At 71.6% G+C, this 55,738-nt stretch carries 51 protein-coding genes and 8 pseudogenes (1 of these 59 only partly in view); 31 read left to right on the plus strand and 28 right to left on the minus strand.

Annotated features, from left to right (window positions below; genetic code table 11):
* Nucleotides 1-138: 138 nt before the first annotated feature.
* Nucleotides 139-735, minus strand: coding sequence for a TetR family transcriptional regulator (locus ACWGJO_RS13005; protein WP_452183483.1), 597 nt, complete (start codon nt 733-735; stop codon nt 139-141).
* A 131-nt stretch (nt 736-866) separates the two neighbouring features.
* On the opposite strand from ACWGJO_RS13005, the gene ACWGJO_RS13010 reads away from it, so the two are divergent.
* Nucleotides 867-1,124: a hypothetical protein gene (locus ACWGJO_RS13010; RefSeq protein ID WP_452183484.1), complete on the plus strand. Its 258-nt coding sequence runs from the start codon at nt 867-869 to the stop codon at nt 1,122-1,124.
* 55 nt (nt 1,125-1,179) lie between these two features.
* Here ACWGJO_RS13010 and ACWGJO_RS13015 read toward each other — a convergent pair whose 3' ends face one another.
* Nucleotides 1,180-1,578, minus strand: a complete 399-nt coding sequence (locus ACWGJO_RS13015; protein WP_387686966.1) for a hypothetical protein — start codon at nt 1,576-1,578, stop codon at nt 1,180-1,182.
* Between the two features lie 373 nt (nt 1,579-1,951).
* On the opposite strand from ACWGJO_RS13015, the gene ACWGJO_RS13020 reads away from it, so the two are divergent.
* Entirely contained in the window at nt 1,952-2,524 is a 573-nt protein-coding gene (locus tag ACWGJO_RS13020; RefSeq protein ID WP_452183485.1) for a hypothetical protein, read from the plus strand.
* 192 nt (nt 2,525-2,716) lie between these two features.
* Here the strand turns inward: ACWGJO_RS13020 and ACWGJO_RS13025 are convergent, their stop codons facing one another.
* Both ACWGJO_RS13025 and ACWGJO_RS13030 read right to left on the minus strand, forming a co-directional pair.
* Entirely contained in the window at nt 2,717-3,355 is a 639-nt protein-coding gene (locus ACWGJO_RS13025) for a hypothetical protein (RefSeq protein ID WP_452183486.1), read from the minus strand.
* 79 nt (nt 3,356-3,434) lie between these two features.
* Nucleotides 3,435-4,052 (minus strand): helix-turn-helix domain-containing protein, encoded by a 618-nt coding sequence (locus tag ACWGJO_RS13030; protein ID WP_452183487.1) that lies wholly within the window; start codon nt 4,050-4,052, stop codon nt 3,435-3,437.
* A 112-nt stretch (nt 4,053-4,164) separates the two neighbouring features.
* Between ACWGJO_RS13030 and ACWGJO_RS13035 the strand changes: the two genes are divergently transcribed.
* Nucleotides 4,165-5,619, plus strand: a complete 1,455-nt coding sequence (locus ACWGJO_RS13035; protein WP_452183488.1) for an aminopeptidase P family protein — start codon at nt 4,165-4,167, stop codon at nt 5,617-5,619.
* A 363-nt stretch (nt 5,620-5,982) separates the two neighbouring features.
* Here the strand turns inward: ACWGJO_RS13035 and ACWGJO_RS13040 are convergent, their stop codons facing one another.
* Nucleotides 5,983-6,654: a class I SAM-dependent methyltransferase gene (locus ACWGJO_RS13040; RefSeq protein ID WP_452183489.1), complete on the minus strand. Its 672-nt coding sequence runs from the start codon at nt 6,652-6,654 to the stop codon at nt 5,983-5,985.
* Nucleotides 6,655-6,713: 59 nt separating this feature from the next.
* On the minus strand, nt 6,714-8,048 hold the full coding sequence (gene paaK / locus ACWGJO_RS13045; RefSeq protein ID WP_452183490.1) for a phenylacetate--CoA ligase PaaK: 1,335 nt from the start codon (nt 8,046-8,048) through the stop codon (nt 6,714-6,716).
* 283 nt (nt 8,049-8,331) lie between these two features.
* Between paaK and ACWGJO_RS13050 the strand changes: the two genes are divergently transcribed.
* The 3 genes from ACWGJO_RS13050 to ACWGJO_RS13060 all read left to right on the plus strand — a co-directional run bounded on the left by ACWGJO_RS13050 (nt 8,332) and on the right by ACWGJO_RS13060 (nt 11,808).
* Entirely contained in the window at nt 8,332-9,990 is a 1,659-nt protein-coding gene (locus ACWGJO_RS13050) for a hypothetical protein (RefSeq protein WP_452183491.1), read from the plus strand.
* 38 nt (nt 9,991-10,028) lie between these two features.
* On the plus strand, nt 10,029-10,397 hold the full coding sequence (locus tag ACWGJO_RS13055; protein ID WP_452183492.1) for a hypothetical protein: 369 nt from the start codon (nt 10,029-10,031) through the stop codon (nt 10,395-10,397).
* A gap of 247 nt (nt 10,398-10,644) precedes the next feature.
* A complete protein-coding gene (locus ACWGJO_RS13060) occupies nt 10,645-11,808 on the plus strand; it encodes an ROK family protein (RefSeq protein ID WP_452183493.1) in 1,164 nt (387 codons plus the stop codon).
* Between the two features lie 76 nt (nt 11,809-11,884).
* On the opposite strand, the gene ACWGJO_RS13065 is transcribed toward ACWGJO_RS13060, so the two are convergent.
* On the minus strand, nt 11,885-12,064 hold the full coding sequence (locus ACWGJO_RS13065) for a hypothetical protein (RefSeq protein WP_452183494.1): 180 nt from the start codon (nt 12,062-12,064) through the stop codon (nt 11,885-11,887).
* 118 nt (nt 12,065-12,182) lie between these two features.
* Entirely contained in the window at nt 12,183-12,956 is a 774-nt protein-coding gene (locus tag ACWGJO_RS13070; RefSeq protein WP_359899721.1) for a GntR family transcriptional regulator, read from the minus strand.
* 365 nt (nt 12,957-13,321) lie between these two features.
* Here ACWGJO_RS13070 and ACWGJO_RS13075 point away from each other — a divergent pair, with 365 nt between their 5' ends.
* Together ACWGJO_RS13075 and ACWGJO_RS13080 are read left to right on the plus strand one after the other, a co-directional pair.
* Nucleotides 13,322-14,137 (plus strand): exodeoxyribonuclease III, encoded by an 816-nt coding sequence (locus ACWGJO_RS13075; protein ID WP_452183495.1) that lies wholly within the window; start codon nt 13,322-13,324, stop codon nt 14,135-14,137.
* A 795-nt stretch (nt 14,138-14,932) separates the two neighbouring features.
* Nucleotides 14,933-15,277 carry an MMPL family transporter gene (locus ACWGJO_RS13080; RefSeq protein ID WP_452183496.1) on the plus strand — a complete coding sequence of 115 codons (345 nt, stop codon included), beginning with the start codon at nt 14,933-14,935 and terminating at the stop codon, nt 15,275-15,277.
* A 337-nt stretch (nt 15,278-15,614) separates the two neighbouring features.
* Here ACWGJO_RS13080 and ACWGJO_RS13085 read toward each other — a convergent pair whose 3' ends face one another.
* Nucleotides 15,615-18,206: a SpoIIE family protein phosphatase gene (locus ACWGJO_RS13085; protein ID WP_452183497.1), complete on the minus strand. Its 2,592-nt coding sequence runs from the start codon at nt 18,204-18,206 to the stop codon at nt 15,615-15,617.
* 312 nt (nt 18,207-18,518) lie between these two features.
* Between ACWGJO_RS13085 and ACWGJO_RS13090 the strand changes: the two genes are divergently transcribed.
* From ACWGJO_RS13090 to ACWGJO_RS13135, 10 genes and pseudogenes are all read left to right on the plus strand, one after another.
* A complete protein-coding gene (locus ACWGJO_RS13090; RefSeq protein WP_452183498.1) occupies nt 18,519-18,656 on the plus strand; it encodes a hypothetical protein in 138 nt (45 codons plus the stop codon).
* Between the two features lie 311 nt (nt 18,657-18,967).
* On the plus strand, nt 18,968-19,417 hold the full coding sequence (locus ACWGJO_RS13095; protein WP_452183529.1) for a DnaJ domain-containing protein: 450 nt from the start codon (nt 18,968-18,970) through the stop codon (nt 19,415-19,417).
* 70 nt (nt 19,418-19,487) lie between these two features.
* Nucleotides 19,488-19,697, plus strand: coding sequence for a ferredoxin (locus ACWGJO_RS13100; protein ID WP_396251442.1), 210 nt, complete (start codon nt 19,488-19,490; stop codon nt 19,695-19,697).
* Nucleotides 19,687-21,057, plus strand: coding sequence for an NAD(P)/FAD-dependent oxidoreductase (locus ACWGJO_RS13105; protein ID WP_452183499.1), 1,371 nt, complete (start codon nt 19,687-19,689; stop codon nt 21,055-21,057). Before ACWGJO_RS13100 ends, ACWGJO_RS13105 begins: the two co-directional genes overlap by 11 nt.
* Nucleotides 21,058-21,092: 35 nt before the next feature.
* Nucleotides 21,093-22,292: a cytochrome P450 gene (locus ACWGJO_RS13110; RefSeq protein WP_452183500.1), complete on the plus strand. Its 1,200-nt coding sequence runs from the start codon at nt 21,093-21,095 to the stop codon at nt 22,290-22,292.
* A 915-nt stretch (nt 22,293-23,207) separates the two neighbouring features.
* Nucleotides 23,208-23,351 (plus strand): annotated as a pseudogene (locus tag ACWGJO_RS13115) (ricin-type beta-trefoil lectin domain protein); the annotation flags it as partial.
* Nucleotides 23,352-23,412: 61 nt separating this feature from the next.
* Nucleotides 23,413-23,922 (plus strand): annotated as a pseudogene (locus ACWGJO_RS13120) (nicotinate phosphoribosyltransferase); the annotation flags it as partial.
* A gap of 344 nt (nt 23,923-24,266) precedes the next feature.
* The gene (locus tag ACWGJO_RS13125; RefSeq protein ID WP_452183530.1) at nt 24,267-24,527 is read left to right on the plus strand and encodes a cupin domain-containing protein; all 261 of its coding nucleotides are present in this window, start codon (nt 24,267-24,269) and stop codon (nt 24,525-24,527) included.
* 90 nt (nt 24,528-24,617) lie between these two features.
* Nucleotides 24,618-25,154, plus strand: a complete 537-nt coding sequence (locus ACWGJO_RS13130; protein WP_452183501.1) for a nuclear transport factor 2 family protein — start codon at nt 24,618-24,620, stop codon at nt 25,152-25,154.
* A gap of 343 nt (nt 25,155-25,497) precedes the next feature.
* A complete protein-coding gene (locus ACWGJO_RS13135; RefSeq protein WP_452183502.1) occupies nt 25,498-26,127 on the plus strand; it encodes a hypothetical protein in 630 nt (209 codons plus the stop codon).
* A 135-nt stretch (nt 26,128-26,262) separates the two neighbouring features.
* On the opposite strand, the gene ACWGJO_RS13140 is transcribed toward ACWGJO_RS13135, so the two are convergent.
* Nucleotides 26,263-26,472 (minus strand): sigma factor, encoded by a 210-nt coding sequence (locus tag ACWGJO_RS13140; RefSeq protein WP_452183503.1) that lies wholly within the window; start codon nt 26,470-26,472, stop codon nt 26,263-26,265.
* Between the two features lie 336 nt (nt 26,473-26,808).
* Here ACWGJO_RS13140 and ACWGJO_RS13145 point away from each other — a divergent pair, with 336 nt between their 5' ends.
* Both ACWGJO_RS13145 and ACWGJO_RS13150 read left to right on the plus strand, forming a co-directional pair.
* Nucleotides 26,809-27,654 (plus strand): S1 family peptidase, encoded by an 846-nt coding sequence (locus ACWGJO_RS13145; RefSeq protein WP_452183504.1) that lies wholly within the window; start codon nt 26,809-26,811, stop codon nt 27,652-27,654.
* A gap of 249 nt (nt 27,655-27,903) precedes the next feature.
* Nucleotides 27,904-28,979, plus strand: a pseudogene (locus ACWGJO_RS13150) (integrase core domain-containing protein).
* A 15-nt stretch (nt 28,980-28,994) separates the two neighbouring features.
* On the opposite strand, the gene ACWGJO_RS13155 reads toward ACWGJO_RS13150, so the two are convergent.
* On the minus strand, nt 28,995-29,243 hold the full coding sequence (locus ACWGJO_RS13155; RefSeq protein ID WP_452183505.1) for a hypothetical protein: 249 nt from the start codon (nt 29,241-29,243) through the stop codon (nt 28,995-28,997).
* Nucleotides 29,244-29,951: 708 nt separating this feature from the next.
* Here ACWGJO_RS13155 and ACWGJO_RS13160 point away from each other — a divergent pair.
* Both ACWGJO_RS13160 and ACWGJO_RS13165 read left to right on the plus strand, forming a co-directional pair.
* Entirely contained in the window at nt 29,952-30,149 is a 198-nt protein-coding gene (locus ACWGJO_RS13160) for a hypothetical protein (protein WP_452183532.1), read from the plus strand.
* Nucleotides 30,150-30,167: 18 nt separating this feature from the next.
* Nucleotides 30,168-30,473: pseudogene (locus tag ACWGJO_RS13165) on the plus strand (NF041680 family putative transposase); the annotation flags it as partial.
* 111 nt (nt 30,474-30,584) lie between these two features.
* Here the strand turns inward: ACWGJO_RS13165 and ACWGJO_RS13170 are convergent.
* The 11 genes from ACWGJO_RS13170 to ACWGJO_RS13220 all read right to left on the minus strand — a co-directional run bounded on the left by ACWGJO_RS13170 (nt 30,585) and on the right by ACWGJO_RS13220 (nt 43,006).
* Nucleotides 30,585-31,565: a 3-oxoacyl-ACP synthase III family protein gene (locus ACWGJO_RS13170; RefSeq protein WP_224279292.1), complete on the minus strand. Its 981-nt coding sequence runs from the start codon at nt 31,563-31,565 to the stop codon at nt 30,585-30,587.
* A 137-nt stretch (nt 31,566-31,702) separates the two neighbouring features.
* A complete protein-coding gene (locus tag ACWGJO_RS13175) occupies nt 31,703-32,878 on the minus strand; it encodes a hydroxymethylglutaryl-CoA synthase (RefSeq protein ID WP_452183506.1) in 1,176 nt (391 codons plus the stop codon).
* A 2-nt stretch (nt 32,879-32,880) separates the two neighbouring features.
* The gene (locus ACWGJO_RS13180; protein WP_452183507.1) at nt 32,881-33,942 is read right to left on the minus strand and encodes a hydroxymethylglutaryl-CoA reductase; all 1,062 of its coding nucleotides are present in this window, start codon (nt 33,940-33,942) and stop codon (nt 32,881-32,883) included.
* On the minus strand, nt 33,939-35,030 hold the full coding sequence (gene fni / locus ACWGJO_RS13185) for a type 2 isopentenyl-diphosphate Delta-isomerase (RefSeq protein WP_452183508.1): 1,092 nt from the start codon (nt 35,028-35,030) through the stop codon (nt 33,939-33,941). Before fni ends, ACWGJO_RS13180 begins: the two co-directional genes overlap by 4 nt.
* Nucleotides 35,027-36,154, minus strand: coding sequence for a phosphomevalonate kinase (locus ACWGJO_RS13190; RefSeq protein WP_452183509.1), 1,128 nt, complete (start codon nt 36,152-36,154; stop codon nt 35,027-35,029). Before ACWGJO_RS13190 ends, fni begins: the two co-directional genes overlap by 4 nt.
* A complete protein-coding gene (gene mvaD / locus ACWGJO_RS13195; protein WP_452183510.1) occupies nt 36,151-37,203 on the minus strand; it encodes a diphosphomevalonate decarboxylase in 1,053 nt (350 codons plus the stop codon). The genes ACWGJO_RS13190 and mvaD overlap by 4 nt, the downstream gene beginning before the upstream one ends.
* Nucleotides 37,196-38,227, minus strand: coding sequence for a mevalonate kinase (mvk, locus tag ACWGJO_RS13200; RefSeq protein ID WP_452183511.1), 1,032 nt, complete (start codon nt 38,225-38,227; stop codon nt 37,196-37,198). Before mvk ends, mvaD begins: the two co-directional genes overlap by 8 nt.
* A 317-nt stretch (nt 38,228-38,544) precedes the next feature.
* Entirely contained in the window at nt 38,545-39,621 is a 1,077-nt protein-coding gene (locus tag ACWGJO_RS13205; RefSeq protein WP_452183512.1) for a polyprenyl synthetase family protein, read from the minus strand.
* A gap of 272 nt (nt 39,622-39,893) precedes the next feature.
* A complete protein-coding gene (locus tag ACWGJO_RS13210; protein ID WP_452183513.1) occupies nt 39,894-41,285 on the minus strand; it encodes a cytochrome P450 in 1,392 nt (463 codons plus the stop codon).
* 63 nt (nt 41,286-41,348) lie between these two features.
* On the minus strand, nt 41,349-42,425 hold the full coding sequence (locus ACWGJO_RS13215) for a terpene synthase family protein (protein ID WP_380454473.1): 1,077 nt from the start codon (nt 42,423-42,425) through the stop codon (nt 41,349-41,351).
* 449 nt (nt 42,426-42,874) lie between these two features.
* Nucleotides 42,875-43,006 carry a hypothetical protein gene (locus tag ACWGJO_RS13220; RefSeq protein ID WP_452183514.1) on the minus strand — a complete coding sequence of 44 codons (132 nt, stop codon included), beginning with the start codon at nt 43,004-43,006 and terminating at the stop codon, nt 42,875-42,877.
* Nucleotides 43,007-43,412: 406 nt separating this feature from the next.
* Between ACWGJO_RS13220 and ACWGJO_RS13225 the strand changes: the two are divergent.
* Nucleotides 43,413-44,066, plus strand: a pseudogene (locus tag ACWGJO_RS13225) (DUF4331 family protein); the annotation flags it as partial.
* A gap of 284 nt (nt 44,067-44,350) precedes the next feature.
* Here ACWGJO_RS13225 and ACWGJO_RS13230 read toward each other — a convergent pair.
* Complete coding sequence (locus ACWGJO_RS13230) at nt 44,351-45,853, minus strand: MFS transporter (RefSeq protein ID WP_392871093.1); 1,503 nt, start codon at nt 45,851-45,853, stop codon at nt 44,351-44,353.
* A gap of 138 nt (nt 45,854-45,991) precedes the next feature.
* Nucleotides 45,992-46,408: a PPOX class F420-dependent oxidoreductase gene (locus tag ACWGJO_RS13235; protein ID WP_392913357.1), complete on the minus strand. Its 417-nt coding sequence runs from the start codon at nt 46,406-46,408 to the stop codon at nt 45,992-45,994.
* Between the two features lie 434 nt (nt 46,409-46,842).
* Here ACWGJO_RS13235 and ACWGJO_RS13240 point away from each other — a divergent pair, with 434 nt between their 5' ends.
* A complete protein-coding gene (locus tag ACWGJO_RS13240; RefSeq protein WP_452183515.1) occupies nt 46,843-46,998 on the plus strand; it encodes a hypothetical protein in 156 nt (51 codons plus the stop codon).
* A gap of 297 nt (nt 46,999-47,295) precedes the next feature.
* Nucleotides 47,296-47,862: a TetR family transcriptional regulator gene (locus tag ACWGJO_RS13245; protein WP_392871085.1), complete on the plus strand. Its 567-nt coding sequence runs from the start codon at nt 47,296-47,298 to the stop codon at nt 47,860-47,862.
* A gap of 142 nt (nt 47,863-48,004) precedes the next feature.
* Here ACWGJO_RS13245 and ACWGJO_RS13250 read toward each other — a convergent pair.
* The 3 genes and pseudogenes from ACWGJO_RS13250 to ACWGJO_RS13260 all read right to left on the minus strand — a co-directional run.
* Nucleotides 48,005-48,196, minus strand: a pseudogene (locus tag ACWGJO_RS13250) (peptidyl-tRNA hydrolase); the annotation flags it as partial.
* 325 nt (nt 48,197-48,521) lie between these two features.
* Nucleotides 48,522-48,956: pseudogene (locus tag ACWGJO_RS13255) on the minus strand (aromatase/cyclase); the annotation flags it as partial.
* Between the two features lie 98 nt (nt 48,957-49,054).
* The gene (locus ACWGJO_RS13260; RefSeq protein ID WP_452183516.1) at nt 49,055-50,650 is read right to left on the minus strand and encodes an FAD-binding oxidoreductase; all 1,596 of its coding nucleotides are present in this window, start codon (nt 50,648-50,650) and stop codon (nt 49,055-49,057) included.
* Between the two features lie 311 nt (nt 50,651-50,961).
* Between ACWGJO_RS13260 and ACWGJO_RS13265 the strand changes: the two genes are divergently transcribed.
* The 4 genes and pseudogenes from ACWGJO_RS13265 (at nt 50,962) to ACWGJO_RS13280 (ending at nt 53,533) form a co-directional block, all read left to right on the plus strand.
* On the plus strand, nt 50,962-51,951 hold the full coding sequence (locus tag ACWGJO_RS13265) for an ATP-binding cassette domain-containing protein (RefSeq protein WP_452183517.1): 990 nt from the start codon (nt 50,962-50,964) through the stop codon (nt 51,949-51,951).
* A 2-nt stretch (nt 51,952-51,953) separates the two neighbouring features.
* Complete coding sequence (locus ACWGJO_RS13270) at nt 51,954-52,739, plus strand: ABC transporter permease (RefSeq protein WP_452183518.1); 786 nt, start codon at nt 51,954-51,956, stop codon at nt 52,737-52,739.
* 81 nt (nt 52,740-52,820) lie between these two features.
* A pseudogene (locus ACWGJO_RS13275) lies at nt 52,821-53,006 on the plus strand (mycothiol-dependent nitroreductase Rv2466c family protein); the annotation flags it as partial.
* A 281-nt stretch (nt 53,007-53,287) separates the two neighbouring features.
* Nucleotides 53,288-53,533 carry a mycothiol-dependent nitroreductase Rv2466c family protein gene (locus ACWGJO_RS13280; protein ID WP_452183531.1) on the plus strand — a complete coding sequence of 82 codons (246 nt, stop codon included), beginning with the start codon at nt 53,288-53,290 and terminating at the stop codon, nt 53,531-53,533.
* A gap of 11 nt (nt 53,534-53,544) precedes the next feature.
* Here the strand turns inward: ACWGJO_RS13280 and ACWGJO_RS13285 are convergent, their stop codons facing one another.
* Nucleotides 53,545-54,330 (minus strand): SDR family NAD(P)-dependent oxidoreductase, encoded by a 786-nt coding sequence (locus ACWGJO_RS13285; RefSeq protein WP_452183519.1) that lies wholly within the window; start codon nt 54,328-54,330, stop codon nt 53,545-53,547.
* 155 nt (nt 54,331-54,485) lie between these two features.
* Between ACWGJO_RS13285 and ACWGJO_RS13290 the strand changes: the two genes are divergently transcribed.
* Together ACWGJO_RS13290 and ACWGJO_RS13295 are read left to right on the plus strand one after the other, a co-directional pair.
* A complete protein-coding gene (locus tag ACWGJO_RS13290) occupies nt 54,486-55,304 on the plus strand; it encodes an NAD(P)H-binding protein (RefSeq protein ID WP_452183520.1) in 819 nt (272 codons plus the stop codon).
* Between the two features lie 97 nt (nt 55,305-55,401).
* Nucleotides 55,402-55,738, plus strand: the 5' end (the start) of a protein-coding gene (locus tag ACWGJO_RS13295; protein WP_452183521.1) for a hypothetical protein. The gene runs 848 nt beyond the window's last position; the window shows 337 of its 1,185 coding nt (coding positions 1-337); the start codon lies at nt 55,402-55,404; its stop codon lies off the right edge, out of view.

Raw genomic sequence — 55,738 nt, forward strand, 5'->3', positions numbered from 1 at the left:
CCGCACTCTACCCCGCGTGGGCGTATGAAGATCCACCATATTAAGGTTGTTGTTGTTTGTTTTTTTTACAGTCCTGGGGGGGGGTGCGGGGCCCCGCCCCGCCGCGCGCCCCCCCCCCACTCCGCCCACTCCGCCCACTCACCCCGCCGCAGGCCTCGTCAGGCGGCGCACCAGGGTGACCAGCGCCTCCCGGTCCGCCGCCGGGTCCGTCGCGCCGGAGAGGAGCAGCCGCACCATCTGCGGCAGCGTGAACCACGCGTTCACCAGTCCGATCACCGCGAACATCAGCCGTCCCGGATCCACGTCGTCGGCCAGCTCGCCCGCCCGCTGCGCGGCCGCGAGGACGGCGACCTTCTCTCCGTAGTGCGCGGTGCGTTCGGGCTCCGCCGCCAGCGCCTCGGACTCCGTGCCGCGCTGCAGCCCTTCCCAGGCCAGCAGGCGGGAGAAGTGCGGGTTGGCCGAGTGGTAGTCGAAGACGCGTCCGGCGTAGTCGCCGAGCTCCGGCCCCGGCGCCGGGGTGAGCGGCACCGCTTCGGCCAGCTTGCCGAGTTCGGACGCCAGGACCGCGGCGAAGAGCTGGTCCTTGTTGCCGAAGTACTGGTAGATCCGCTCCTTGTTCACTCCCGCCCGGGTGGCGACGCGGGCGATCCGGGCACCGTCCGGGCCGAACTCGGCGAACTCCTCGACGGCGGCGTCGAGGAGGAGTTGCTGCGTGCGTGCGGTGTCCCAGGCCATGGCATCACCATAGCGCGAATCTCCAACCAAAGGGTTGGACATCCGCGTGCGCGCCTGCCAAACTCCAACCGACGGGTTGGAGTTTTGGACATCCAAAGCCTCCAGCCGCTCACTCACGGGAGGAAACCGCCTTGACCACCGACAGCATCGCCGCACCGGCCCCCGCAGCCCCGTCCGTGCACCGCCGGGCTCTGCTCACCTGGCTCGCCGTCTACCCGACCATCACCGCCGCCTTCGCCCTGCTCGGCCCCCACCTCGGGCGCCTGCCGCTGGTGCTGCGGACCCTGGTCATGACCGGTCTCGTCGTCCCGGTCGTCGTCTACGCGCTGCTCCCGCTGCTGCTCAAGGCGGAGAGGAAGCTCACCCACCGCCCCGGTCGACGGAAGTAGCGAGCACCCGGAACGGCGGCAGCCGCCGCACCGCTCCGGGCACCGGACGGAGGAGCTACCGCCCCTCGGCGACCAGGAAGCGGCCGGAGCGCCAGTGCAGCCGCGCCGGGCCGCCGGTGGGCCAGTCGTGGTTCAGGTGGCGGCGGCCACGACCGAGGGCGCCGAGGTCCTGGGGCCGCAGCGTTCCGCTCCTCAGGCCGCTCGCCTCGACGGCCGTCACCGGCATGATCGTCACGTACTGGGCGTCGTCCCCGCCCATCCAGTCGACGACCTCGGTGAAGATCCACACGAACTGCTGCGAACAGCCCAGGCAGCGCCGCAGGTTGACGGCGAAGCGCGAGCCGCCCACCACTTCTGCCTCGTGTTCGAAGCCCTCCCGCTGCCGGCCCCATACGGCCCGCTCGTCCTCGCCGTAGCACTTCGCGCAGCCGAACTCCGCCATCGGCCTTCCCATCGGTCGACTCCCTGGTCCGCGACGTCCCGCGTCGCGGCCCATGATGCCCGCAGGGCCCCGGCGGCCGGCGGGGCAGTTCACCCGACCGGGGAACAATTCACGGACCGTTCCCGCGTCGTTCGCGCCTCCGGGCGGATACCCGAACGGCCGGTTGACGCCCCGGGGCCCGGCCCGGGCTCCGGACCGCACACCTCGACGTCCGCGCCGACGGCTCCCGCACCCGAACGGGCCGTCGCACCGAAAGGTGACGCGTACATGTCCCAGATTTCTGGGATTCTCCTCGCCCACCCGCCTGACACAGAATCGTCGCCAGGCCCTCCGGTGAGAGTGGAGGCCCTTCAAGTCACCTACCTGAAACAGGAGTTGATCAACGATGACACGCTCCTTCAAGCGCGCCGGTGCCGTCCTCGCGGCGGCGGCGATCTCGCTGTCCCTGTCCGGCGCGGCCACCGCCGTCGCCCAGCCCGCGGCGGCCGGCGGCTCGGCCCGGAACTGCGTGGTGAGTGCGGAGGGCGGGCAGTCGAAGTGCTTCGGCAGCTACCGGGAGGCCATCAAGTTCGCCACCGGCGGGCGAGTCGTCGACGCTCCGTTGACCGCCGCCGCGGCCGCCCGGGACACCGAGTTCACCGAGGAGCTGAACGGTTCCAGCAGCCTCTCCAACCTGGTCGTCCTGGGGACGATCTACCAGGACTTCTTCTTCGAGGGCGAGTCCGTGACCTTCACCGGCCCGCACGACTGCTACAACGGCAACAGCGCCGACTACTCCTTCGACATCCCCGCCCCGCTCACCAACCACGTGTACTCGCTGCGCCCGTACGCCAACTGCTGGTTCAACCTGTTCACCGGCGTCCAGGCCACCGGCTACGCGAGCCCCAGCTACAAGGGTGAGACCGTCTCGGTGGACGAGGCCTGGCGGACCCACTCCAGGTCGCTGACCCTCGGCTGAGCAACGGCCCCGACCCCCGCACCCCACCCCGCTCGGCGCGCCCCCTCCTCGGTGGCCGCCGGGGGGAGCAGGGTCGGGGCAGGGGGCGGCCGGCCGGCCGCCCCCGCCGCCGTTCTCCGGCAAACCGTTGGCGAAAACGGCGGAACGCGGCGGAACGGCGCCGACCGGTCGCCCGGTCACCCGGCCGCCCCGTCAGTCGGTCTCCAGCAGGACCGCCGGAAGGGCGCCGTCCAGCACCGGAGCACGCGGCAGGGTGAGGCCGAAGTGGCGGCCGAGCACCTCCAGGCAGGTGCGGTGGAGGTCGTCGCCCTCGCGGTCGTGGTCGGGCAGCCCGGCGGCGGCCAGTTCGGCCGTCAGGGCGGCGACGGTGGCGGGCTCGCCCCGGACGCCGTCGGGGCCCCAGCCGGCATCCAGGTGGAGGTTGAGGAAGCAGGTCTCCCGGCCGTCCCGGTAGCCGCGGAAGAACGGCGGCACCGGCTTGCCGTTCTCCTCCTCGAACTCCAGGTGGTAGACCTCGGCGCCGCCGCGCGAGGCGGACGGCGACACACTCAGCTCGCCCTGCCAGTAGCCGTACACCACCGCGAAGGCGAGGTCGCCGCTGCGCCCGTGGCGCAGCCCGATGTCCTCGACGTCGCCGGGGAATTCGAGTTCGTACTCCTCGACCAGGTCGTCCGCCGTGAGTTCGCCGAGCGGGCGCACGGTGCACCCCGGGAGCTCCTCGGCGATCCGGGCCACGAGCTCCTCGGGATCCAGGCCGCGGGCCAGGACCACGCTGTAGCCGCCGTAGGCGATCGACTGGGGTTCGGCGAGCCAGGTGAGTGCGTCCGTCATGGTGATCATCATGACGGACGGATCAACCGTTCGGTATTCCGAACGGCTTCGAGCGGCACGGCCGGCCCGTTCCGCCCGCTCAGTGCCAGAGCCCCCACGAGGCCGGCCGGACCGGTTCCGCGAGGTGGCCGTGCTGCTCGGCCCGGTACTGCAGCACCAGCACCGAGCGGACCTGTTCGCCGTCCAGCGCGGTGTAGGCGTGCGGCAGCGCCGCGTCGAAGCCGATGTAGTCGCCGGGGCCGAGTTCGATCTCGCGCCCGTCGACCCGCACGCCCAGCCGGCCGCTCTGGACCACGGTGTGCTCGGTGCCGGTGTGGCCCCCGGAGTCCTGGGCGGCTCCGGTGCGCACCACCTGGTCGTACAGCTCGAACACCGCGTCCCCGGACTCGATCCGGCGCAGCGGGCGCAGGTCGACGCCCCGCCCGCTGAGCACCTCGGTCTCGGCCGCGCGCACCACCGTGACCTCGCCGCCAGGCCGGGCCTCGACCAGGTCGGAGATCGGCACGCCGAGCACCCGGGAGAGCCCGAGCACCGTCTCCAGCGTCGGGTTCCCGGCCCCGGACTCCAGCTGGGACAGCGTCGCCTTCCCGACCCCGGCCTGCCGGGACAGCTCGGACAGCGACAGTCCGCGCTGGGCGCGCACCCGCTTCAGGTTGGCGGCGAGGACGCCCCGGACGGATTCCTCGGCATCGTTCACTCTCGACCTCTTCTCACCCGGCACTGTTCGATATACCGTACGGGACGCACACCGACGGACGGGGAAGCGTAGCGAAGCACCGCGCTTCCCTCACCCTCACCAGGAGACCTCAGTGACCGAGCCCGCCGAGACCACCGAGCCCGCCGAGCCCATCAAGTACCGGAAGAACGGCCTGACCCGCGGGGTCACGGACGAGCTCGCGGAGAGCATGACGCAGGGCTGGGCCGACACCGAGCGCACCGCCCTGGAGCCCGTCCCCCAGGCCGCGCACACCGCCCGCCGACGCGCGGAGCTGTCCGCCGCCTTCCCCGGCGAGCTGCTGGTGGTCCCGGCCGGCAACCCCAAGGTCCGGGCCAACGACACCGACTACCCGTTCCGCCCCTCCTCCGACTACGCCTACCTGACCGGCGACCAGTCCCAGGACGGCGTCCTGGTGCTCACCCCGACCGGCGCCGTCGGCCACGAGGCCGTGCTCTACCTGCGCGACCGCTCCCGCGTCGACAACGGCGAGTTCTGGCTGGACGGCCACGGCGAGCTGTGGGACGGCCGCCGCAACAGCCTGACCGAGAGCGAGCGGCTGTTCGGCCTGCCCTGCCGGGACGTGCGCGCCGTCCGCGCGGACCTGCGCGCCGCCACCGGCCCGGCGCGGGTGCTGCGCCGCCACGACGCGGGCGTGGAGGAGGCCCTCACGGACCGGGCGGTCGCCGAGCGGGACGAGGAGTTCGAGGTCTTCCTGTCCGGGCTGCGCCTGGTCAAGGACGCGTTCGAGATCGAGGAGCTGCGCTTCGCCTGCGCCGCCACCGCCCGCGGCTTCGAGGACGTGGTGCGCGTCCTCGGCACCGACACCGAGACCGCCGAGCGGCTGATCGAGGGCACCTTCTTCGTCCGGGCCCGGGTCGAGGGCAACGACGTGGGCTACAGCACCATCGCCGCGGCCGGCCCGCACGCGACCACCCTGCACTGGGTGCGCAACAGCGGGCACGCCCGGCCCGGCGACCTACTGCTGCTCGACGCGGGCGTGGAGACCAACCACCTCTACACCGCCGACGTCACCCGCACCCTCCCGGTCAGCGGCCGCTTCACCGAGCTGCAGCGCAAGGTCTACGACGCCGTGTACGCGGCCCAGGAGGCCGGCATCGTGGCCGTGCGCCCGGGCGGGCAGTTCCGCGACTTCCACCGTGCCGCCCAGCGCGAGCTCGCCGAACACCTCACCTCCTGGGGCCTGTTCGGCGACCTGAGCGCGGACAAGGTGTACGAGCTGGGCCTGCACCGCCGCTTCACCCTGGCCGGCACCGGGCACATGCTGGGCATCGACGTCCACGACTGCGCCCACTCCCGCACCGAGGAGCACGTCGACGGCCCGCTCGTGGCGGGCATGGTGCTCACCGTCGAGCCGGGCATCTACTTCCAGGAGAACGACCTGACGGTGCCGGAGGAGTACCGGGGCATCGGAGTGCGGATCGAGGACGACATCCTCGTCACCGAGGACGGCAACGAGAACCTCTCCGCCGGCCTCCCGCGCCGCTCCGACGAGGTCGAGGCCTGGCTGGCCCGCCTGCGCGGCTGAGCGGCTGGACGGCTGGACGGCTGGACGGCTGGACGGCTCAACGGCGAAAGCGGCACCGGGGCACGCCCGGTGCCGCTCACCGCACGGCTTCGGCTGCTTCAGCTGCTTCGGCTACTTCAGCTGCGCCAGCGCCTCGGCGATCCGCCGTACCGCGGCCTCGACGTCCTCGGGCATCCGGCTGGTGAAGCAGAGCCGGAAGAAGCCCGTCGGGTGAGCGGGTCCGGCGGTGCGCCGGAACGGTGCCGAAGGACGCCGAACGACGCCGTTCGCACACGCATCGCCCCCAGCCGACCATGCCCCGGAACCGGCCGCCAGCGCTCGGCAGCCGTCCGGACGGCGCCCCTGCCGCCACACCCTCGACCGTCAGCCGAGCCGCCACACCGTCGTGGTCTTGACCGCGGTGTCCTCCAGGTCCGCGACCACCGGCACCTGGTAGGCCGCCACCGCGGTGAACCGCTCGCGGGGCAGGTAGGCCCGGCCCGGGTCGCCGACGACCACGGTCGCGCCGCGCGCCGCGGCCCGCTCCAGGAAGGGCAGGAAGCGGGCGGCCATGGCCCGTTCGTAGAAGACGTCGCCCGCGAGCACCACCTCGGCGGGACCGCCGTCGCCGTCCACCAGGTCCACCAGGGCGCCGTCCACCCGCACCCCGTTGGCCTCGGCGTTCAGGCCGATCGCGGCCACCGCGTAGGCGTCGATCTCGGCGGCGCGCACGTCCGTGGCCCCGCGCAGCGCGGCCGCCACCCCGACCAGCCCGGAGCCGGCCGCGACGTCCAACACCGTACGGCCGGCGACCAGTTCGGGGTGGTCCAGCACGTAGCGGGCGACCGCCACCCCGCCCGCCCAGGCGAAGGCCCAGAACGGCGGCGGCAGCCCGTCCTCCCCGCGCGCCCGCTCGGTGGTCTCCCACAGGGCGATGGCATCCTCGGCCATGTGCAGGCCGATCTCGGGCACGAAGGGGACGGGCTTCAGCTCGGTCTCCCGCCGGACGAAGGCGAGGTCCTCGGCAGGCTGAAGAGTGCGCAGCTCACTCGGCATGCCCCGCAGCATAGAGCCCGCGCGGGGTGCCCGCGCACGCCCGCCCGCCCCGGCCGGGTTCACCCGCGCTCGTCCACCACCCGCTTGATCTTCCCGACCGAGCGCTCCAGCGTGTACGGGTCCACCACCTCGGCCGCCACGGTGATCCCCACCCCGTCCTTCACCGCCCGGACGATCGCCGCCCGCGCCGCCGCCCGCTGTTCGGCGGAGGCCTCCGGCCGGGCCTCGACCCGGACGGTCATGTGGTCCAGCCGCCCCTGCCGGCCGAGCCGCAGCTGGAAGTGCGGCGCGACGCCCGGGGTGCGCAGCAGGATCTCCTCGATCTGGGTCGGGAAGACGTTCACCCCGCGCAGGATGATCATGTCGTCGCTGCGCCCGGTGACCTTCTCCATCCGGCGGAAGGCCGGCCGCGCGGTGCCGGGCAGCAGCCGGCTGAGGTCGCGGGTGCGGTAGCGGATGATCGGCAGGGCCTCCTTGGTGAGCGAGGTGAAGACCAGTTCGCCGCCCTCCCCCTCCGGCAGCACCTCGTCGGTGAACGGGTCGACGACCTCCGGGTAGAAGTGGTCCTCCCAGATGTGCAGCCCGTCCTTGGTCTCCACGCACTCCTGGGCGATGCCGGGGCCGACCACCTCGGAGAGGCCGTAGATGTCGACGGCGTGCAGGTCGAGCCGCTCCTCGATCTCGCGCCGCATCTCCTCCGTCCAGGGCTCGGCCCCGAAGATGCCGACCCGCAGCGAGGTGCCGCGCGGGTCGACGCCCTGCTTCTCGAACTCGTCCAGGAGGGTCAGCAGGTAGGACGGGGTGACCATGATGATCTCGGGTTCGAAGTCCAGGATCAGCCGCACCTGGCGGGCCGTCATGCCGCCGGAGGCCGGGATGACGGTGCAGCCGGCCCGCTCGGCGCCGTAGTGGGCGCCGAGGCCTCCGGTGAACAGCCCGTATCCGTAGGCGATGTGCACCTTGTCGCCGGGCCGGCCGCCGGCCGCGCGGATCGAGCGGGCGACCACGTCGGCCCACATGGAGAGGTCGTTGTCGGTGTAGCCGACCACGGTCGGCAGCCCGGTGGTGCCGCTGGAGGCGTGGATCCGGCGGACCTGCTCCATCGGGACGGCGAACATGCCGAAGGGATAGCCCTCGCGCAGGTCGGCCTTGGTGGTGAAGGGGAAGCGGGCGAGGTCGTCCAGGGTGCGGCAGTCCTCGGGTCGGACCCCGGCGGCGTCGAACTTGCGGCGGTACAGCTCGACGTTGTCGTACGCGTGCCGCAGGGTGGCCCGCAGCCGGGTGAGCTGGTGGGCGCGCAGCTCGTCCGGGGTCATCCGCTCACCGGCGTCCAGGAGCTCCGGCGGGATCGGCTCCCCGAGGTGTCGGTGCGGGACGGGTGCGGTGCCGGTCATCGTCGCTCCTTCGCTGCTCGGCCGGGTTGCCCCGCCAGGGGCACCGACCGATCGTTCGGTCAGCCCTGTTCGCTCCATTGATCCAGTACCCGAACCACCTGTCAAGGGATCGCACGAGGCTTCCGGAATGTGAAGTTCCGACCACTTCGAGGTGACTTCACCTCGACAGCTTGGCTGTCCGATATGAAAATCATTACAGAAGTTTGACTTGCCACCGGCCTTCACCACCCCGCCCCCATGGTTCAGTAGTGCGGTTTCCGCCCCGCACCCCGGAGTGATCACCGTGCCCACGACTCCCGCCCTGGTCAGCGCGCTGCGCGAACTCGGCGACCGACCCGCCGTCGTCGCCGACGGGCGCGCGATCAGCGGCATCGGCCTGCTGCTCGGCGTCTCCCCACCGGGCGGCCTGCCCCGCGCCCTCGCCCGGCGCGTCGCCGAGCACGCCGCACTCCCGCCCTCCGCCGCCCGGGCCGCCGAACAGCGGCTGCGCTACTGGGCCGGCGTCCTCGGCACGCCCCCGATCCGGCACACCGTGCTCCACCCCGTGAGCGACCTCGCCGTCGACCTCGCCCTCGCCACCCTCCTGGCCGGCGGCACCGTCCACTGCGGCGACCCCGACCAGCGGCCCGAACAGCAGCTCCGGGCCGTCGCCGCCGCCCGGACCACCCACCTCAGCCTTCCCTCCGCCCTGCTCTGGCACCTCAGCCGGCAACCCGACCTCACCGCCCACGACCTCGGCGCGCTGCGCCTGGTCCTGCACGTCGGCCCCGAACCCCGACAGGAGGACGTCTACACCGCCGTCGACGCCCTCGGGGCCGTCCTCGCCCACGTCCGCGCCCCCGACAGCAACGCCGAGGCCGCCGACCGCCGGCTGCGCGCCGACACCGAGAACGCCACCGCCGCCGCCTGGAAGCACAGCATCGGCATCACCGCCGCCCAGGTCCGCGACTTCGGCGCCCAGCTCGACCGGGCCGTACTCGCCGCCCTGCTGCACACCCTCCAGCAGAGCGGCGTACTCACCGACCCCGCCCGCGGCCACCCCGAGGCCGAGGTGCTCGCCGCGGCCATGGTCACCCCCGCCCAGCGCCCCCGCGTCGCCCGCTGGCTGGACGCGCTCGCCCGGCACGGCCTGATCACCCGCCAGGACGGCGGCGCCCAGGGCCCGGTCTTCCGCGGCCGCCCCGGCCCGGCCGCCGCCGAGGTCCGCGACACCTGGCGACCGGCCGTCGAGACCTGGGCCGACGGGCTCGGCCCGGCCGCCGCCCTCACCCGGGTCCGGCGCGACGCCCTGCGGCTGCCCCGGGTGATCACCGGCCAGGAGGCCCCCCGGCCGGCCGCCACCCCGGTCCGCCGGGCCGCCGCCCGCGGCTACCTCGGCGCCGCCCTCGGCACGCTGGTGCGCGGCACCGCCGAGGCCCACCAGGGGCCCGGGCCGCTGCGCGTGCTCGAACTCGACCCCGAGGGCGGCGAGCCCGCCGTCGCCCGCGCCCTCGCCGCCACCACTCGACCCCGGCACGCCGTCGAGCACCACTCCGTTCCCGACGGCGGGCGCTACGACGTCGTCGTCGCCACGGTGACAGCGGCTCCGGCTCCGGCCTTTGCTCCGGCTACGGCTCCGGCTTCGGCTTTTGCTGCGGCTGCGGCTGCGGCTGCGGCTCCGGCCTCGACCGCGGCCGCCACCGTGGCCGGAGAACCGGAGCAGGACGTGACGGCCCTGGTCCAGCTGCTCTCCCCCGGCGGCCGGCTGCTGCTGCTCGCGCCCACCGCCGAACAGCTCGACCTGCTGATCACCGGCGACGCGCACGGCCCCACCGCCCGCCCGGCGGAGCACTGGCGGGCCGCACTGACCGCCGCAGGCTGCCCGACCGTGCTGACCCTGCCGGAGGACGAGCACCCGATGGCACTGCTGGGGCAGCGACTGTTCGCGGCCCGGGTGGACTGACGGACGCCCGGGGGTGCGGCTGGCTACTCTCAAGAGTCATGACCACTTCCGCGCCTCCGGCCCGACCCGCCCGCGGGTCCATCGGCTCCCTCCGCTCGATCGGCTCCATCGTGTCCGTCCGGTCGATCGGCTCGATCGGGTCGGTGCTGTCGACCGGCTCGATCGGATCCGTCCTCTCCCTCGGCTCGATCGGCTCGGTGCTGTCCATCGGCTCGATCGGGTCCGTGCTGTCCGTCGGCTCGATCGGATCCGTCCTCTCCCTCGGCTCGATCGGCTCGGCCTGGTCCACCCTCGGTGTCCTGTCGGCCGGCTCCCGGCGCGGCCTCGGCTCGCTGCTGTCGGAGCGTTCCCTCCCGTCGGTGCTGTCCCGGCGGCTCGCCCACCCGCCCACCGTGGCCGAGCGGTGAAGCCCGGATCACGCACCGCCACCCGATCCGTACCATTTCGATACCGAAGCCTGGATGAGCTGCGAGGATCCTCGCCGCCCGGCTCCGTCCCCGGGTAGGCTCCGCATGTCCTCCGGCCCTCGCGCAGGCGGCCCCCTGCCGCCGTGCCGCGTTCTCCGGGGGTTGCACCCCCGCGGGCCACTAGGTGGGCACCGCGCACTCGACACCGCGCGCCAGGGCAGTCGCGCGAACGGCGAAGGGCATCGCATTGGCGGATCGGCTCACCGGAGGAGACTCCTCGCTGCTGCGGCGGATCAACGCGGCGGTCACGCTCCGGGCGCTGCGCAACGGCCACTCCGTGACCCTCACTCAGCTCGTCGGCGAGACCGGACTCTCGCGCCCGACCGTCGAGGGCGTGATCGAGGGTCTGGTCGAGACCGGGCTGGTCGCCGAGGTCGAGCAGCCGCGGGAGGAGGGCCAGCCGGGCCCCGGCCGCCGCGGCCGCCCGGCCCGCTGGTTCCGCTTCCGTGCCGAGGCCGGGCACATCCTCGGCATCGAGATCGGCGTGCACGACATCCGGGTCATCCTGGCCGATCTCACCGGCGACGTGGTGGGCAGTCACTTCAAGCCGGTCGACGAGACCCTCGACGCCGAGGACCGGCTCGCCGCCGTCCGCACCGCCGTCGCCGAGGTGCTGCGCAAGGCCGGCATCTCCCGGGACAACCTGTGGTCGGTCGGCATCGGCACCCCCGGCATCGTGGACCGCGAGGGCACCGTCCAGCTGGGCACCGCGATGCCCGGCTGGACCGGGCTCGACCTCGGGGCCCGGCTGCGGCGCTCCTTCCGCTGCCCCGTCCTGATCGAGAACGACGCCAACCTGGCCGCCATCGCCGAGCACTGGCAGGGGGCGGCGGTCGGCGCCGACGATGTCGTCTTCGTGATGGCCGGGCTCAGCCCCGGCGCCGGCTCCCTCATCGGCGGCAGGCTGCACCGCGGGTTCGGCGGCGCGGCCGGCGAGATCGGCGCCCTGCACCTGCTCGGCCAGGAGGTCACCCCCGAGCGGCTGCTGTCCACCACCGGAAAGCCCCTCAACCCGCTGGACGAGGCCGCCGTGGCCCGCGTGCTGCGGCTGGCCCGGGAGGGCGACGAGGTCGCCAAGGTCGCCATGGACCGCTTCCTCACCCGCCTCGTCCAGGGCGTCGCCGCGCTGGTCCTCGCCATCGATCCGCAGCTGGTGGTGATCGGCGGCTGGGCGGCCGGCCTCGACGGGGTCCTGGACCCGCTGCGCGAACGCCTGTCCCAGTTCACCCTGCGCGCCCCGGAGGTCGCCCTCGCGGCGCTCGGCTCGGAGGTGGTGGCGATGGGCGCCCTGCGCGTCGCCCTGGACCACGTCGAGGAGCAGCTCTTCGCGGTGGACCCGCCCCGGGCCTGACGTCGGCCGCGGTGCGGGGCCGGCCCGGGGGGCCAGGGGGCCAGGGGGCCGGGCTGTCATCTGAACCACTCCGCCGTCACGGCGCGTAGTCCGGGTCGGTCAGGTCGAGGGTGAGGACGGTGCCCCAGTCGTTGACGAAGTACGCCGGCGGCCGGTCGACGGACACCCGGAGGAACGGGTTGCCCTCGGTCGACGTCAGCACCCACACCAGCCCGCGCCGCCCGTCGAGCCGGGCGAGGAAGCCCTGGTCGCCCATGCCCCCGCTGCCGCCCTCCCCCTCCGCACTGCCGGAGCCTCCGATGCTACGCCGGCCAACGGCAAAGGCCCGGACGCCAGTTGGCGTCCGGGCCTCGACCTGAGGGTCGGAAGATGGTTCAGGAGGCGGTGCGGACCTCGGCCGTCGCACCGACCGGGGTGACCTCGACGAGTCCGGCCTCACCGAAGGTCAGCTTGCAGGTGTCCGCCCGGTAGGTGGCGACGCCCAGCGCCACCAGCCGGCCGGCCGCGGCGTACTGGGTGGTCATGACCAGGACCGGGGCACCGGGCGGGCGCTCCAGGAGGGCGGCCTGCTCGGCCTCGGCGACACCCAGCTCGACCGAGCGGGACTCGCCGTCCACCTCCAGGCGCTCCAGCTGGCGCAGCACCGAACGGGCGCGGTCGCTCTCGGCGCGGAAGCCGGGCAGGTGCGGCAGGGCGGCGGCCGGAACGTGCAGCGCCTCGGTGGCCACCGCGCGGCCCTCCACCAGGCGGACCCGGCGCACGGTGTGCACGGTGGCGCCCTCGGCGATGCCCAGGCCCTTGGCCAGCTGCGCGGAGGCGGGGGCGGTGGTGCAGTCGAGCGTCCGCCAGGACTGGCTGCGCGCGGCGCCGGGCCAGCCCTCCTCCTGCCGGTTGACCGGAACGCCGACCCGCGGGGCGGCGATCAGGGTGCCGATCCCCCGGCGGCGCACCAGACGGCCCTCCAGCTCCAGCTGGTCGAGCGCCTGCCGCAGCGTGGCCCGGGCGACGCCGAAGCGGGCCGAGAGCTCGCGCTCGTTGGGCAGCACCTGACCGATGGAGAACTCCGAGTCGATAGCCCGCAGCAGCACCGTGCGCAAGTGCCAGTACTTCGGCTCCGGCACCGCAGAAAGCTGTCCTGTCGTCCCCACCGCGTCCTCCACCCTGATGCTGTCCGCCCTGAGACAAGGAGGGCGGATCCCGGGCCCACCGTCCGCAGTTGCGGCAGGTGGGAGAGCGGGCCTTTATCCGTCCTTCTTTATTAAAGGTCCTTGCAGTAAGTGACCCTAGGCGCTCCGTCCGAAGATGGTCAAGACCAATGGCGCGGCTCGATGGGACCGCCGCACATCTTCATGCCGCGTTCACGACAGGTCCTGTCAGTCACTGTCACCATCCACCTCCGTATCCGCCTCCGCCGGAATCCCGGAGTCCGCATTCCGCGGAGGCCGGCCGCACCGGCCATCGGCCCCGCGCGTCACGATTCGGGACGGGGACGACCAGTCGGTAGGCTGCCCGGGTGATCGTGGTGACGAGTGTGAACGTGAACGGAATCCGGGCAGCGGCCAGGAAGGGCTTCGTCGAATGGCTGGCCGGCACCGAGGCCGACGTGGTCTGCCTGCAGGAGGTGCGCTCCGAACCCGAGCAGCTGCCCGCCGAACTGCGCGACCTCGACGGCTGGCACGCGGTCTGGGCCCCGGCCGCCACCAAGGGCCGGGCCGGCGTCGCCATCCTCTCCCGCGAGAAGCCGCAGCGCACGGTGATCGGATTCGGCTCCGAGGAATTCGACGATTCGGGCCGGTACGTCGAAATCGACCTCCCCGGCCTGACCGTCGCCAGCCTCTACCTCCCCTCCGGCGAAGTCGGCACCGAACGCCAGGACGAGAAGGAACGCTTCATGGCGGAATTCCTCGTCCACCTCACCGCCCTGCGCACCCGCGCCGCCGCCGACGGCCGCGAGGTCGTCGTCTGCGGCGACTGGAACATCGCCCACCGGCCCGAGGACCTCAAGAACTGGAAGGCCAACCAGAAGTCCGCCGGCTTCCTCCCCGAAGAGCGCGCCTGGCTCTCCCGCGTCTACGACGAGGCCGGCTACGTCGACGTCGTCCGCGCCCTCCACCCCGACCGCACCGGCCCCTACTCCTGGTGGTCCTACCGCGGCCGCGCCTTCGACAACGACTCCGGCTGGAGGATCGACTATCTGATGGCCAGTCAGAAACTTGCGGACACCTGTGTCAAGGCATACGTCGAGCGCGCAGCCTCCCACGCGGAGCGCTGGAGCGACCACGCACCGGTGACAGCCGTCTTCGACCTCACCCAACTCCCGCAGCACTGATGGAAGATCGGGAAACCCACTCCGGCTGCCGCGAGGCCGTCGCGCTGCTCATCCAGAGCATCGGCCGAGGGTGCCACTTGCCTGCAACTGGGCTGGCGGCGATCCGTTCTTCTGAGTGAGAGTCAGCCGACCCTCCGGGGAACGACTCGTTTTGTAAAAGCCAGGAGGGAGCAGCCGGCGTTCACGGGGAGACCGTCGACCCATCGGGGTTACGGCTTCCCCCTCTTCGGGGTGGCCTGCCGAGCCGCGAGCTGACTGGGCAACTCGCCACCGCGCTTCCCGCGCAGGCGCCACCTCGCCGGCAGCAGGCTGGTCCGTCGCCTCACCGCCCTCGACATCCCCGGCCGCCCGGCCCGGGCCGCCGCCCCGCATTGGTTCCCGCCACCGCGACCGCCGCGCCGTCAACCCCACTCTCCGCACATACCCGGGCACTGCGGCACAGCTCCAACGCTGACAAGAACCCGAGCAGCTGACACCCGCCGCTGCTTGTGACCTCGGCGCGCCAGTGTTGCGACCTTCTGCCGCCCGGAGATACGACCACCATGCCACTGGGTGCTTAACTGGCTTGCACACGCTTAGAGTTGTGATCCTCGGCTGCCCCGGGGACGACCGCCACACGTCCTGGCACGCCCCCACCCCCGGCGTATCCGTGCTGCGATCCTCGGCCGCCCCGGAGAGCGACCGCGACTCGCCGGTGCCGGCTGGCCTTGCCAGCAACATCAAGGTTGCGGTCCTCCCGTCGGCCTCGACTTCGCGGCCACCCTCGGCGCGGCCGCCCTGCTGTTCCAGCACGCGATGGACAAGCCGGGCGTCAACTTCACACTGCCCCTGGTCCTGTTCCTGTTCGTGGTCGCGCTCGGCACCGACTACAACATCCTGATCAGCGACCGAATCCGGGAAGAGATGGAACACCCCGGGCCGCCCCGGGCAGCAGTCGCGCGCGCCCTGCGGCACACCGCCCCGGCCATCGCGACGGCGGGCCTCGTCCTGGCCGGCTCCTTCGCCGGCCTCGCGGTAACCCCGCAACCCTCCACCCAGCAGATCGGCTTCGCCACCGCGCTCGGCATCCTGCTCTCCGCGTTCCTGCTGTCCATCGTGCTGGTGCCCGCCCTGGCCGCGATCCTCGGCCCCGGCCTGTAGGCCCCTGCGCCCCGGACGCACGACCACCCGACCCACCAACCAGCACCGCACGGACACAGCACACTCACCGCAGTCGCCGCCCTGCTCCCAGTGGCCCGCGCCGCCGCACCAGGACACCCACCCCTACCCCCCGCCGTACGCGCCACAGGAGGAACAGGGCACAGACCCCTCCTGGGCCCGCCGGAGCCACCACTCCTAGGACGCGGCCGACACACCCGACGACACACCGGCATCGACCGACGAGTTCAGGTGTCGTCGGCCCCCTGCCGAGTCTCGCCGAGTACAGCTCGGGTGCGGTCACGAGAACTTCCCGAAGGTCGGGACAGCTCACCCGGACTCAAAGGTGGGCGAGTGCTTGTTCACTCCAGATGATCTTGCCGGTTTCGGTGTAGCGGGTGCCCCAGCGGTCGGCGAGTTGGGCGACGAGGAAGAGTCCCCGTCCGCCCTCGTCGGTGGTGGCGGCGTAGCGCAGGTGGGGCGCGGTACTGGTGCCGTCGGAAACCTCGCAGACGAGGGCGGCGTCGCGGATCAGTCGCACGTGGATGGGTGGGGCACCGTAGCGGATGGCGTTGGTGACCAGTTCGCTGAGGATGAGCTCGGTGGCGAAGGCTTGTTCGTCGATGCCCCAGGCGTCGAGTCGGTCGTTCACCGCTGCCCGGACGCGGGCCACGGCGGCGGGGTCCTGGGGAACGTCCCATCCGGCGACGTTGCCGGGGTCGAGGGTGCGGGTGCGGGCGACGAGCAGGGTGACGTCGTCGCTCTGGTGGGCGGGCGGCAGGCTGCGCAGGATGGCGGCGCAGGCCTGTTCGGGCGTGCGCTGCGGGTAGGCGACGGTCTCGCGCAGTAGTTGCATGCCGGTGTCGATGTCGTGGTCGCGACTTTCGACGAGTCCGTCGGTGTACAGGACCAGGAGGCTGCCCTCGGGCAGGTCGAGCCGGGTGGTCTCGTAGGGCAGTGCGGTCAGGCCGAGGGGGTGGCCCTGGGGCATGTCGGGGTAGTGGGCGCTGCCGTCGGGGTGGACGACGACGGGCGGCGGATGGCCGGCGGTGGCCATGGTGCAGGTTCCGGTGGTGGGGTCATAGACGGCGTACAGGCAGGTGGCGCCGGTGATGGTGTCCTCGGGGTCGGCGGTTTCCTGGTCGATGCGCTGGACGAGTTCGTCGAGGTGGGCGAGGAGTTCGTCCGGAGGGATGTCGAGGCTGGAGAAGTTGTGGACGGCGGTGCGCAGGCGGCCCATCGTGGCAGCGGCGTGGATCCCGTGTCCGACGACATCACCGACGACCAGGGCGACCCGCGTGCCGGGCAGCGGGATCGCGTCGTACCAGTCGCCGCCGGCGCCCGCCTGGGCGGGCAGGTAGCGGTGGGCGACCTCCAGGGCGGACTGCGGGAGCAGGTCACCGGGCAGCAGGCGGCGTTGGAGGCTGGTGGCGAGGGTGTGCTCGCGGGTGTACCGACGGGCGTTGTCGATGCACAGGGCGGCGTGCGCGGTCAGGTCCTCGGCCACCGAGCGGTCGTCCTCCTCGAAGGGCGCCGAGGTGTCCGCACGCCAGAACTCGGCGACCCCGAGCAGGATGCCGCGGGCCAGCAGCGGGGCCGCGATCATCGAGTGCACGCCGTAGTCCATCAGGGCGCGGGTGGCGGGCGGGTCGTGCTCCTGCCATGCGGTGGCGTCGGCGAGGCGGGGTTCGAGCCTGGACTGTCCGGTGCCCAGGCTCCAGCCCTGGGGGGTGGCCGGGCCGAAGTCGGTGGTGCGGCCGAGCCGGTAGAAGGGTGCGTCGTCGCGGATGCCGCTGATCGCGACGCGGACCACCTCGTGGTAGTCACGCTCGGTGGGCTCGTCGCCCGACACGACTCCGGGGGCCAGGTCGACGGTGACGAAGTCGGCGAACCGGGGTACCACCGCCTCGGTGAGCTCCTGGGCGGTGCGGGTCACGTCCAGGGTCGTCCCGATGCTCGTGCCAGCCTCGTGCACCAGACGCAGGCGACCGCGTGCCTTCTCCGCCCGTCCCGACAGAGCACGCAGTTCGGTGGTGTCGCGTAGGGTCGCCACGCTGCCGGGCGGACCGCCGACGTCGTCGGTGGTCCGGATGTTCACCGCCAGCAGCCGCTCCCCGGCCGCAACCACCTCGTCGCTGGCCGCGCTGCCGCCGGCCAGCAGTGCAGCCACCGGCCCTTCCAGACCCAGTTCCGCCACCGGGCGGCCCTCGCAGTCCGGGGGCAGCTCCAGCAGGTGCCGCGCCTCGTCGTTGGCGAGCACCACCCGGTCTTCGCCGTCGACGATCACGACACCCTCGCGCACCGCGTGCAGCACCGCGTCGTGGTGCTCGTACATCCGGGTCATCTCGGCCGGTCCCAGGCCCCGGGTCTGCCGGTTGAGCTTGCGGCTGATCAGGGCCGTCCCCAGCACGGACACCACCAGAGCACCGGCGGCCCCGGCGAACAGGATGCGCACGCGCTGGCCGATGACACCGTTGATGTCGCTGATGTGGGTGCTGGCGGCCACCCATCCGACGAACGTGCCGTTGTCGTACACCGGAACCCGGGCGACCACCTGCTCTCCGCCCGCGCTGGTGGTGACCTTGGCGAAGTTCGGATGGTCGCGGGACAGTGTGGGCACGATGCCGGGCTCCAGCGTGGTGCCGACCCGGTACGAATAGCGGTCGGCCACCCGGACGTACTGCGCGTTGATGACCTGGATGCCCGTGTCGCCCAGGGTCTGCGATGCCGCCTCGGCTTTGGGCTGAAGGATCGCCGACGGGTTGCCGGTAGCCAGCGCGGGCGCGACCCCCGCCGAGGTGGCGAAGGTCTGGGCGACACCCATCGCCCGGCTCCGGGCCCTCTCGTTGATGTCGCCGTGCGCCTGCACCACCAGCTCCAGCGCGGCGGCCACGACCAGTAGCAGCACCACCACCAGCTGCAGCACGAACACCCGGCCCGCGACACTGCGCGGGACGAACCCCGCCCACCACCGTCGCTGTCCGGAGCCGCCCGCATCGGCTGCAGAGCCTGACGGCTGCGGCTCCGCAGCCCGGTATCCGCCACCTGACAAGGCGGCGCGCCAAGTACCGAACCACCGCACACACCAACATCTACACCGCTGGTCAGAACCCGGCCAGCCGGACACCAGCGAAATGCCCGCCCCTTGGGGGTCCCCGCGTTTCGAGCCATTCGACGACCTCGACGACGAGGACACCGATCCTCCCTGAAGGTCACCGCGGGCTGGGGCGGGGTCGACCTCAAGGTGCCTCACGACGCCACCTACCACGTCGACGCGCAGAGCTCCCGGTCGTCGCCGAGCGTCTCGCTGCCGAACACCGCCACGGACGCGCCGCACAGCGTGGTGGTGAAGACCACGCGCGGCGACATCACGGTCCACTGAGCACGCCCGTGCCGCGAACGACGGTGGCGTCCCCGGGAGATCCCAGGGACGCCACCGTCGTTCGGCCGATCAGCCGGCGACCAGCGAGGGGTCGACGACGATCTTCGCGTGCCGCTCCGGCGCGCCGAGTTCGGCGATCGCCCCCGGCCTCGAACGTCGGACGCACAGGCCCCGCCCGCATCCCTTGACCACAGTCCACGGAAGGTCACGGGGCGGGCCCGCGCCCCGCCGCGCCTCGGGCACCGGCAGCAGGGGATCCCACGGGTTGGAGGTGGACCGGAGTGAGCATCCCCCGTGATGACCCCTACCGGGTGCTCGGGCTTCCCCGCGGCGCCACCCGGGACCGGATCGCAAGCGCCTATCGCGCCCTGGCCCGGGCGCTGCACCCGGACACCAACCCCGACCCGGCCGCCGCCGAGCAACTCGCCCGCGTCATCGACGCCCACCACCGCCTGACCGACGCCCTGGACCGCCATGGCCGACCGGTCCGCACGCCGGCCCCGCAAACACCAGCCGTTCGGCCATCGGTCAGTTATCCAGAGCAGCCGCACGGGCGACGGTTGTCGCGGGCCCTGTCCGCATCAGCCCCCTGCCCCGATGACCTCGCAGGCCCGACCATCCGCCCGGCTCCCGGCCGCTTGACAGCCGGGGCCGGGCTGGCTTCGTTTCAGCCGGTCGCGGTCCGGGGAGACGTCACCGCTCGGACGCGCCGGATGATCGGCCAGCGCTCTCCGCTCCCCGGCCCTTCTCGCCGGGGATGACCCGTAGCCGTGCGGAGGTCCAGTCCATCCCCCACTCTGGAACGGAGGGGGTGACGGAGGGAGTAGTGGCATGCAGATCGTTGTGGACCTCACACGCTGCCAGGGCTATGCGCAGTGCGTGTTCCTCGCGCCGGAGGTGTTCCAGCTGCACGGGGAGGAGGGGCTGCTGTACGCCCCGGCCGTTCCCGACGACCAGCTGGAGCGCGTGCGCCAGGCCGCGGCGGCGTGCCCGGTCCAGGCCATCGTCCTCGGCAAGGAGGTGAGCCCCGATGGCCGCTGACCTTCAAGAAGGCCGGATCGTCATCGTCGGCGCGTCGCTGGCCGGCTTGCGGGCCGCCGAGGCGCTGCGCGAGGAGGGCTTCACCGGCTCCCTGACCGTGGTCGGGGACGAGCCCCATCCGCCCTACGACCGGCCGCCGCTGTCCAAGCAGGTCCTGCTCGGCAAGGTCGCGGCGGACTCCACCGCTCTGCCGATGCGCCGGGACCCGGACGCCGACTGGCGGCTCGGGGTCCGTGCCACCGGCCTGGACCCTGTCGGGAAGCGGGTGGTGCTGGCCGACGGCGATTCGCTGCCGTTCGACCGGCTGCTGATCGCCACCGGCACCCGGGCCAGGCCCTGGCCCAGCGCGGCGGAGGCCGCCCTGGACGGAGTGTTCACGCTGCGTACCCGCGAGGACGCCGCCGGGCTGGCCGAGCGGCTGGCCGCGGGCCCGCGGCGGGTGCTGGTGATCGGCGGGGGCTTCACCGGTTCGGAGATCGCCTCGGCCTGCCGGGAACGTGGTCTCGACGTCACGGTCACCGAACGTGGCCCCGCGCCCCTGGTGGGCGCGCTCGGCGGCACCTTGTCCAAGCTCGCGGCCGCCATGCAGCGCAACAACGGGGTGGACCTGCGCTGCGGGGTGACCGTCACCGCCCTGCGGGGCGACGGGAACGGCCGGTTCACCGGTGCGGACCTGTCCGACGGCAGCCGCGTGGAGGCGGACGTGTGCGTGGCGGCCCTGGGGGCGGTCCGCAACGTCGAATGGCTGGCGGACTCCGGACTGGCGGCAGGCCCGCGCGGGATCGCCTGCGACGCCGGGTGCCGGGTCTTCGACATGTACGGCATCGTCACCGACGACGTCTTCGTGGCCGGTGACGTCTCCCGCTTCCCCCACCCACTGTTCGGCTACCAGATGCTCTCCCTGGAACACTGGGGCAACGCGGTCGCACAGGCCGAGGTGGCCGCCCACAACATGGTCAATCCCGGCCCTCTGCGCCGCCCGCACCTTGCCCTCCCTACGTTCTGGTCGAGCCAGTTCGGGCTCAACATCAAGTCTGTGGGCGTGCCCACCTTCTCCGACCACGTGGTCATCGCCCAGGGCACGCTGGAGGAGCGTCGCCTGGCGATGGTCTACGGCTACCAGGGCCGGGTCACCGCCGCGGTCACCGTCGACATGGCCAAGTCACTCGACTACTACACGCACCTGATCGAGACCGCCGCCCCCTTCCCACCCGCGCCCGGAGCGTCCGACCGCCCGCTCGCGGCCGAGATCCCGCTCCCCTCCGACGTGCCGGATCCGAAGGGGCTCTCCCACGGCCCAACCGTCGCGCTCACCGGCCACCTGCCCGCCCGCCGACTGACCGTGGTCCAGCCCACCTGACCCGCACCCCGCCCAACCACGAGGAGCCCCACCCCATGGCCGCCGCCGACACCCTCCTGGAACGGATCACCGACTACGCCAACCGCCCCGATCCCTACCCGCTCTACACGGAACTGCGCGAAGCCGGTGCCGTCGTGCGGCAGGCGGACGGCAGCTACCTGGTCGGCACCTACCACGAGATCACCGCGCTCCTCCACGACCCGCGCATCAGCGCCGATCCCCGCAGCCTCGCCACCCCACCCGAGGGGGCGCCGAAGCCGCCGTTCCTACGGCTCAACGACCCCGAGCACCACAGACTGCGCGGCCTGGCCATGCGGCCGTTCGGCCCGCCGCACAGCGCCGGCCGCATCGACGCCATGCGCGGCCAGATCACCGAAATCACCGAAGAACTGCTCCGGAACCTCCAGGACCGCACCGCGATCGACATCGTCGACGACTTCGCCTACCCGCTGCCCGTCACCGTCATCTGCCGACTGCTCGGCGTCCCCCAGGAAGACGAACCACAGTTCCGGCAATGGTCCGACGCGATCGTCGCCTCCGCCGACGTCAGACCCGACGAGGAGTCCTCCGCCGAGCGGGACCGGGCCGGTGCGCAGGCGCTGATCGAGCTGGGCCAGTACCTGGTGAACCTCGCCGAACAACGCCGCAACCATCCCACCGGCGACATGCTCTCCGCCTACATCAACGAACCCGACCCGGCCATGCGGCTCACCCACGAGGAACTCGCGCAAACCGCCGTACTGCTCCTCATCGCCGGACACGAAACCACCGTCAACCTCATCACCAACGGAGTCCTCACCCTGCTGCGCCACCCCGACCAACTGGACCGGCTGCGCCGCGAACCCGACCTGCTACCGGCCGCGGTGGAGGAGCTGCTGCGCTACGAGCCCCCGGTGCACATGCGGCAACGCATCCCCCTCGCCGACGTGGACATCGCCGGCACCACCCTCCCCAAGGGCACCTCCGTCGTGCTCGCGCTGGCCTCCGGCAACCGCGACCCCAAGCGGTTCCACGATCCCGACCGGTTCGACCCCACCCGCCCGGACAACCAGCACCTCGGCTTCGGCGGCGGCGTCCACCTGTGCTATGGCGCACCACTCGCCCGTATCGAAGCCCAGGCCGCGCTCGGCGCACTGATCCCCCGCCTCACCAGCGCAACCCTGCTCCAGGACCCACCCCCCTACCGGCACGCCGCCATGCTCCGCGGCCCCCGCCACCTCCCCATCCGACCCTGACCGCGACGTTGCCCACCACCTGCTCCGGCCCGCGCAGAGTCTCCCCAACACTGCGGGCGCCGGAGAAGTTCGGGCAGAACATTTGACCTGCCACCTTTCGGACACGAACATGCCAGACGGGGGCGTCTCGCCCAGGGCGGCAGCCGAGGACCTCAGGCCCAAGCGTGTCGTGGACACGGTGCCGCACAGCCCTGATCGAACTGGGAGTCCACCGGGTCTTGGCTGTTGAACCATGCCCGCAGCTTCCGCCTGACCTACACCAGCGCAGCCACGGCCCCATGGCCCGAGCCGTGTGCGGGCTGGTGTCGATGGCGGTGCCGGCCAGTCCTGCTCCGTCCTCTTCACGGCGGTGTACGGCCACACCTACAACCTCAAGGTGAAGCTGATCCAGAGCACCTCCAGCACCAGCACCAGCACCTGGCGACGTGTACGACTCGGCCGGCGCCCAGCCGCTGATCGCCCACATCGGCAGCTGGACACTGCCACCCGGTCTGCTCAACGGCACGGGCACCGGCTTCGTCGAGTACGTCACCTGCCACCGCAACGGCACCTGCTCCGACAACACCGTCTCCGACGTCGTCTTCGGCGGCCCCAGCAGCACCGATGCGGGCGGCCTGTACGGCACCGTGTCCCACGTCGCCGAGTACGGCAGCTGCGCCGGCCAGTCCAACTTCGCGAGCGTGGCCACGGGTTCGGGCCAGCACATCGTTCGCGGCTTCAGCACCTCCAGCGCCTTCGTCGGCGGGCCCTCCGGCCGCTGCCTGAGCGCCCCCGGTACCGCCTGGGCCACGCAGACAGACATCGAGTCCTGCAACAGCACGGGCAGCCAGGGCTGGACGTTCCTGCCCGACTCCCCCCGCCAAGTCCAGCCCGCTCAGCAGCCAGGGAGTGGTCCGGGGCTTCCTGGAGCTGGGAGTGGCGGACAGCTCCGGCAATGCCCTGTGCCTGGACGACAATTCCCAGAACACCCCGGGCGGCAAGGTCGTCGCCTGGCCGTGCTCCCGGGACAACTTCCACCAGCAGTGGCAGCTCAACGCCAACGGCAGCATCCAGAGCACCGATTCCGGACTGTGCGTCGACACGACCGACGGCGGGACCGCCAACGCCACCCTGCTCGTCCGAAGCCGCGGCGTTCCGGGCCTTCGCCCGCTCCCACCCCGGACCGGTGACGCTGCTGGTCGACACCTACGACACCGAGGCCGGGGTGGCGGTCGCGGCCCGCATCCTGCGAGAACTCGGGCTGCACGAGGGCTGCGCGATCCGGCTCGACAGCGGGGACCTCGGCGCGCTCGCGGTCGCGGCGCGGAGGATTCTGGATGCCGCCGGGCTACCGCGGGTGCGGATCACGGCCAGCGGAGGCCTCGACGACTACGCCATCGACGAACTGGTCCGCGCCGGAGCGCCGATCGACCTGTTCGCCGTCGGCACGCTGGTCGGGGTGTCGGCGGACGCACCGTACCTGGACGCCGCGTACAAGCTGGTCGAGTACGACGGGCGGCCGATGATGAAGCTGTCCACGGCCAAGGTCACCGCGCCCGGCGTTAAGCAGGTCTTCCGCGGCCCGGGCTTCACCGACACGGTCGCACTGCGCGGAGAGTCGGCGCCGCCGGGGACCCGCCCGCTGCTGGAGCACGCAATCGTTCGAGTGGTTTGGACACGCTGCCACGCTTTCGCGGTGGGGCGGCTTCTAGCGTGGCCGCATGACGAAATTCACGATCACTCACGAGTTCGCTGCCGCGCCGGAACAGGTCTGGAGGCTGTACCTGGACCGCGAGCTCAACGAGCGGTTCTACCGCGAGACGCTCAAGTTCCCGCAGTAGGAGGTCATCGAGCAGAAGCAGGTCGGCAAAGAGGTCGTCCCTGTCTCTGGCCACCCTCGCCGACGCGCCGACCTTCGAGCGCGACGGCTTCACCTTCCGCCCGCTCGCCATCCCGTCCCGGGGCAGCGCCGAGCCGGCGATCTGGGCGCTCGACCTGGCGCCCGGCGCGACCAGCGAAGTCCACGGCATGGACCGCGAGGAGGTCTTCGTCGTCATCGAAGGCAAGCTCGCGGCCACCATCGCCGGCGAGGAGGTCCTGGCCGCCGCCGGCGACGCGATCATCGTGCCCGCCCACGCGGTCCTGCGACTGCGCAACGCCTGCTCGCAGAAGCCGGCTCGGGTCACGGCGGTGGCCGGCGCCGGCATGAAGGCGACCGTCGGCGGGGCGTCCTTCGCGCCGCCGTGGGCTCAGTGACCGCGAGGATCACGGGGGCCTCGGCGGCCCACGACGTCACCGCGGCGGCCCAGCTCGTCCTCCACGAGCGCCGCGCCGCGACCGCGGCTGGTGGGACGCCACGGGCGACTGCCTGCCCCCGACGCGGCGATCCGCCTGTGCTGGTTCAACGGATCAGGAGCCGAGTTCATCGCCGCGGCCCGACAGATGTCGGCGCGTGGCGACGCCGCCACCCACTTCCTGTCCCCACCGATCGTCGACGTGGTCGACGACCGCGCGCTCGTGGGGATCGGCGCGGCGATCCACATACGCGGCGACGTCAACGGCATCGAGGCGGACCTCACGTCCCATGTGCGGCTGCTCTACCGCGTAGAGCGTCGCGCTGGGACGTGGGTGATCGTGTCCCTCGACCCCGTCTACGAACACGACAGCCTGGTTCCGGCCGTCCCCGGCGACTCCATTCGCCTCGACGCGGGCGTCCTGGAACGTGCCCGGCCGTCATATCGCATGCTGACCTGCATGCTCGCAAGCAAGGGCTACACCGTCGCCAATGACCTTCATGGCAACGACCGGCCCGAACCAGTGCGGCAGCTGTACCGCACGCTGAACAACTGGCTCTCCGCCGACGCCGGCTCCACCTCTGCGTGAGTCGGCGTCGGCGGTTCCGCACGCTCACCGAAGACGACCACCAGTTACCGGCCACCGGATCCGCATCTCCGACACGCCGGCCTCGGCCCCGCGCTCATGAGGGCCACGGGAAGGACATGCACGTGTCGGTGGCGGATCCGCCGCGGGACCGACGCGGACCACCCGCTCACCGGATCGCCGCACGGGTTCATCGAGCGTGTCGGACAGTTCGCGCAAGACGTGCACGGGCACAGATCTGAACGGTGGCGACGTCAGCCGAATGGGGGTGCGGTCGGGGGTGGAAGATGCGGGTCTAGCCTGAGCACGCACCTGCCCTTTCCCACAGACGAAGGTCGAGACCACCGTGGATCTGTTCCTGCGCAGAGCGATAGCCGCGCCGTTCCTCGCACTCGCCGTCGCGGGCTGCTCGGCGGGCGGCTCCGGAACGGCGGCCGGGGCGTCCGCGCCCGCCGCGAGCCCCACCACCGCTCCGGCTGGTGTGCCGACGCAGGCCCCGGCGTCCACGCCCACCCCGACGGCGGCTGCGACGCCGACCGCGGACGGGCCGGCCCCGGTACTGGAGGCCTGGCTCGCCGACGTCTACCGAGGGGACGTCGACCAAGCGTGGGCGCTCACCCAGCTGCCCCCGACCGCAGGTGGCGCCTCCCCGCAGCAGGACCCGAAGACGGCATTCGCACGGGTGGTGAACTCCCTGCACCAGAACTTCGTCCAGGCCGTCCACACCCCGGACTTCCAGGTCACCCGCCAGACGCCGAAGGCCGGCGGCCAGAGCGTGGTCACCGACGCGGACGTGACCGTCGACGGCCACACCCTGCGGCAGGCGATCCTGAGCACCAAGCGGGGCTCGGGCCAGGTGCAACTCGCCCTCACCTTCACCCTCGGCCAGGTCAAGGGCGACTGGCGACTGACGAACCTCGGCATGGACGTTGACGCGTCCGTCTCGGCCACCGGCACGGTCGCGGCCGACGACTGATCGTCGGCAACCGGCCCCGACTTCACGGCCGGAACGATGGGCGGCTGTCCGGAGCGCCGGGCCGCGCTGGCGTCGGGCGCCGGGAGAGCAGCCCACCGGTCCGGTTCAGCCGCAGCCCGCGGTCGTTGGCCAGGTTCACCAGGATCCGCCGTACGTACGCCTCCGGCACCTCCGGGCCGCCACCCGCCGCCAGTGCCGGCAGGCCCGCTCCAGGGCCTCCTGCACCAGGTCCTCCACGGCGTGCGGATCCCCGGTGAGCACGTACGCGGTCCGGAACAGCGCACCCGAACGCTGCTGCACGAACTCGACGAAGTCGATTCCGGGACTGGCCCTGCGTAGCCTCACCCGCCGCCCTCGCTTTCCTCTCGTCGTCATCCATCGCCCCCATGACGGTCATCGCCGAGGCGGTGCTGCACGACGGCGCGCGAAGTGACGCACCTCACTCCAGCAGTGCGGCGCGGATACCGGACCGGCGACACGGCCCCCTGCCAGGTCGGCATGACCGACACCGGTAACAACCCGCCTCACCACGCGTAGGGGCCTCGTTCTCGACGACGCCATCCACGACAACGACGCCGGGGGGTATCCCCACCGTCCTTACGCCTGCTGCCCGGATAGGCCGGTGGATCTTGAAAAGGAAGGCTGAGGCAGCCGGAAATTCCGCTTCAAGGAGGATCTCTGATGCCCAGCCGAAAGCTCATGCGGCGCCGCGCGGCCCGCGTCGCGACCATCGCCGTGATCGCCGCAGGGTGCGCCGTCGCGACGGCCGGCAGTGCCGGGGCGATCGTCAACGGGACGGACGCCACGCAGCGCCACCCGTTCATGGCGTCCATTCCGGTGTCGGCCCCCGGCCTGCCGGACGGCGTCTGCGGCGCCTCGCTGATCGACCGCCAGTGGGTGCTGACGGCGGCCCACTGCGTCGACCCGAACCTGGTCGAGCCCACAGGCACCGTCCGCGTCGGCAGCGACGAACGCAAGTCCGGCGGCACCGTCCGCGCCATCGCCGGCACGTTCACCCACCCCGGTTACCGGCAGAGCTGGGGCGCCGGGCCCAACCTGAACGACGTCGCACTGATCCGTCTCGACAGCCCGGTCAAGGAGCGGCCCATTCCCATCGCCGAGCGGCCCGGAGACCCCGGGACCCCGACCCGGCTGCTCGGCTTCGGCACCGTTGTCGACAGCAACGACCTCGACCTTCTGAAGTTCCCCGACCACCTCCAGCAGCTCGACACCCGCCGGGCGGCCGAATCCGAGTGCGACCCCGGCTACGCGGGCCCCAGCCGGCTGTGCACCGTCAGCCGGATCCCCCAGGCGATGGCCTGCTTCGGCGACTCCGGCGGGCCACAGATCCAGCGCGGCCGGGGCGGGCGGTGGGAACTCATCGGCGTCACCTCCGGCCCCGGCGTAGGCGGACACGTACCGTGCGCCTCCGGCCCCGGCCTCTACAGCAGCGCACCCGCCTACGCCGACTGGATCCACGCGACGATCCGCGCGAACAGCCGACCCGTCGGCGCGTCCGTCAACTGATCTCACGTCAGGTTGAGGTGAGTTGACGGCGCGACGTGGAAGCGGATCGACCCGGTTGCCGCAGGTGGACAACCGGGTCGTCCATGGCGTGACCACCGCCAGGTGGTTGACAGCGTGCTGTGGCGGCCGCGGTCCGGGGGCCCCGCGGCGCGACCTTACTCCTGCCGAAAACCTCATCCGGGGCCTGTGACCTGCGCATTCTCGCGAACGGCCACGAGTGCCCGCATGAGCGTGCCAGGCTGATGGATCGTGCTGCTGAGACTGGCGTACCTGGGCGTGGCCAACGCGTTCGCGATGCTACGCCTGCTGCCGATGAGCGACCGCGACAAGGACGTGGAGATCCTGGCCCTGCGCCATCGGATCGCGGTGCTGGAACGGCAGCTGGGCGGGCAGCGGGTCCGGTTCGAAGCGAGCGACCGGGCATTCCTTGCGGCACTGTTCCACCACCTGCCGACGCAGGTGCTCCGCCGGATACGGCTACTGGTACGGCCGGACACCGTTCTTCGCTGGCACCGCGACCTGGTCACCCGCCGTCACGCTGCCCGGTCCCGTCCCAAGCGCGGAGAGCGGCCGCGCACCGTACGCTCCATCCGCACCCTGGTCCTGCGCCTGACCGCAGAGAATCCGGGGTGGGGGTACCGCCGCCTTCACGGCGAGCTTCTCGTCCTCGGCGTGAAGGCGGCCGCGTCCACGGTGTGGGAGATCCTCCAGAAGGCCGGGATCCCGCCGTCACCCGAGCGGACCTCCACCACGTGGGCGGACTTTCTGCGCTCCCAGGCCGACGCGCTCCTCGCGTGCGACTTCTTCGAGACAGTCACCCTGTCCGGGGCCGGTTGTACGTGTTCGCGGTGCACGCCAGCCGCCGCATCCGGGTCCTGGGCGTGACCGCGCATCCGACCGCAGCCTGGGTGGCCCAGACGGCGAGGAATCTCGCCATGGATCTTGAGGACGCCGACTGCCGGGCCCGCTTTCTGATCCGGGACCGGGACGGGAAGTTCCCGCAGCTGTTCGACGAGGTACTCAAGGACGCGGGCATCGAGGTGGTACTCAGCGGCGTCCGGATGCCGAGAATGAACTCCATCATGGAGCGCTGGGTACAAACCTGCAGGCGAGAACTACTGGACCGGACATTGATCTGGGACCAGCGCCATCTCCTGCACTCCCTGCGCGAGTTCGAGACGTTCTACAACGGGCACCGGCCACACCAGGGCATCGCCAACGCCCGCCCACTCCACCCACTCCCCCAACCGATCACCGATCCAGGGCAAATCGCCCGCCTCGGCATACGACGACGCGACCGACTCGGCGGCCTCCTCCATGAGTAGCAACATGCTGCCTGATCAGAGCGGATGACGTTTTCGGCAAGGGCAGAGCCACGGGCCCAGGTCCGGACGCTTCCACGGCGTGACCTCGGCGGAGACGTCCAGGTCCTCGAACGACCCGACGATCTCCCACTCCTTCGAGACCGCGTGCCTCGTCGCCGACTCCGCCTGCACCAGATGCGAGACCTTGCCCTCGCCCCCGTGCGTGTTCGAGACACGCGAACCCACCACCACCCGAACCGGCGCCGAAACCGTCATGATGCCCATGGGCATCCCCCTACCGCCCAGGCCAGCGGGCACCCTCGAACACTTCGCACTCGAACGGGTGGGCCTTTTTCGAAAAGGCGCCTATCCGCTGGCGAGTAGACCTAATTGTTTGTCAAAAGAGCCTCGCCGAACGGTGTGTTGAAGCCTACGTCGAACGCGCCGGCTCCCACGCCGAACGCTGGAGCGACCACGCACCCGTCACCGCAGAGTTCGACCTAAACAACTGACGTGCAGGAACGGCTAGTTCAACAGAACTAAGAGACAGCCCCCACGGGCGGCACTCCACACACCTGGACTACCCCTCGGTAGCAACTACGCCAGCGGCAAAGGAAATCCCGAGGCACCCTCCGAGTGGAGTTTCCAACCCCTTGACCCCCAGGCCGGCGGTGCCCCAGGTGCCCGCGAAGCCGTCGCTGCCCGCGCAGGCGGCACCGCCTCGCGTGATCGTCTTGCTGGTTCCGCTGCACAGGACCAGCACGGCCGTGCCCTTGCTCGAGTTGGGCCGCCCACGCCCTGCGTAGATCACGGACTGCGGCGAGCCGCTCGTTCGCTCTGGGGCCGCCTTCGGCGTGCGCGGCTGGCGCGGGACGCGTCCCAGTCCGGTGCCACTTGCCCTACATCCGGGTGATCGCTGCGGTTGTTCCGTTTGCTGCAAACCGTCCTTGGCGCACGGCCGGCTGAGGTGGACCGGCTGGGCGACCGTCAGCTTTGGCGGAGAACCTCGGCACGCTCGCGCCGGGCCGGTGGGTGCGGTGGCAGCTGAACTACCGCTTCAGCAGCGTGACGGGGATGCAGGACCGGTCGTACTGGATGGGCACCTTCAACATCGCCTACGGCCCGGTGGACGCCGACGTCTTCCTGTCGGCGCCGACGGTGTGCGTCGACGAGCGCGGCCCGCTGAGGTAGGGCCGCCGGAGGGCCGGGTGGACCTGGCTGGCCATCGTCGCCCACACCCAGCTCCGCCTGGCCCGCCCGCTCGCCGCCGACCTGCGCCGCCCGTGGGAACGCCCGCTGCCAGCAGCAGCCAAGTTGACCCCCGCCCGGGTCCGCCGAGGGTTCCGCAACCTACGCGCGAAGCTCCTCACTCCGGCCCGCGTGCCGAAACCCTCCCGACCCGGCCCCGGACGGCCACCGGGTTCGAAGAACCGCAACCCGGCACCCCGCCACGACGTCGGCAAGACCGTTAAACGCGAATCCACGCTCCAGGCCCACCTCGCCGCGCGAGGTTAAAGATCAAGCTGAGGCCCGCGGCACGGGCCGGCTCGGCGTTCCGCGCCGAGCCGGTGGGGGCCGCCGGCCCGTTCCTCGGCTACGGCGCTTTCCCCACCGGCCCGGACCTTCTCACCACTCGACCAGCGCGAATCCCGCCGACATGCCGCCGCCGAAGCCGGCCAGGAGGATCAGGTCGCCGGGGGTGAAGGCGCCGGCGCGGGCGGCCGCGTCCAGGGTGATCGGGATGGAGGCGGCTCCCGTGTTGGCGTAGTGCGTCAGGGTGCGGTGCATGGTCGCGCGAGGCAGTGCCAGGTCGGCGAAGACGCTGTCCAGCATGGTGCCGTTGGCTTGGTGCGGTACGAAGTGGTCGATGTCGTCGGGCGCGACACCGCATTCGTGCAGGAATCCCTTGACCAGCTGCGGCAGGTGGTCACCGACGAAGTTCCGCACGCCTCGCCCGTCCATCGCGAAGTACTGGAGCCCTGCGTCGAGGACCGTCTGGTCCACCGGCATGCGGCTGCCGCCGGCGGGCACCTCGATGAGCCCCGACAGTTCGCCGAACGAGTGCAGCGAGAGGTGCCGGACACGTGGTCCGTGGTCGACCGGCGCCCCCAGGACCACGGCTCCGGCGCCGTCCCCGAACAGGATCACGGTCCTGCGGTCGGCCCGGTTCAGGATGCGGGAGTACAGGTCCGCACCGATGACCAGCGCATGGCCGCCGGTGCGGGCGAGTACGCCCTCGGCCGCGGAGAGCGCGAACACCGTGCCGGAGCAGACCGCGTTGACGTCGAACGCGGCCGCGCCGCTCGCGCCGAGCCGCTGCTGGACGTAGGCGGCGGTGGGCGGTTGCGGCCGGTCGGGTGTGGACGTGGCGACCACGATCACGGACAGCTCCTCGGCGGAGATGCCGGCCGACCGCAGCGCGGCACGCCCCGCGGCGGTGGCCAGGTCCGAGGTGGCCTGGCCGTCGGCAGCCCATCGCCGTTCCCGGATGCCGGTCCTGTCGGTGATCCACGCGTCGTCGACCCCCGCCGCCGCCGCGGCCTCGTCATTGGACACGATTCGCTCCGGCACATAGGCACCCGTACCGAGAATCCTGACGTCGGTCATACGGCTGCCCTCCCCTCAAATGGTATGGAGAACGGTGTGTTAGAACTGGCCTGCGGCGGTGGCGGGCGCGTGCGGGAGCAGCCGCGGAGGCTGCCCCCGCACGCATGGGACCGCAGGTGTTCGGGATCGCAGGTGTTCTAGCGCGCCTGGTAGATGCGCTTGTGACCGCTGACGCCGGCCAGCCGGAAGGGCCCGGTGGTCTGCTGCGAGGTGGGGTGGTCTCCTCCGTCGGCCGGGAAGGACCACTCGTGCAGCTCGCGGTAGCGGGCGTGGTCGACCGGCTTGCGCCTGGCTATCGCCGCGAGGTTCGCTGCGGTCCGCAGGTGTTCGCGGTAGCCGGGGACGGCCGTGCCCGCGAAGAACTCGGCGACGCTGCCGGAACCGTAGCTGAGGAAGCCGATGGGCCGGTCGGTCAGGTCGTCCGCCTGGTCGAGCAGCGCGGCGAGAGCGAGGTACACCGAGGCGGTGTAGCTGTTGCCGATGGAGGTGTTGTAGGCCACGGTCTGCCCGATGGCGTGCTCGATGTCGGCCTGGTCGGCGCTGTGGCCCGCGTGGTTGAGCAGGTGGCGGTGTGCCTTGTAGGCCATCTTTGTGAACGGCTGGTGGTAGCAGAACGCGGCGAACTCGTCGAGTGTGCGCCCGCCCTGCTCGCCGTAGTCCTTCCAGCTGCCTGCGACCGCCTGCAGGTACGCTTCGACGGATTCCTGCCCGTCGACGAGGGCGGTGGTGCGGTAGTTCGGCCGCCAGAAGTCCATCACGTCGGCGGTGAACAGGCCCGAGGCGTTCTCGATGCAGACCAGGGCGGGGTCGGCGCTGACCAGCATCGCCACCGCGGCGGCACCCTGGGTCGCCTCGCCGGGGCTGTCCAGTTCGTACTTGGAGACGTCGCTCGCGATCACCAGGACCTGCTGGTCGGGGTCGCGTCGTACGAGTCCGATGGCGAATTGCAGGGCGGCCGTGGCTCCGTAGCAGGCCTGCTTCAGTTCGACGACGCGGCAGGCCGATTGCAGGCCGAGCAGTGAATGCACGTAGATGCCGGCGGACTTCGCCTGGTCGATCGAGGATTCCGTCGCGAAGACCACCGTCCGGATCCGTTCGGAACCGTGCCGGGCGATGATCGGGGCCGCGGCGGCGGCCCCCAGGGTCACGATGTCCTCGTCCGCGGCGCACACGCTCATCGACCGCTGGCCGATGCCTATGTGGTACTTGCCGATCTCCGTGCCGTTGTACTCGGCGAGTGCCGCGTGCGACAGGACGTACTCGGTCGTCGCGAAGGACAGATCGTGGATTCCGAAGGAAGCGGCGTTGGACATGTTCAGGCACCGACCTTTGCTGTCTTGTTGTCGCGCTCCAGTTCGACGTGTGCACGCATGAGTTCACCCGGGTTGGTCTGCGCCGCGAGCAGCGAGAGCTCGCCACAGAGGACCGTCGCCGCCGCGATGACGGCGAGCCGGCGCGCGTTCTCGCCAGGGGCGCGGTCCACGCGGCAGCCGAGGCGGGTCAGGTTCGTCTCCACGAACTCCAGGCCCTTGCCGTTGCCCACGGTGCCGACGATCAGGTTGGGCAGATTGCAGGAGAAGTAGAGGTCGCCGTCGCGGTCCTCGGCCAGGGTGACGCCCTGGGAGCCCTCGACGATGTTGGCCGCGTCCTGGCCGGTGGCCAGGTAGAAGCCGAGCAGCATGTTGGCGTAGTGGGCGTTGGCCGAGCGGATGCCGCCGGCCAGCAGGGTCCCGAGCAGGTTCTTGCGGATGTTCAGCTGGACGATCCGGGCGGCAGTGGTGTGCAGGACGCCTTCCACCACGTCGCGCGGGACGAGCAGTTCCGTGACCACGTTCTTCCCGCGGCCGAGGATGCCGTTGATCGCGGTCGCCTTCTTGTCCGTGCAGTAGTTCCCGGAGATCGATCCGTAGGAGATTCCCGGAATGGTCCGCAGCAGGTGCGTCAGCAGATTGTCGGAGGCGAGCGTGGCCATGTTGTGGCCGGAGGCGTCGCCGGTGCTGAACTCGAACCGGATGAACAGCAGGTTGCCCGCGATCTCGTGCCGGACGGTGAGCAGCTCGGCGAACCGGCTACAGCTGCGGACCACGGCGCGTAGTTCCTCGATCTGCGCGTCGATGGCGCGGGCGGCCGTGTACGCGGTCTGGGCGTCGGTCGCCTCGACGAGCACCGAGCGGGTCATGCGCTCGTCAACGAGGGTGGCGACGATGCCCTGTTCGGTGAGCATGGACACCTTCGCGCCGCGGCCCACGGAGGGCCACAGCGGTGTCTCGTAGGTGGCGAGGGGAACGTGGGTCTCGGTGTTGGCGACGTTCCCGGAGACTCGAAGGGGTCCGACCCACTTCATGGGGACCCTGGCAATGGCGTGTGTGTCGGTCACTGTGCTTTTCCTGTCGCGTTGTGAAGGGTGTCGGCCGATCGGGAACGCCGGGCGAGTCGCCCCGTGTCGATGCCCCGGTCGGCGCAGAAGGAACGGAGGGTGCCGTGGATGATCAGGTCGTTGCTCGCGAGGTCGGCGGGAGTGCGCGCGCCGAGCATGGTCTGGAGGGCCGCGAGCTGGTCCAGCCAGTTCGTGAGCTGCTCGATCAGCGCCTCGGGACCGCCGTCGAGCAGGGTGCGCAGGAACACTCCGGAGGCCCCGACGCCGGAGGCGCCCAGGGCCAGGGCGCGGGCGACGTCGAGGGGATGGCGGACGCCGCCGGAGGCGAGCACGGGAAGGCCGGCGCTCTGAGCGTCCAGGAGACAGGCGGCGGTGGACTGGCCCCAGTCGTGGAGGAACGCGTAGTCGCCGAGCGGTCGCCGGCCGTTCTCGATCCGGGCGAAGTCGGTGCCGCCCCGGCCGGCGACGTCCGCCGCGCGGACCCCCAGTTGTCGCAGCAGCAGGACGGTTTCCCGGCTCAGGCCGTTGCCGACCTCCTTGACGATCACGGGTACGTCAACGGCCGCCGCGATCTTCTCGATCTGCGGGACCCAGGACCCGAAGGACCGGTCGCCTTCCGGCATGGCCGTTTCCTGCGCCGTGTTGACGTGGATCTGCAGGGCGTCGGCCTCCAGCAGATCGAGGGCACGCCGGGTGTCGTCGACCGATGCCGTCGCGTTGACATTTGCTATGACAAAACCGTGGGGGTTCTCCTGGCGCAGGACGCGGAAGGTGTCGGCGCACGTCGGGTCCTTCAAGTAGGCGTGCACCGAGCCCGACGCGATGGGTACCCCGGTCTCGCGGGCCGCTATCGCCAGACCCCGGTTGATGACGCCGGTCTTGGCGGTCCCGCCGGTCATCGCGTTGATGTAGAGCGGCACCTGCCAGGAGATCCCGGCGAAGGTCGTGTCCAGGGACACCTGCGGCCGGTCGATGCCGGCCAGGGCGTGGTGGACGAAGGACACCTCGTCGAACTGGTTGATCCCGCTGCGGGTGTCCTGCTGCTCGATGGCGAGCCGGACGTGGTCGTCCTTGCGCTGAGCGCTCATTTCTCAGTCCCTTCCGGGGCGGGCCGGACTGGCAGGGGCAGCACCCCGGCCGCGGCCCACCGCTGCCGTACATGTGAGATGTCGTGCATGGCCTCGGCATCGAGCAACGCGATGCCGCAGTCGCCGCCGCCCGCGCCCGACGGCTTGGCGGCACCGCCGACGGTTTCGGCGACCGTGCACAGGGCCGTCAGCTCGGGTGTGAAGATGCCGAGCCCGACTTCGTCGTCGAGGCGGGCCAACTCCCGCCGGGCACGGCGGATCTGGTACAGCAGGCTTTGGTCGTCGCCGGCCTCGAGAGCGGTGATCGAGGCGCGTACGAAGTCGGTGGAGGTCTCCACGAACGCGCGGTGCGACGCGGTGCCGCGCCAGATCCGGCGGTGCAGACCGGACACGAGCGAGGCGGTGGAGGCCGGGTTGCCGGTCCAGCCGACTTCGAGGGCGAGGCCGCGCGGGGCCGGAAGCCTCCGGACCGAGTGGCCCGGCCAGGGCGTGCGCAACGCCTCCTCGACGCCGTGCCGGCGGGTGAGGTCGAGCACGAAGGCCCGGTCGGGTGCCTGGTACGCGATCCAGCCGCCCCAGGTACTGGCGGCGAGGTCACCGCCGGAGCCCACGGGGTCGATCCCGACCAAGGAGATCACGGCCAGGCGGTACCGGGCGTCGGGTGAGAGGTCCAGTCCGCACAGGGACGTGATGGCGTCGATCGTGGCCACGGTCACCGCGCCGCTCGACCCCAGGCCGTACTTGCGGCCGTTGTCATGCAGCCGGCTTCCGATCGAGAGGTCCAGCCCGGGCATGGGCAGGCCGCGTTCGGCCAGCAGTCGTCCCACGGTCTCGACCGCTGCCACCACGTGCGTCAGTGCGCCCCGCGCGCCGTGTCCGTCGGCTTCCCCGTTCTCCGTGCCGGGAGCGTGGAGCCGGCCGTCGAGCCATCGCCAGTTCACCGCCCGGGGGACGAGATCGGAGGAGATCACGATGTCGGCCGTTTCGGAGAGGGTCACCGTGGCGGTGATCTCCCGGTCCACGGCCACCACGATGGCCGGGGTACCGGGCTCCACCACCGCGTACTCGCCCGTGACGAACAGCTTGCCGGGCGCACTGCGGACGACCGTTCGCCCGGAGGTCATCGTCCGCCCGCGTCCACCAGGCGGGCGCCCTGTCCGGGCCCGGCGATGTGCACGGTGCCGCCCGCGGCAGCGTCGCGCACGGCCTTGGCGACCCGGTCGGCGTCCGTACGACGGCAGAGCACCTTGACGTTCGGTCCGGCGTCCATGGTCGCGTAGGCCGGTATGCCGTCGCGCCGCAGCCCCAGCACGCTGTCGAGGACGGTGAGCGAGGCGGGCGCGAGGTAGCGCACCGCAGGGCGCGCGCCCAGCATGGTCGCGTGCATGCCGAGAGAGTTGCGCTCAGCGATCTCACCCACCGCGTCGAGGTCGCCGCGCAGGAGCGCCGCCCTCATCTCGGTCAAGTCGTCCCGGCTCGACGCGGCCCAAGGCTCGAACAGGGGCGAGGTCTCGACGGTGCGGCGCATCGCCGCGCGGCTGGACACCTCCTTGGGGCCAGCGTTGACCACCGCGATGACCAGTGCGGGGTCGAGGTCGCCCGTCCGTACCGGCTCGGCGTAGGAGCTGAGGTCGGCCTCCGCGGGCGGCGCCGTGGGGTTGCCGGCGTTCCAGACGGCGAAGCCGCCGAAGATCGACCGCGAGGCCGAGCCGGAACCGCGGCGGGCCAGGCGGGAGAGACCGGTGCCGCCGAGGTCCAGTCCGTACGCGGCGGCGGCGGCGACGGCGAGCGCGGCGAAGCCGCTGGCGGAGGACGCCAGGCCCGCCCCGGTGGGTACGGTGTTGCGGGTGTCGACGACGGCCCGGTGCGTGAGCCCGGCCCGCCGGCGCACCAGGTCGAGGAACCCGGCGATGCGCCGCCGCTCCTCGCCCGCCGCGGGTACGCCGTTGAAGGTCACTTCGTCGTCCGAAGCCTCGGCGTCGAGGTGGACCCGGGTGGTCGTGGGGAAGATGTCAAGAGTCATCGACAGACTGCTGGTCCACGGCAGGAAGAGGCGCTCGTCGCGCTTCCCCCAGTACTTGATCAGCGCGATGTTCGGGTGCGCGACGGCGGTGACCCCGTTCGCGCCCTGCCGGTCCTGCGGGCGGCACACAGTGATCTGTTGCTCAGACATGCGTGACGAGCCTCCTCAGTGGGACGATCCACGTCTGCACGGCCCCCGCTTCGTGCAGCCGCCGGGTGACCTCTCTCGCCTGCTCGGGCTGGGTCAGAGCGAGGACGCAGCCGCCCAGTCCACCCCCGGTGATCTTGGCACCGAGGCTTCCTGCGGCGAGCGCGGCACTCACCATCCCCTCGATCCGGTCAGTGCTCAGCCCGGCCTCGCGGAGCATTCCGTGGTACTCCGTCAGCAGGAAGCCGAGCTCCTCCGGCCGGCCGGCGGCGAGGGTGGTCACGGCTTCGCGGGTCAGTTCCGACGCCCGGCGGACGAACCGCTCCTGTGCTCCGGCGTGGAGTCGGAACTTCTCCCGCAGCTTGTCGACCGCTTCCTTGGTGCTGCCGACGGTGCCGCTGTCCGCGATGACAAACAGCGCGTCGCAGCCCACCAGCAGCGTGCGGGCCTCGCCCGCGTGGAACCGCAACGGCGCGCTCGCGCCGACGGTGATGGCGTCGACGCCGCTGGCCTTGCCGTGCACCACGTTCTCGGCGGTCTGCACCAGGTCGAACACCGTCCGCTGCGAGACCTCGCGGCCGCAGAGGTCGGCCAGGGCGAGGACGACGGCACGGGCGCAGGCCGCGCTGGAGCCGAGCCCCCTGCCGAGCGGGATCGAACCGTCGATGATCACATCGAGATGCCGGCCGTCGTCGATGCCCGTGGATGCCCTGAAGTCGGTGGTCAGCCGACGCAGCCCCTCGGATGCCTGCGTTCCGACCTCCTTCCAGGCGGATCCGGTCATCGTGAAGGACACACCTGCCGGTTCTTCACCGCGGGTGGAGAACCCGGCGCTGGCGGTGATCGACAGCTGCGGAACGGGCAGGGCGAGCGCCGGGGCTCCGTAGACGACCGCGTGCTCCCCCAGCAAAATGGCCTTGGCATGGGCGTGGCCGGTGCCGACCGAGCGAGCACGTCGGCTGTCCGCTGTCCCTGCCGCCGAGGCCGGTGGAGTCGACGTGCTCAGCTCCCCTTGTCGAAATTCCATTGAGATCGCGTCATCCAGATTTCTAGGAAGGAATGAAGTAAGCCCGTTCGACCGCGCGCCGCGTCATGCCCGGGCCACCCCCGGACCACCGTGGCCGGCGGTCGCGGCCGCCGGCGCGAGCGATGTCATCGCGCAGGGCGGGCCAGGGCGTCGAGCCGCATCCGACGGTGCGTGCTCGCGGAACCGCGTCCCTGGCGGGTGCCGGGCCGGTTCTCCCCCGGTCGCCCCCGGCAGCGGGTTCCGGACGGGGTGGGCTCGCGAGGCCAGCGACGTGTGTGGCGGCGCCGGGACTGTGGCGACCCGCGCCGACGTGGTGCTCAGGTGGTCCGGAGTGTCGTGGTGGTGACGAAGGTTTCGAGGGTCTTCCTGACCTCGTCCGGGAACGGGGTCTCGTCCAGGACCCGCCGGGCACGCTGCACACGATCGGTGATCATCTGCTCTACCTTGTCGGCGGCGCCCGTGGCCCGCAGGATCCCGCGAACCGTCTCGGCACCTGCCTCGTCCAGGTCCGGGTCGCCGACCAGGGACCTCAGCACCCGCGCCTGCTCGGCGCCGGCGGCGTGGAGGGCGTGTGCCATCAGAGCGGTCGCCTTGCCCTCCCGCAGGTCGTCCAGGACCGACTTGCCGGTCTTGGACGGGTCGCCGAAAACGCCGAGGAGGTCGTCGCGCAATTGGAAGGCCTCGCCGATCGGAAGGGCGTAGGCGGTGAAGACGTCCAGCAGGGCCTGGTCCGCTCCGGCAAGGACCGCGCCGATGTGCAGCGGCCGCTCCACGGTGTACTTCGCCGTCTTGTAGCGGATCACGGCCAGCGACCGTTCGACGTCCTCGTTGGGCTTCCCGGTGGCCAGCAGGTCCAGGTACTGACCGATCATCACCTCGGTGCGCATGGCGTCCAGCAGCGGTCGGACGGCGACCAGTCGCTCGTGGTCGATGCCGCTGGAGTGCAGCAGCTCGTCCGACCACACCATGACCAGGTCGCCGACCAGGATCGCGCTATTGGTGCCGAACCGCTCGGCGGTCGTGGCGTCCGCACCCGTCTCCAGCGTCCGATGGAGGGTCGGACGGCCACGCCGGGTGTCGGAGGCGTCCATCACGTCGTCGTGGATGAGGGTGAAGGCGTGGAAGAGTTCGAGTGAGGCCGCCGCGCCGATGACGGGCCCCGTGTCGCCGTATCCGCCCGCCGCGTGCCAGCCCACCATGCACAAGAGCGGCCGGATGCGCTTGCCGCCGGCGGTCAGGAAGCCACGCAGGTGCTCGATGAGCGAGACCAGGTGGGGTTGCGTGTCGCAGTTGGCGTCGAGGAAGGCGTTCAATCGCTCGTCGATCAGGCCGCGCAGATGAACCGAGTCCAGGGCGTCGGCTCCCGGCTCGCGAAGGCTGGTGGGCGGGTTCATGTCGTTACTCCTGTTCGTCAAGATCATGTGGCCGCGTCCGCGAGGACGTGGCATGGGAGGGAAAGCGCCGAGAGGCATCACTTTCCGGCCGGGCGAAGGAGGGTCCCGGCAGTCGCCGGGCCGCACCGCAGGTGCGGGCGAGCGGTGGGTGTTCGGGCCGCGTCGGATGGCATGCCCTCCGTAGATGCGGGTTCACATGGTGGAGGGCATGCCGGGCAGGGGTGGGCCCGGTGCGGCACCCGCCGGGCCCCTGTCGGTCGAACGGAACGGGTTCAGCTCGCGGCGGACTGCGGCTCGCGTGCCGGCTGCCGACGGGTCGGCACCACCGTGAGCTGGTCGGGACGCAGGCTCATCCGCACGAGGGCGCGCGTGGGGCGGGTGCCCGGGGCGCGGTCCAGCTTCCAGTACTGGGCCACGGTGGCCACGATGACCTGGGCCTCGGTGAGGGCGAACGCGTCACCGATGCACTTGCGGTTCCCGGCGCCGAAGGGCAGGTAGGCGCCCTTGCGCGGAGTGGTCGACATGGTGAGCCACCGGTCCGGCTCGAAGCTGTCGGGGGCGTCAAAGTAGCGGGCGTCCCGGTTCAGCAGGAAGGGGCTGTACGACAGCTCGGTGCCGGCCGGCACGGGCAGCCCGCCGAGCGTGGTGTCGACGGCGGCACGACGGCTGAGCAGCCAGGCCGGCGGGTAGAGGCGCAGACCCTCGGCGACGACGTTGCGGGTGTACGGCAGCTTCTTCAGGTCCTCGGCCGTCACCGGGCGGCCGGCCAGCACCTCGTCGAGCTCCGCGTGCAACTTGGCGGCGACCTGCGGGTTCTCGTGCAGCAGGTGGAAGATCCACGACATCAGGACGGCGGTGGTCTCCGCGCCTCCGAGGAGCAGGGTGATGGACTGGTCGTGCAGCTCCTGGTCGGTGAAGCGGTGCCCCTCCTCGTCGACCTCCGTCATCATCGTGCGCAACAGACCGCCGCCGTCGCCCGAGCGGCGGTAGCGGTCGATGGTCTCGTTCACCACCTGGTGCAGCTGCGCCTCCGCCCGCTTGTAGCGCTGGTTGCCGGGAGTGGGCAGGAAGGACAGCGCCGGCAGCGGGTTGAGCATGCGGAAGAACATGCCGTCGATCACGGTGTTCAGGGCCGTCGGGAGACCGTGGTGACCGCCCCGGCGCACCTCGCCCTCACCGGGCTCGGAGAAGAGGCAGCTCAGCGCCACGTCGGCACTGAGGTTGCCCATCTGCATCAGGAGGTCGACGTTCTTGCCTTCCGGCCATTCATGAGCCGACACGGCTGCCTGCTTCTGCATGATGCCGACGTACTCGGCGATGCGCGCAGGGTGGAAGGACGGCTGGATCAGGCGTCGCTGCTTGCGATGGACGAGGCCGTCGACCGTGACCAGCCCGTCTCCGAGGACCGTGCGCACGCGGTCCATCACGGGACCGCCCTTGACGAAGTCCTTGACCTTGTCGGTCAGCATCTCGTGGACCAGATCAGGGTGGCACGCGATGTACATGGGGGTCGGCCCCACCATGATCTTCACGAGATCGCCCTGCTCGGGCAGTGATCGGAGGAAGGTGAGCGGGTCGCTGCGCAGCTGATTCGCGTGCCCGAGCACGGGCAGGGCATTCGGTGCGCTGCCCTTCGTGTAGCTGCGGGTTTCCTGGCTTGTCACGGAACAAACCTCCATGCGGTTAGTGGCGAACTTGTGGACCTGTCGGACTTTGCGTCGCCGCTGTCACTTCTCCAACTGGTCCCACCACCAGGCGATCTGTGGAATCGGCAGGGGCGCAGGGTTGGCGTCAGCCGGCTCGTCGGCCCAGACCAGGCCGTAGCCACCGAAGTCCTGTTCTTCGCCGGTCTCCGGGTCGACAGGCGCGCAGTAACGGGTGGTGAAGTCCGCCCAGATGATGTGCCCGCGAATCCAGTAGCCGATCTCGTGGACGTATCGCCGCAGTTCCGGGCGGGCGGTCGCGGAGACCTGGTCACGCAGATTCAGATAAAGGGACATGATTCGGTCGCGCAGCGCGCGGACCTCGGCGACCGCTTCCTCGGGCGTGCATTGCCGGTCGCGCACCATAATGCTGATGGCGTTCTGGTCGAACAAGCCCTGGAGATTCTCCCGGTGAATGGAGATCAGGTCGTTGTCGAGACCGACGATGACGGATACGGCTTCGGAGGCGGCGCGCACCCGGGGATCGAGGCGTTCGGCTGCGGTCAGTTCGTAGCCGCCGCCGATCGGAGTGAGTGCGGTCAGCCAGGGGCCGGCCACATCGTTGCCACGCATGATCAGGTAGTCGCCCAGTTCGGGGAGTTCACCGAGGCTCTGGTTCGCACATTTCCACAGCACGCCGTCGAAGTAGCTGCAGAAACCCTGGCGCAGGTGCTCGAGCTGGCCCGGGGTCGACACGGTGGAGATGTGGTTCCAGAAGTCCTGGAAGGAGGAGAGGTACGCGTCTCCGGGCGGCACGACGGACTTGGGCGAGGCGAGGATGTGCTTGAGACGGCTGACGTGGACCGTCAGCGGTGCGGGCTGGTCCAGCCCCGGGATCACGTCGAGGTCGTCGTCCCAAGCGCCGCCCCAGTACATGACATAGGTGATGATCTCGGCGCACCGGTCGAGGACGTACGGCATGCAGTGTGCGGTGTACGAACCCGCATTCATGCGCGGCAGCCAGTCACCCTCCTTGCGGAACCCTTGCCGGAACATCCAGGCGACGGCGCCGGCATCTATTTCCTCCGGCTTGTCGTACACGGCGTCGGGCAAAGGGCAGAAAAATGGCGGAACGCCAAGTGTGCGGCGCACGGTTGTCATGCCAAAAATCCCTTCGGGCAGGACTGGGCGGCAGGAATGTCACAGTAATGCTGGAGTGGTACGGGGGAAGCGGCCGCCGCGGCGCCCTGGGCGGGCAGCGCACCCAGCAGGGCGAGGGCCAGCGCCGCCGCCTTCGTCGACAGGGCCACCGGCTCAGTCGATGTGGGCGCGGTGGGACTCGATGATGCGGTACTGGCCGGAGGCGTAGTCGTAGGAGATGTAGGCCGTCCAGTAGTCGCCGCTGACCGCCGGAACGCTGGTCAGCTACGAGGTGCCGTGGTTGAGGCCCACTGCCAGGTCTCGTAGCTGTCGATGCCGATGGCGTTCGGGTCCCGCTTGTAGAGGCCGATCCAGTCGTACTTGCCGACGTTGTTCGGCGGGGTCCAGTTGATCTGGATGTAGCCGCCGTTCTTCTCGGCCCAGGTCGTGGGCGAGTCGGCGCCCAGGATCTAGCTTTGCGCGCTCTGGACACCGGCGGGAACCGCCGCCGAGGCGGTGGCCGTGCCCGCGAGGGGCAGCGCGACGGCCGTCACCAGGGCCGCGACGGCCGCGGCGCGGACGCGAAGGGGAATACGGGACATGCGAGTCCTCCTGAGTCGTCCGCCGGCGGCCCCGTCCGGAAGCCGCCGAGTCCGTGACCGGACCTGATATACGGTCAGGGATACTGGTAGACAAACGATCAATGACCTCGTCGGCATACAGTCAACGCCCTGGTCAACACGGCCGCGGCACCCCGGGCAGCACCTGAGCCCAGCGTCCCGGCAGACAATCGATGGACAACGGGCCGGCAACAAGGCGCGGCCGTCAGCATCGGCGGCGGGGAGCCCGGTCGGTGACCCGCTCCACCGGCACGGCCCGACGGATGCGGCGGGGCGGCATCGGTGTGAATCCGCGGCACGAAGAGCCCGCCAGCCGGGCACGAAGGGGCAGGGCTGCCCATGCTGGTGGGCATGTCTCATCACCTCAGCGGCCCCAACCTCCGCCCCCCTGGACGACGCCCGCCTCGACATGACGGACCTGTTCGCCTTCACCGTGCCCGGCGACCGGACCGTGCTGATCCTGAACGTCAACCCGGTCGCCCCCACCGGCGGCCAGGCGTTCCACCCGGACGCCGTCTACCGCGTCAACGTCGACACCGACGGCGACCACCGCTCCGACGTGGCGTACAGCTTCGTCTTCTCCCCGCCTGAGGACGGCCGCCAGAGCGTCACCGTCCTGCGGGCCACGGGCAAGCAGGCCCGCTCCCACGAGGCCCTCGGCCAGGAGCTCTTCATCGACGTGCCGGTGAACTTCGGCGCCGAGACCACCGCGGCGCACTCCGGGCCGTACACGTTCTACGCCGGGTTCCGCAGCGACCCGTTCTTCGCCGACCTCGACCGCATCGTCGCCAAGTTCCAGTGGACCGGCGTGGACTGGGGCGCCGACAAGAACGTCTTCGCCATCGTCCTGGAAGTGCCGAACGCCGAACTCGGCACACACCCCGAGATCGGCGTCTGGGGCCGGGTCAGCCTGCGCCAGAACGGGCAGCTGACGTCCGTGGACCGCGGCGCCCACCCCTCCCTGACCGCGTACTTCAACGCGGAAGAGGTCAAGGACGCCTACAACGCCGGCGAGCCCGCCGACGACTGGGACACCTACCGCGAACCCTGGTCCGCCGTCCTCCAGCACTTCGGGGACTACGACCCGCAGGCCGCCGAACAGGCCCTACGCACCGTCCTGCCGGGCGTCGGGCCGAGGCGGCTTCGTGCCGTGCCGCCCCCGGAGCCCGGGGATGACTGCGGGTGCCGTACTCGGCTTCCGCCATCAGTCGCTCAAGGGCGGCCCGACCAAGCAGCCCCCGGGGCGGCGACCGGCCCCCGAGGGGCGCGGCACGGCCCCGGGGGCTGCTTGCGATTCAAGGATGGAGGGACTTCGTGGAGCAGGTGTCACATGGCGACGGCCTTCACCGCGTCGGGGGACTTCTCCCGAACACCGGGACGGTACAGCGCGAAGGTCACGACGAGCCCGACGGCTGCGAGGCCGGCCGCCCACCAGTACGCGGTGGAGTAGCCGTGCAACGCCGCCCCGGCGATCACCTCGGGCGTGGCCTGCCGGCTGCTGAGATAGCTGCCCGCGGCGGTCGCCGCGAGCGTGTTGAGAACGGCGATCCCCAACGAACCACCGATCTGCTGCGAGGTGTTGACCGCCGCGGAGGCCACCCCGGCGTCATCCTCGTGAACCCGGTAGGTGGCCAGGTCGATCGCCGGCGCGTAGACCAGGCCGAGACCGAGGCCCAGGACGAGCAGCGGCGGCAGAATGCCTCCCGTGTAGGTGCTGTCCAGATCCAGGCGGGTGAACCAGACCATGCCCACGCCCAGCAGCGCCATCCCGAGGGGAATCACGATCTTCGGCCCCACCCGGGGCATCAGGACCCCCACGGCCAGGGCGGAGGCAACGACCAGTGCGGCGGGGATGGGCAGGAAGGCGAGCCCCGCCTCGACCGGGGTGTACTTGAGCGTCTGCTGCATGTAGTAGGCGAGGAACAACGCGACCGCGTACATGCCTCCGGTGGCGACCAGAATGGCGATCTGGGAGGCGCCTCGATCCCTGTCGAGGAGGATGCGCAGGGGCAGCAGCGGCCCGGCCGTCGTCGACTGCCAGTACGCGAAGAGGGCGATCAGGGCGAGGCCTCCGACCAGCAGACCCCAGCTGGCGGGAGAACTCCACCCGCGCGACTCGGCGTTGGAGAACCCGTAGACCAGGCCGAAGAGCCCCAGGGTGACGAGTACCGCACCGGGGACGTCGAGCTTGGGGCGCTGCTCCGCCCGCGACTGACGCTCGATCAGCAGCAGACCGCCCAGGAGCGCCACCGCCGCGAACGCCAGGTTGATGTAGAGAGTCCAACGCCAGTTGAGGTACTCGGTCAGCAGGCCGCCGAGCAGGTTGCCGAGCGCGCCGCCGGCGCCCGCGATGGCACCGAAGATCGCGAAGGCCCGGCCCCGCTCCTTGACGTCGGTGAAGATGGTCGTCAGCAGGGAGAGGGCCGCCGGGGCCAGCAGGGCACCCGAGATGCCCTGGATCGCCCTGGCCAGCACCAGGAGTTCGAAGCTACCGGCGGCTCCGCCGAGCGCCGAGGCGGCGGCGAATCCGATGACACCCGCGAGAAAGGCCTGCTTGCGGCCGAAGAGATCGGCGACACGCCCGCCGATCAGCAGCAAGCTGCCGAAGGTGAGTGCGTAGGCGGTGACGACCCACTGCCTGTCGTTGTCGGAGAAGCCCAGGTCGGCCTGGGCGGACGGCAGCGCGATGTTCACGATGGTGGCGTCCAGCATGATCATCAACTGGGCCAGGCCGATCACGGCCAGCGCCCACCACCGCAGCGAGGACCGTGGGGACGGGGGTCCTGATTCGGGCGGGATGCTGGTGAGCTCAGTGGTGGATGCCGACATGGCGGTGCCACTCCGTTCGAAATAAGTTGACTAACTGGATGGTTAACATTCCGAGGCAAGGCTGCCTGAGATCCGACGGCCCGTCAACACGACTGCAGGCAAAGAGCGATGGCCGGATGCGACGGAGGTCCGCGAGGGTCACTCCGCGAGTCGGATCCGGATGCCCACCGCGCGGTACCCGGACCCCTTCAGTCGGCTGCCCAGCAAGCCGACCCGCGCGACGAGGCCGTACTTGCGCTTCATCAGGTCGAGGTAGTGGACGGTGTCCCGGTCGGCGGGCAACTCGGCGACACCGGGCACGGATTCCCCCTTCGGGACTCCCCGCCAGTTGCAGGGAGCGACGGTCACCCGGCCGCTGTTGCGGATCCGTTTGACCTTGCCTGCGTCGGCCGCGCTCCACACGGCCAGGCAGTCCCCGTCCCCCATCACCCACACCGGAGTGGGCACGGCCCGCCCATCCCGGCGGAACGTCGTGAGAAGTACGTACCTGGATGCCGCCAGTCGTTCAACCGAACTGCCCGGCAAGGATGCTGAGGCGGATGGCGAGGTGGTCACCGCGATAGCATAACTGGTTAGTTAATCCACTGTCGCCGCGAACCGACGTGGCGCCCGCCCCCGAGATGAGGAGTGCTGCGTGCTGAACTTCGCCTTGGCCGTGCTCGCCGGATTCGCCCTGGGCACCCCGGCCGTACCCTTCGGCCTCTCGATCCCCCTCCCCCCCGCCCGTCGCGCTCGTCGCCGTACCCCTCGGCGCGGCCGGATGCCTGCTGTCCGCCGTCTTCGCGGCCGGGTGGCTGCGTACCCGCTGGCTGCTCTGGCACTCGAAGCGGCGGCCCGTCACCGCCGGGCCGCCGCCCGAGAACCGCCGCAACCGCCGGAACCGCCTTGACGGCCCCACCGGCCGACGGGCCCGGCGCCTGGTGAACCGGTACGGCGTGATCGGCTTCGGCATCATCGGGCCTGCGCTCTTCGGCACCCGGGGATCGGCCATGCTTGGCACGGCGCTGGGCCTGCCCCGGTGGCGGCTGATCGACTGGCTGATGGCCGGTGTCACCCTGTGGTGCACCGTCATGCTGCTCGCCTCCGAGGCAGTGATCGACGCCTTCGGACTGCGGTGCCGGCACACGCTGCGTACCGGTCCCTGATCGCGAGGAGCACGTCGCCGCGGTCCCCCGGCCTGCCTCGCCGTGGGTCTGCGCATCGCGCCGACCGTCGGGCCGGTCATCGCCGGGCGGTGGCAACTCACCGTTCCGGCGAGGCACTTCTCCCCCTCACCGGTTCACCCGGAGCAAGACCACCGACGGGGCTCCCGAACGAATCGCCTCATGTCTCAAACGAATCCACCGTGGTTCCAGCGGCGAACGCGCTCACCTGGCGAGGGCAACGGCAACGGGTCCTACGCCCCGGCAAGACCCAGTAGGCGCGCTGTTAGCATGACTCCCATGTCCCGAGCCGAGGCCACGAAGGCGCGCATCCTCCACGCAGCGACCCAGGAGTTCGCGGCGTACGGGATCGCGGGAGCCCGCGTCGACCGGATCGCCAAGGTCGCCTCGGCGAACAAGAACCTCATCTACGTCTACTTCTGCAACAAGGACGGGCTCTTCGACGCCGTCTTCGACGCACACCTCGGGCGCGGCCTCGACATGGTGCCCTTCACACCTGACGACCTGCCGGGCTACGCCGGGCGGCTGTTCGACTTCTACCAGAAGCACCCCGAGGTGCTCCGCCTGGCGACGTGGCACCGGCTGGAACGCGGCACTGCCGTGGAACGGGACCCTGCCGTCGCCAAGCAGACCCACGACGACAAGCTCGCCTCCTTGGAAGCGGTTCGGAAGGGCGGAGTGGGCACACCGGGCTTCACCCCGGCCACACTTCTCACCCTCGTCCTGGCCATCGCCTCGGCCTGGAGCCCGACGAATGCCGCGAGCATGCCGGCGACGACTGTCCTGACGTCGGACCCGGAGGACTGCCGGAACGCGATCATGGAGGCCGTGCGGCGCCTCCTGTGAGGGGCGGCGTGCATCACTCGCCTCCGCCACGTACCGCGGTGACCGCACACGTTCGCCGGGTAGCCGGGTCACGCGGCGGGGATGGGTCGGGATGCGCGCACCTGACCCGCTACGTTGCCGTGCCGGCGTCAGGGCGGTGCGTTCACGGGCGCCGCAGCGCCGGGTGGTCCGCCACCACCGTGGAACTGCCCGGGGCGATCTCCGTGAAGCCCGCGTCCTGGACCAGGGGCAGTCCGCTCGCCACCAGCTCCGCCCACGCCTGCGGGGTCGCCGTGCGGACGGCGAGGGCGAAGCCGCTCTCGGCCCACGCCTTGCGCCGCGCCCCGTCCAGCTGAGGTTCCCCCGAGGTGCGGAAGGTTGCCGGACATGACCTGATAGGTGCGCAGCTGCTTGTAGACGATCCGGTCGTGCGGGAAAAGGATCCGGACGGACCGGGTGGTGTGGGTGGAGCCGTCCGGCGTCCGGGTGTCCATCTCCAGGACCTGGAGGTTGGGTCGATCCTCCGTCAGCTCCGTGCGGGCCACGTGCGGCAGTCGCTCGGGCCAGCGGTGCGCCTCGTCGACGAAGGCGAAGGCGGCCTTGACGTCGCCGTCGAAGGCGACGGTGTCCTCGAAGGTGAGCACCAGGCCGGCCCCGGCCTCCTCGCGCTCGACGGCGGTGCGCAGGGCAGCGAGTTCGGCGCCGCTGTTGTGGTCGACCGCCCGCTGGATCCAGGCGACGTTCTCGGCGTCGTCGTCGACGGCCCGGAAGTCGTGCAGCAGACGCACCCGGGTCTCGGTGTCGGTGAGCGGCTCGACGATCCACTCCCCGCCCATGGCGGACACCGGGGGCTGAGAGACCTCCTGCCGGAAGCGGACGCTGAGCCGGCCGGGGTCCGGCAGCCGCCGCGAGGTCCAGGTCTTCACCTCGCCGTTGGCGGTGGCCCAGATCCGGATGCGTTCCTCGGTGTCGCCCCGTTCGACGTGTTCGACGTGCACGGTGGGCGGGAAGGTCTCCGGCCAGCGGCCGACGTCAGCGATCAGGTCGTAGACGCGCCGCGGGGACGCGGACACGGTGATCGAGTGTTCGGTGTGGTGGGTTCCGGGACGTGACATGGTTCTCCTCCGGCTCCGCTGTCGGTCAGCGGAGCCAGGGTCGGGGCCGGCCCTGGTCGGTGACTCGAGAACCGCTGGGCTGGGCTCACCGCCGTCCGTCAGCCGGCCGGCCGGACGCCCAGGTCGTGGTGGAACAGGTCCAGCGGGTCCCAGCGTTCCTTGACCCGTTGCAGCCGCCGGTGGTTGTCCCGGTAGTAGAGGGCGCTCCACGGCACGCCCGAGGTGTTCCAGCCGGGGTCGGCGAGGTCCGTGTCCGGGTAGTTGACGTAGGCGCAGCCGTTGGCCTCGTTCGGCACCGGGACGCCGCCGGTGTCGGCGTGCAGCTCCCGGTAGAGGCCGCGCACCCAGGCCAGGTGGCGTTCGGTCTGCTCCGGCTCGCCCCACAGGGTCTCGTGGACGACGCTGAACAGGCTGTCCCGGTGGGGCAGGGCGGTGGCGTCCTGGGGCACGGTGTTGATCCGTCCGCCGAGGAAGGTGAGGTAGACGCCGGCGGTGGCGAACTCCTCGCCGCCACGGTTCAGGTGGTCGTGCAGGACCGCGATCTGCCGGTCGGACCAGGGTTTGCGCAGCAGGGTGGACTTGGACTTGAACCGGGCGCCGCCCGGCCACTGCACCACGCCCAGCACCGACTTCAGCCACGGCGTCTCGGCGGTGGTCGCCGTGTGCGGGACGCCGGCCGCGGCGGTCAGTTCGGCGGCGAAGGCGTCCAGGAGTTCCCGGGCGCGGGGGCGGGAGGAGTCGAGGGCGGCGTCCACCGAGACCCGCCCGGCGGCGCGGTGGCCGAGGGTGAGGCCGCTCGACAGGTCGGCGTAGGGTGTGTCCGTACCGGCGTGCCGTTGGTGCCAGTCCCCGTGGGCGCGCAGCACCCGGGCGAACGCCTCCTGGCTCAGGTCCTGCCACTGCCAGCCGAGGGACACCGAGCGTACGGCGGTCGGCGGCTTCGGCAGCAGGTCGCCCGGCGCGTCGGCGGCGGCCGGTGACCGGAACAGGTAGCGGGTGACGGCCCCGAAGTTGCCTCCTCCGCCGCCGGTGTGGGCCCACCACAGCTCGCGCCCGGGCCCGGTGGAGTCCCGGGTGGCGGTGACCAGGCGGGCCCGGCCGGACCGGTCCACGACGACGACCTCGACACCGTACAGGTGGTCGACGACCAGCCCGTACCGGCGGGACAGTGCCCCGTAGCCGCCGCCCGCGACGTGGCCGCCCACCCCGACGCCGGGGCAGCTGCCGCCCGGCAGGGTCACGCCCCAGCCCAGGTAGAGCGTGCGGTAGACCCGCCCGAGGGTGGCGCCGGCCGCGACGGCGAAGAGCTGCCGCTCCGGGTCGTGGGAGACGTCCGTCATCTCGGAGACGTCGATCAGGACCCGGACGGCGGGGTCGTCGACGAAGCCCTCGAAGCAGTGGCCGCCGCTGCGGACCGCGATCCGCTTGCGGTCCCGGGCGGCCTGCTCGACCGCGGCGACCACCTGGCCGGGCGAGCCGACCAGGTGCACCACGTCCGGGGAGCCGGTGAAGCGGCCGTTGTGCCCGCGGGTGGTGAGTTCGGTGTAGCGGGGGTCGTCCGGGCCGAGGACCACCGGCCCCAGGGGGGCAGGCGCTCCGGCCGCCGGAGCGGCGGCGGCCGGGACACCGAGCAGCGCGGCTCCCCCGGCCGTCGTCGAGAGCTCCATCAACCGTCTGCGCGTGAGTCCTGCCATGGGGTTCACCGACCTTCCCGTGCGGCCTGCGGCCGATCGTCCGTCGGCGATCAGCCTGGGGTCCGTCGCTGGCGGGCCGGTGGAGGGTCACTGGTACGCGGCGCGCTCGAACGGGGTTCCGAGGGCGGGAAGAAGACTGTCAGCAGCCCTGACAGTGACGTTATTGACGCTTCTAAGCTCTCAGAAGTCAAGAGCCCGGAGCAGCTGGCTTCTCCTCCGCCCGGCCGGGGCCGCTCCGATCGGCCCCCGGCAGCCGGGACCTCCGCTCCACTCTCCGCTCCGCCCTCCACGCCCCCCGTACGGGAGACCTCATGATCCACACCCGCGGACTCACCCGAAGTTTCCGCGCCAAGGGCGAGACCGTCGAAGCCGTCCGCGGTCTCGACCTCGACATCGAGGCCGGCTCCGTGGTGGCCTTCCTCGGCCCGAACGGCGCCGGGAAGACCACCAGTCTGCGGATGCTGACCACCCTGCTCCCGCCGACCGCGGGCACCGCCACCGTCGCCGGGCACGACGTGGTGGCCGACCCGGCCGGGGTGCGCCGCCGGATCGGCTACCTCGGCCAGGGCAACAGCGCCGGCACCGGCTTCCAGGTCATGGACGAACTCGTCACCCAGGGCCGCGCCTACGGCCTGAGCCGCGCCGAGTCGCACGCCCGGGCCGAACGCCTGCTGGACGCCCTCGAACTGGAAGGGCTGGCCCGGCGGACGGTCGGCACCCTCTCCGGGGGCCAGCGCCGCCGGCTCGACATCGCCATGGCCCTGGTCCACGAACCGGACCTGCTCTTCCTCGACGAGCCCTCCACCGGGCTCGACCCGCACAGCCGCGCCAACATCTGGGAGCACGTACTGCGCCTGCACAAGGACCTCGGCACCACCATCGTCTTCACCACCCACTACCTGGAGGAGGCCGACCTGTGGGCCGGGCGGGTGCTGGTCGTCGACCACGGCCGAGTGATCGCCGACGACTCCCCGGAGCGCCTCAAGGCCGAACTCGCCGGTGACCTCATCACCTTCACGACCGCCGACCCCGCCGACACCGGCCCGGCCACCACCCGGGCCCGTACCCTGCGGGCCGTTCGGGAGGTGACCGTCGAGGACCGGGAGGTGCGGGTCCGGACCTCCGACGGCGACGTCCGGCTGCCGGAGCTGCTGCGCGACCTCGACGCGGCCGGGATCCAGGTGCACAGCACCCGGCTGGCTCGTCCCACGCTCGACGACGTCTTCCTCACCCTGACCGGCCGCACCCTCCGGGAGAGCGCCGACGCCGGCATCCCGACCACCCCTCACCAGGGAGCCTGACCATGAAGGTGCTCACCGACACCCGCACCGCGTTCGCCCGCGAACTCAAGCCCGAACTGCGCCAGCCCGTCGGCCTGCTCTTCACGATGATGCTGCCGTTCCTGCTGCTCGCCCTCTTCGCGCCGCTGCTCTCCAGCTCGGGCGCGGGCCCGGGCGCGGGCGGCGGGCCGGCCGGCGCGGGCTCGCCCTGGCAGTGGTTCGTCCCCGGCATGCTCGTCCTGCTCGGCCTGTCCGCCACCGCGGGGGCGGGCGCCTCGCTGCTCAACGAGATCTCCTCGGGCGCCTTCGAGCGGCTGCTCGTCACCCCGCTCAACCGGGCCGCCATGCTGGTCGGCCGGACACTGAAGGAGGTCGTGGTCCTGCTCACCCAAGCCCTGCTGATCCTCCTCCTGCTGCTGCCGACCGACTTCCGGCTGCACCTGCCGGGCGCCCTGGCCGGGCTCGTGCTGCTGAGCGTCTTCGGCGTCGGCATCGGCGCGCTGTCCTTCACCCTGGCGCTCCACTCCCGCCGCCAGCAGACCCTGTTCTACGGGGTACAGCAGGTGGTCTTCTTTCCGCTGCTGCTGCTCTCCGGGGTGCTGCTGCCGATCACCGAGGCGGCCGCGCCGACCTGGCTCTACGTGCTGAGCCGGATCAACCCGGTGACCCACGTGGTCGAGGCCGAACGCGCCCTTTTCGACGGGCAGTTGACAGAATCGGTGGTGCTGTACGGATTCCTCGCGGCCGGCGCCATCGCGATGCTGGGCGTCGCGGCCGGGATCCGCGGCATGCGCAACGCCTCAGCATAGTGCCAGTTCTGACGAAGCATCGCGTCTTCTGAAGGAGTCACCGTGACCGACCGCAGCGCGCCGGGCCCCGGCGCCCGCACCGTGGACGTCTGGTTCGACCCCGCCTGCCCCTACACCTGGCTGACCTCCCGCTGGCTGCGGGAGGCGACCCGGGTCCGCCCGCTGGCGCCGCGCTGGCACCTGATGAGCCTGGCGCTCCTCAACGAGGGCCGCGACGACGACCCGGAAGGGGATCTTGACGGCTACCTCCTGGTGCCGGTGCGGATCGCCACCGCCGTCCGGCAGGCCCACGGCCAGGACGCCCTGGTCCGCTTCCACCGCGCCCTGTGGGCCGGCAGCGGCCGGCGCTGGATCACCGACCCGGCCACGGCGCTGGCCGCCGCCGGTCTGGCGGGCGCCCCTGAGGGGGCCGGGCACAGCCACCCCCACCCAGCCGGGCTGACCGCCCCCCACGCCCACACCCCCGGGCAGGAGGGCCCGGGCCCCGGGCCGGCACCTCCACCGCGCACGACGCGGCGCTGCGCGCCTCACACGCCGAAGCCCTCGGCCTGCTGGGCCCGCGCACCGGCACCCCGGTGGTGGCCGTCACCGACCCGGCACGGCCCGGCCGTCCTCCGGTGGCCTTCTTCGGGCCGGTCCTCTCCCGCGTGCCCCGCGGAGAGGAGGCGGGCCGACTGTGGGACGCCACCCTGCTGCTGGCCGGCACCCCCGGCTTCCACGAGCTCAAGGGAACGCCCGCGCCCCCGGACCCGGACGTCGGCACCGGGGACGGGGGCGGGGACGAGCTGCCGTGACCGGGCCACGCTCAGTAGTTGCCGAGCCCGCCGCACACGTTGAGGGCCTGGGCGGTGATCGGCGCCGCCGTGTCCGTGATCAGGTAGCCGACCAGCCCCGCGACCTCCTCGGGCGTGGTGTACCGGCCCAGCGGGATCTTCGCCTCGAACCGTTCGAGCACCGCCTCGGGCGTGGTGCCCCACACCTCGGCGTAGCCCGCCCGGACCCGCTCGGCCATCGGCGTCTCCACGTAGCCGGGGCAGACCGCGTTGACGGTGATGCCGGTCTTCGCCAGCTCCAGGCCCAGCGCCTTGGTGAAACCGACCACGGCGTGCTTCGAGGCCGAGTACGGCGCGCCCAGCACCACGCCCTGCTTGCCGCCGGTGGAGGCGATGTTGACGATCCGGCCCCGGCCGCGGTCCAGCATGCCGCCGCTGGTCAGGGTGGCCCTCGTCACCCGAAACACGCTGGTGAGGTTGGTGTCGACGACGTCCAGCCACAGCTCGTCCGTCAACTGGGCGGTGGCCCCACCGCCGTTGCGGCCCGCGTTGTTGACCAGAACGTCGATCGGGCCGAACCGGTCGACGGCGGCGCGCACGAAGGCGTCCACCTCCTCGGTGGAACGCACGTCGCAGCTCCGCCCGTCGGCGTCGACCCCTTCCTCCCGCAGGAGTGTCACGGTGTCGGCGACCGCCGCACCGTCCCGGGCGCAGAGGAAGACCCGCAGTCCCCCGGCGCCCAGCGCTCGGGCCACGGCGAGGCCGATCCCGCTGGTCGCCCCGGTGACGACGGCCACCCGTCCATCCGTGCCGCTCATGGTTCCTCCCGGATCGTGACGTGGAACGTACGTAGGCGCCCCGACGATGGCAACGGCCGCTCGACGGGCGCTCAAGTCGCGGCGGAAGCCGCGCCCGAAGCCCCCTGAACACGACGAAGCGCAGTACCCGAGAAGAAGCAGAAGGAGACGAGACCATGACCGTTCTGGTGACCGGAGCCACCGGCAACGTGGGCCGGCACGTGGTGGCGGGCCTGCTGGCGGCGGACGTGCCGGTGCGCGCGATGACCCGCACGCCGGAGCGCGCCACGCTGCCCGAGGGAGTGGAGGTGGTCCGCGGCGACCTCGCGGATCCGTCGAGCCTGGACGCGGCCCTCGCCGGGGTGGACCGGGCCTTCCTGTTCCCGCTCCCCGGTACCGCCGAGGAGTTCACCGCCCGGGCCGCCAAGGCCGGGGTGCGGCGGATCGTCGTGCTCTCCTCGATCGCGGCCGAGTACGCCGCCGGGGACTACAGCGGCGACCACCACAGCGTGGTGGAGCGGGCCGTGGAGGCCTCCGGCATGGAGTGGACGCACGTCCGGCCGGGCGAGTTCATGACCAACCTGCTGTCCTGGTGGGCCCCCACCATCCGGGCCGAGAACACCGTCCGCGCCCCGTTCGGGGCGGCCCGCAGCGCCCCGGTGCACGAGGCCGACATCGCCGACGTGGCGCTGGCCGCCCTGCTGGAGGAGGGGCACGCCGGACGGGCGTACGCCTTCGCGGGCCCGGAGTCGCTGTCCAAGCACGAGCAGGTGCGGGTGCTCGGCGAGGTCCTCGGCCGGCACATCGGCTTCGAGGAGCTGACCGTGCCCGCGGCCCGTGAACTGTGGCTCGGCCAGGGCATGCCGGCCGAGGCCGTGGACTGGCTGCTCCAGGACCCGGTGGACGTCCCGGTGGGGCCGACCTGCGAGCGGGTCACCGGTCGGCCCGCCCGCACGTTCGCGCAGTGGGTGGCCGACCACCGCGCGGACTTCTGAGGCCGGGGCCCAGCGGCGTTCAGCGGCGGTCGAGCCGCTCTCCAGGCGTTCCGTCGACGGTGGTCGGGACCGCTTCGTGGACCGATGGGACGCCGCCATGGTGGATGCCGCAGAGAACGCCCTGATCCGACGCCTGATCCGAGCCGGAGCCGGCTCCGACGACGAGATCGACGCCCTGCTGAAGGACGTCGGCCTGTCCGATGTGGCCCGGGTGCTCGTCGACGAGGTGCGGTTCCGCTGCCCGGAGCCGGCCAACACCGCCCCCGTCGACGTGGCGCTCGACCTCACCCACGGCGGGGAACGGCACTCGGCCGCGTTGCGCGTGGTGCGCGACGAGCCGGTCCGCCTGGTCGCCGAGGAGTCCGCCAAGGTCCGCTCGCGGATCACCTTCACCGCCGCGGGGCTGCTCCGCCGGCTCTTCGGGCCGGTGGACT

The sequence above is a fragment of the Kitasatospora sp. NPDC054795 genome, from assembly GCF_053611565.1.

Excerpts from the sequence above, each read along its gene's own strand:
- ACWGJO_RS13110 (WP_452183500.1), top strand. The coding sequence starts at position 21,093 with ATGGCCGCCGCCGACACCCTCCTGGAACGGATCACCGACTACGCCAAC.
- ACWGJO_RS13065 (WP_452183494.1), bottom strand. The coding sequence starts at position 12,064 with ATGGGCGACCAGGGCTTCCTCGCCCGGCTCGACGGGCGGCGCGGGCTG.
- ACWGJO_RS13155 (WP_452183505.1), bottom strand. The coding sequence starts at position 29,243 with ATGGGCATCATGACGGTTTCGGCGCCGGTTCGGGTGGTGGTGGGTTCG.
- mvk (WP_452183511.1), bottom strand. The coding sequence starts at position 38,227 with ATGGAATTTCGACAAGGGGAGCTGAGCACGTCGACTCCACCGGCCTCG.
- ACWGJO_RS13005 (WP_452183483.1), bottom strand. The coding sequence starts at position 735 with ATGGCCTGGGACACCGCACGCACGCAGCAACTCCTCCTCGACGCCGCC.
- ACWGJO_RS13145 (WP_452183504.1), top strand. The coding sequence starts at position 26,809 with ATGCCCAGCCGAAAGCTCATGCGGCGCCGCGCGGCCCGCGTCGCGACC.
- ACWGJO_RS13100 (WP_396251442.1), top strand. The coding sequence starts at position 19,488 with ATGCAGATCGTTGTGGACCTCACACGCTGCCAGGGCTATGCGCAGTGC.
- ACWGJO_RS13240 (WP_452183515.1), top strand. The coding sequence starts at position 46,843 with ATGCTTGGCACGGCGCTGGGCCTGCCCCGGTGGCGGCTGATCGACTGG.
- ACWGJO_RS13230 (WP_392871093.1), bottom strand. The coding sequence starts at position 45,853 with ATGTCGGCATCCACCACTGAGCTCACCAGCATCCCGCCCGAATCAGGA.
- ACWGJO_RS13020 (WP_452183485.1), top strand. The coding sequence starts at position 1,952 with ATGACACGCTCCTTCAAGCGCGCCGGTGCCGTCCTCGCGGCGGCGGCG.
- ACWGJO_RS13040 (WP_452183489.1), bottom strand. The coding sequence starts at position 6,654 with ATGCCGAGTGAGCTGCGCACTCTTCAGCCTGCCGAGGACCTCGCCTTC.
- ACWGJO_RS13015 (WP_387686966.1), bottom strand. The coding sequence starts at position 1,578 with ATGGGAAGGCCGATGGCGGAGTTCGGCTGCGCGAAGTGCTACGGCGAG.
- ACWGJO_RS13025 (WP_452183486.1), bottom strand. The coding sequence starts at position 3,355 with ATGACGGACGCACTCACCTGGCTCGCCGAACCCCAGTCGATCGCCTAC.
- ACWGJO_RS13055 (WP_452183492.1), top strand. The coding sequence starts at position 10,029 with ATGACCACTTCCGCGCCTCCGGCCCGACCCGCCCGCGGGTCCATCGGC.
- ACWGJO_RS13265 (WP_452183517.1), top strand. The coding sequence starts at position 50,962 with ATGATCCACACCCGCGGACTCACCCGAAGTTTCCGCGCCAAGGGCGAG.
- ACWGJO_RS13220 (WP_452183514.1), bottom strand. The coding sequence starts at position 43,006 with ATGTCCCGTATTCCCCTTCGCGTCCGCGCCGCGGCCGTCGCGGCCCTG.
- fni (WP_452183508.1), bottom strand. The coding sequence starts at position 35,030 with ATGAGCGCTCAGCGCAAGGACGACCACGTCCGGCTCGCCATCGAGCAG.
- ACWGJO_RS13105 (WP_452183499.1), top strand. The coding sequence starts at position 19,687 with ATGGCCGCTGACCTTCAAGAAGGCCGGATCGTCATCGTCGGCGCGTCG.
- paaK (WP_452183490.1), bottom strand. The coding sequence starts at position 8,048 with ATGACCGGCACCGCACCCGTCCCGCACCGACACCTCGGGGAGCCGATC.
- ACWGJO_RS13170 (WP_224279292.1), bottom strand. The coding sequence starts at position 31,565 with ATGACCGACGTCAGGATTCTCGGTACGGGTGCCTATGTGCCGGAGCGA.
- ACWGJO_RS13290 (WP_452183520.1), top strand. The coding sequence starts at position 54,486 with ATGACCGTTCTGGTGACCGGAGCCACCGGCAACGTGGGCCGGCACGTG.
- mvaD (WP_452183510.1), bottom strand. The coding sequence starts at position 37,203 with ATGTCTGAGCAACAGATCACTGTGTGCCGCCCGCAGGACCGGCAGGGC.
- ACWGJO_RS13245 (WP_392871085.1), top strand. The coding sequence starts at position 47,296 with ATGTCCCGAGCCGAGGCCACGAAGGCGCGCATCCTCCACGCAGCGACC.
- ACWGJO_RS13260 (WP_452183516.1), bottom strand. The coding sequence starts at position 50,650 with ATGGCAGGACTCACGCGCAGACGGTTGATGGAGCTCTCGACGACGGCC.
- ACWGJO_RS13285 (WP_452183519.1), bottom strand. The coding sequence starts at position 54,330 with ATGAGCGGCACGGATGGACGGGTGGCCGTCGTCACCGGGGCGACCAGC.
- ACWGJO_RS13205 (WP_452183512.1), bottom strand. The coding sequence starts at position 39,621 with ATGAACCCGCCCACCAGCCTTCGCGAGCCGGGAGCCGACGCCCTGGAC.
- ACWGJO_RS13270 (WP_452183518.1), top strand. The coding sequence starts at position 51,954 with ATGAAGGTGCTCACCGACACCCGCACCGCGTTCGCCCGCGAACTCAAG.
- ACWGJO_RS13080 (WP_452183496.1), top strand. The coding sequence starts at position 14,933 with ATGGACAAGCCGGGCGTCAACTTCACACTGCCCCTGGTCCTGTTCCTG.
- ACWGJO_RS13190 (WP_452183509.1), bottom strand. The coding sequence starts at position 36,154 with ATGACCTCCGGGCGAACGGTCGTCCGCAGTGCGCCCGGCAAGCTGTTC.
- ACWGJO_RS13175 (WP_452183506.1), bottom strand. The coding sequence starts at position 32,878 with ATGTCCAACGCCGCTTCCTTCGGAATCCACGATCTGTCCTTCGCGACG.
- ACWGJO_RS13215 (WP_380454473.1), bottom strand. The coding sequence starts at position 42,425 with ATGACAACCGTGCGCCGCACACTTGGCGTTCCGCCATTTTTCTGCCCT.